Origin of the sequence: Arcanobacterium pinnipediorum (genome assembly GCF_023973165.1) — a bacterium.
Classification (GTDB): Bacteria; Actinomycetota; Actinomycetes; order Actinomycetales; family Actinomycetaceae; genus Arcanobacterium; species Arcanobacterium pinnipediorum.
In genome coordinates this window covers 1614802-1672472 of the sequence record NZ_CP099547.1, presented here as the reverse complement: position 1 = coordinate 1672472, position 57671 = coordinate 1614802, and the positions used below count along the sequence as shown (strand labels likewise).

The following is a 57671-nucleotide window of genomic DNA, read 5'->3' as shown; positions in this document are numbered from 1 at the left end:
CTTACCGATGTTAACGTTGGAAAACATGCTCATGTTCCACATGTTGTTGCCGATTCGGTTGCAATTGCAGATAATGAGCAGATTTCACCATTTACGGTGATGGGTATGAACAACTAACGGGCTGGAGTAATGGCCAGCCGGCCATTACATTTAATTGCTAGATAAAGAATGGTCGGGCATGACAGGCATCCATACAAGCGGTGAAAAGCACCTCGTTGTCGCCAGCGGGCGCGCACATCCAGAATTAGCACAAGAAGTAGCCAAAGAACTCGGTATCGAGCTTTCACCCACTACTTCCTATGAATTCGCAAACTCAGAAATCTACGTCCGATTTGACGAATCAGTTCGCGGTTCGGATGTGTTTATTATTCAGTCCATCGATGTCCCAGTTAACAAGTGGGTTATGGAAGCACTCATTATGGTCGATGCGGCCAAGCGTGCTTCTGCAAAGCGCATTTCTGTTGTTTTGCCGTCCTTCCCTTATGCACGTCAAGATAAAAAACATAAAGGACGCGAGCCAATCTCGGCGCGTTTGATGGCTGATCTGTTCAAGGCAGCTGGAGCGGAGCGGATTATGTCCGTTGATCTTCACGCTGCCCAAACCCAGGGTTTCTTCGACGGTCCAGTAGATCACCTATGGGCTATGCCGACGCTGGTAGATTATGTTCGCACTCGAGTAAATCCGTCAGAATCAGTGATTGTGTCACCTGATGCTGGGCGTATCAAAGTCGCTGAACAGTGGGGTAACCGGCTCGGTGGCGTGCCGTTGGCGTTCGTGCACAAGACTCGCGATATTTCCCGACCAAACCAGGCAACTGCTAACCGTGTTGTTGGTGATGTTGCCGGACGTACCGCAATTATTGTTGACGATCTTATTGACACTGCCGGAACTATCGCGGGCGCAGCTCGTGTTGTGTTGGAAGCTGGCGCAAAAGACGTTATCGTTGCCGCCACCCACGCTCCGATGTCTGGCCCGGCACGAGAACGCCTGATGGAATCGGGTGCGTGCGAAATCATCGTCACCGATACGTTGCCAATTTCTCCAGAGAAGCGTTTCGAGGGCTTAACTGTGTTGTCAATCGCTCCGGTTTTAGCTCGCGCCATCCGCGAAGTTTTCGACGACGGTTCAGTCACCTCAATGTTTGACGGCGCTTTTTAAGTTGCATAGTAGCCGGAGAAGACAACTAATGTGACGTTGACACATAAACTTTTCTTATGGGTTACGTCAATAGTAGACTGATGGGGTTGCCTCGGCGAGGGAACCCCATCAGTCATTCATGGCTTTTGGTGGAAGTTCCGTTATCGACGCGGTGTCTGCGCTCCTCATTGGGGAGGGTAGTCTTCCGATATCGAGGCTATCCGTAACACAACATGAGGAGTTATATTATGGCTGATCTATTAGCAGCTGAAATTCGTAAGGAATTCGGCAAGGGCGCATCGCGTCGCTTGCGTCGTGATGACAAGCTTCCAGGTGTCCTTTACGGACACGGTGAAGATCCACTACATCTTGAACTTGATTACCACGCAACCTATTTGGCAGTGCGTGGCAATGCTAACGCATTGCTTAGCATTGATGTTGCTGGTGAGAAGCATCTTGCTATCGTTAAAGACGTTCAGCGCAATCCGTTGTCTCGTTTGATCGAGCATGTTGATTTCTTGCGCGTGAGCAAGGGCGAGAAGGTTGATGTTGAAGTTCCAATCGTCTTGGAAGGCGAACCTGCAGGTGCTGCTATGGCAAACGCTGAGATTCTTCAGATTCTTGCTAAAGCTTCTGCTACCAACATTCCAGAGTCCATCGTTGTTAACGTTGAAGGCCTAGAAGAAGGTGCTCACGTCACGGTGGCTGATCTTAACATTCCTTCTGATGTTGAGATTGAACTCGACCCAGAGACCGTTGTTGTGGTTATTTCTGTCCCATCAGCTGAAGTCCCAGAAGACGCAGCTGTTGAAGAAGAAGCTCCAGCAGCTGAAGAAGACGGCGAGTGATTTAGCATTCTCGGGTGAGGCTCAGCCCTGCAAAGGGCTGGGCCTTTCCTCTTTGCCCACCATGTGATTGTTCTTGTGGCGATATCTCAGGTACATCAAAGTATGTGGGAGGGCAGATGTAAAACTGTAAGTAGCACACTGTGTTGTGCTACTAGCGCTAAGGAGTATTGACTGTGTACACCGTTGTTGGTTTAGGAAATCCTGGTCCAAAATATGCCAGAACTCGGCACAATATCGGGCAGATGGTTATCGATGTTTTGGCCCAACGGTTCAATACACGTTTGGCTCTTCATAAACACACTCAGACTCAATCAGGTACTGTGCGCCTTGGCGTAGGGCCAGGTCAGCCTGGAGAACAGGTGGTCCTTGGTATTTCTACCGGGTATATGAATACTTCAGGAGGTCCCGTAACCTCTCTGATGGCCTACTATAGTGGCACTGTAGAAAACCTCATTGTTATTCACGATGAGCTAGATTTACCTTTTGGGACGCTCAAACTTAAACGCGGTGGTGGCGAAGGCGGGCATAACGGCTTGAAGTCGATTTCGCAGTCGAGTGGATCGAAGAACTACATTCGCTTGCGCTGTGGTATTGGTCGTCCACCAGGCCGCCAAGATCCAGCAGATTTCGTGCTGTCCGAATTTTCAGCAGGTGAACGTAAAGAACTTGGTGTGATGCTGGAATTAGCGGCGGATGCAGTGATAGACGTTATCGAACTTGGCCTAGATCGTGCAACTATGCGGTTGCACACCGCATAGAGCGGCTTTCTTTATCTCCCAGCAGTTCAAGCAGAGTATAGTTCCCGAAGTTGAGTACAGTTCCCGAAGAAGAAGGCCGGTATGGATCTTTCAGTTTTACAGCATCTGATCTCATCAGCTGAGCAAAGCCAAGAACTCACTGGGCAATTCTGTGACATCACAATTCCGCGCGGTGGCTATGGCCCACTGCTATCGGCGCTCATCGATCGCGATGTACGCCAAACCCACGTGCTTATCACAGCAACTGGGCGCGAAGCTGATGAATTAGCTACTATCTTAGAGACTTTTCTGCCCCACGAATCGGTAGCAACTTTGCCTGCATGGGAAACTCTGCCTCACGAACGCCTTTCACCACGTTCAGATACAGTAGGACGGCGGTTGGCGACGTTCCGGCGCTTGGCACATCCAGAAGAGTTCGCGCCGCTGTTGGCAGTTATTGTGCCGGTACGTGCACTTGTCCAACCAGTAGCACACGGCTTAGGCGATCTGGAACCAGTGCGGATCGCATTGGGCGATACCATCGATATGATCCAACTCCAAGAACAGCTCGTCAATGCCGCCTATTCACGCGTCGATATGATTGAAAACCGCGGCGAATTCGCTATCCGCGGCGGTATCATCGATATTTTTCCGCCAACCGAACCCCATCCGCTACGTGTGGAACTCTTCGGTGATGAAGTAGATGACATTCGTTCCTTCGCAGTTGCCGATCAGCGTTCCTTAGCTAAACGCGCTCAGGTGTATGCACCGCCGTGCCGCGAACTGCTCTTAACTGAAGATGTGCGCTCCCGAGCCAGCGCAGCAATGACCGAGCTTCCTGGCGCACTGGACATGCTTGAAAAAATCGCCAACGGTATAGCGGTTGAAGGAATGGAATCGTTGCTGCCGATTTTGGTTCCAAGCATGACCCCAGTTAGTCAGCTCATGCCACAAAACTCACGATTTGTTGTTGTTGAACCAGAACGTGTAGTTGCGCGGGCGGATTCGTTAGTGGAAACTACTGAGGAATTCCTTGCAGCTGCCTGGGATGCGGCTACTGCTGGTGGGCAGATCCCAGTCAACGTCGATATGGCGTCATTTATCCCGTTGTCCACCGTGCGGGCTTCGGTTATCGAAGCCGGCCAAGCCTGGTGGACGATAGGTGGGTTGCCGCATCCAGAGGCAGTTGATTTTGGGTTGCGCGAACCACAGAGTTTTGGTGGAAACGTTGAGGCAACGATCGAACATGTCGGTGGGTTAGCTCGGCAAGGCTGGCAGATTGTGCTTGCTACCCAAGGCCCGGGCTTAGGGCGGAGATTGGCAGAACAACTCCAAGATGGTGATGTGCCTGCCTCCTACGTCGAGGATCTTCCCCAAGAGCTCTTGCCTGGCGTTGTCTATGTTGTCGCTGTACCTATGCTTTCAGGCTTTGTTGATCAGGAGCGCAAAATCGCGGTCTATGGATCAACAGATCTCCTCCACCGGAAAAAATCCGGGTTTGTTACCCAACAAACAATGCCGAAGCGGCGAAAGAATGCCGTCGATCCACTCCAGCTCAAGCCGGGCGATTATGTTGTCCATCAGCGCCACGGTGTTGCACAGTTCGTTAAGCTCGCTAAACGATCACTGGGCGGATCGTCGGGGAGCCAGCGCGAATATGTGGTCTTAGAATATGCCGCCTCCAAGCGTGGCGGGGTTCGCGATCAGCTTTGGGTTCCAACCGATCAGCTTGATTACGTGACAAAATATTCCGGTGGCGATTCGCCGTCGTTAAACAAGATGGGTGGAGCTGACTGGGATAAAACCAAAGCAAAAGCCCGGGCGGCGGTTAAAAACATCGCCAAAGAACTGGTGCGGCTCTACGCCAAACGTCGCGCAACCAAAGGCCATGCCTTTGGGCCAGATACTCCCTGGCAGCGTGAACTTGAAGATGCCTTCATGTACGTCGAAACCCCAGATCAGCTCACCACGATCGACGAAGTCAAGCATGACATGGAATCACCTGAGCCGATGGATCGCCTTATTTCCGGGGATGTAGGATATGGCAAGACCGAGATCGCGGTACGCGCGGCGTTTAAAGCCGTCCAAGATAATATGCAGGTGGCAATTCTCGTCCCCACAACTTTGCTTGTTGAACAACATGCTGAAACATTCACCGAACGCTATTCGGGTTTCCCGGTTACCGTGGCTAGCTTATCGCGCTTCCAATCAGCTAAAGAAGCAGAAGAAGTCCGCCGTGGCGTACGCGAAGGCAAAATCGACGTCGTTATCGGAACACACCGTTTAATCACTGGTGACGTACGATTTAAGAATCTGGGACTGGTTATTATCGACGAAGAACAACGCTTCGGCGTTGAACACAAAGAAATGCTCAAGCAGCTATATCCGGCAGTTGATGTGCTGTCGATGTCTGCAACCCCGATCCCACGAACGCTGGAGATGGCGGTTACCGGGATCCGGCAAATGTCTACGTTAGCAACCCCACCAGAGGAAAGACATCCGATTTTGACCTACGTGGGAGCGCACGAAAATCGCCAGATTACGGCAGCGATAAAACGTGAGTTGTTGCGTGATGGGCAAGTGTTCTACATCCATAACAGAACTCAGACAATTCACCGGGCAGCTGCAGAACTAGCTGAACTGGTGCCCCAGGCACGCGTGGGGGTGGCGCACGGGAAAATGAGTGAGACCCAGCTTGAAGATGTGATTCAAGCGTTTTGGGACAAAGAGATAGATGTGTTGGTGTGTACGACGATTGTAGAAACCGGGCTCGATATTTCCAATGCCAATACGTTAATCGTTGAAGATGCACATAAGCTTGGCCTGTCCCAGCTACATCAGCTACGAGGGCGAGTTGGGCGTGGTCGAGAACGAGCATACGCTTATTTCCTCTACCCGCGTGATACCTCAATGACTGAGACAGCCATTGAACGGTTACGAACCATTGCTGCTCATTCAGAACTGGGTGCGGGTATCCAGGTGGCGATGAAGGATCTCGAAATTCGCGGGGCTGGCAATATTTTGGGAGGCGAACAGTCTGGGCATATCGCCGGTGTAGGATTCGACTTATATCTCAGGATGGTTGCTGAGGCAGTTGGCCAGATAACCGGTCAAGACAAACGCACCGAGGCAGAGCAACAAGCTGAAATGCGAATCGAGTTACCCGTGGAAGCCTATGTTCCAGAACGCTGGGTTACCTCAGAACGGTTGCGGTTGGAAATCTATACTAAGATTGCTTCGTCGCTCAATGAGAAACAACGCGAGGATATCCGCCAGGAGCTGCATGATCGTTACGGTAAGATTCCGGTGGAAGTTGAGCGATTATTTGCTTTAGCTGCCCTGCGAGAACAAGCGCGCTCCTACGGTGTTGAAGAAATTACGGTGATGGGAAAGAACGTGCGGATTTCCCCAGTAATTCTCTCAGATTCTAAACATGCTCGGTTGCGCCGCCTCTATCCCAAAGCGGTGGCCAAAGCAGCGGTGCGTACACTTTTAATTCCGCTTTCTGACTTAGATAGATCCGGTAACGAACGCAGCGTATTGGCAAACCAGACCACCTTAGAAAACGATGAGATGATAGCGGCGGTACAAAAAATTATGAATCAGTTGCTAGCTTAGCGGTGAACAATGCTAAATCAGCCACCCGCGTAATTAGGTGGCGCCTAGGACTTTTAGCCGGGATTTAGCCAAAAAGAGGTGTCCGTTTCGGCGTTGTGGTGAGTTATTTCTATCAGTATGCTCAACGGGATACCCAAATGAGGCAAAACGTAGGACAATAGAAGAGTACGTGTTGGAAAACATTCCAGCATGAGACTGCAAGACCAAATAACAATTTAAAGGAGTCCTTGTGGCACTTATTGAGGCAATCGCTGCCCGTGAAATTCTTGATTCCCGTGGCAACCCAACTGTTGAGGTTGAAGTCCTTCTCGACAACGGTGTTTTCGCTCGCGCGGAAGTTCCCTCCGGAGCATCAACCGGCGCATTCGAAGCTGTAGAGCGCCGTGATGGTGACAAGTCCCGCTACGGCGGCAAGGGTGTTGCAGACGCTGTTGCGGCAGTATCTGAAGTTATCGAGCCAGAAATCGTGGGCCTGTCAGCTTCTGACCAGCGCTACCTCGATCAAGCCCTTATCGATCTTGATGGCACCCACAACAAGGGCAAGATCGGCGCAAACGCTATTCTTGGTGTTTCGCTAGCAGTTGCTAAGGCTGCTGCAGAGTCTGCCGGTTTGCCACTGTATGCATACCTCGGCGGTCCAAACGCACACGTTCTTCCAGTTCCTATGATGAACATTCTCAACGGTGGATCCCACGCAGATTCCAACGTTGATATCCAAGAATTCATGATCGCTCCAATCGGCGCATCTACCTTCAAAGAAGCTTTGCGTTGGGGTGCTGAGGTCTACCACGCACTCAAGTCCGTTCTCAAGGATCGCGGCTTGAACACCGGTCTTGGCGACGAAGGCGGCTTCGCACCAAACCTCGGTTCGAACGCTGAAGCTCTCGATCTCATCGTTGAAGCAATCAAGAAGGTCGGCTTGGAGCCAGGCAAGGATGTTGCACTCGCACTTGACGTAGCTTCTACCGAATTCTTCGAAGATGGCAAGTACAAGTTCGAAGGCGAAATGCGCGACACCGAGTACATGGTGAAGTACTACGATGAACTCGTTGCTAAGTACCCAATCGTTTCCATCGAAGATCCACTTTCTGAAGATGAGTGGGATGCATGGAAGTCCCTTACCGAGCACGTTGGCGATCGCGTCCAGCTCGTTGGCGACGATCTCTTCGTCACCAACCCAGAGCGCCTCGAAAAGGGCATCAAGCTTGGTGCTGCAAACGCACTCTTGGTTAAGGTCAACCAGATCGGTACCCTCACCGAAACCTTCGAAGCTGTTGAAGCAGCACACCGCGCAGGATACAAGTCAATGACTTCCCATCGTTCTGGTGAAACCGAAGATACAACCATTGCTGATCTCGCAGTTGCAACCAACTCTGGCCAGATCAAGACTGGTGCTCCAGCTCGTGGCGAGCGCGTCAACAAGTACAACCAGTTGCTACGCATCGAAGAAGAACTCGGCGATGCAGCAGTCTACGCTGGCGCTTCGGCATTCCCACGCTTCAAGGCATGAGAATCAACTAGCATAAGCTAGAAATTTCTCAGGGCGGCACTACGTATCGTGGTGCCGCCCTGAAATTTAACAGGGTGGGATATGGCTCACCGTCGCCATCTCCCGTTTTACCGCAGAGGGCTTTAAACTTATAGACATGGTTCGTCGTCCAAAGAAACGCTCAGCAGCTTCCCCGAAGTCGTCCGGGGTGCGTGGTTCGCGCAACCATCGAACAAAACCACTATCGACTCCGCCGCGTCCAGGACGAAAGACCAAATCGACGTCGAGCCCGCGCCGCACAGAAAAACAAACCTGGCGTTCGCGCTTTTCTCAAGAACACCATATCGTCTTTGAAGGGCGAAAAAAGACTCACCGTGTTTCGTTGCGCCTCGCTACAATTTTGATGTTTGTTCTTGTTGGAGTGTTGATTATTGCCAGTCCGTTAACTCAGTATCTGGCGCAGCAAGAAGAAATACGCCAGGCCAAGTCGGAACTAGCTGCAGTTAAAGAACGCGTCGAAACCCTCGAAGCAGAAAAGGCGTTGTGGAGTGATCCGATCTTCATCCAAGCCCAGGCCCGCGAACGCCTCGGGTTTGTGATGCCCGGGCAAACTCTTTATATCACGAAAGATCAACACCACGGCGATGCCACTGCTCGGTTGAATAAGCGAACCGACGAAGTCAATCGCCTGCGTCGTGAAAAAACACCATTCTTTGTTACCGGATGGGATTCGATAGTAGTTGCCGGGCAAGTCGCCGAGCGCGCGAACCCGCAAAACACTCCGGTCCTTAACGACGACGAAGCCCGGGAACCTACCTCGCAAGATTCGCAAACATCTGATCAAGTTACAACAAAGGACGAAACTAAATGACTCCGGTATCTGTCCCACTCGAAGTGCTCCAGCGCGTGGCTGTTAACGCCACCGAAATCCGCCCTGGAGATCGTGAGATCCTTACCGCGCAACTTGGCCGTGATCCACGTGGTCTTGTTGGTATCGGTGCACGATGTGTATGCGGTGCACCGGCGGTGACGATTACCTATCCGCGACTGCCAGATGGTTCTCCATTCCCTACTCTGTTCTACTTGTCATATCCGTGGTTGGTGCGCGAAATTTCGCGTATCGAAAGCGCAGGAGAGATGGCAACCTACAACAAACGGCTAGCCGAGGATCCGCAGTATGCTGCGGCGCATGCACAAGCCCATGAATCCTATGTTGCCCGGCGTGATCTATTGGATGAAGTCCCAGAGATTGCTGGAAAGTCTGCTGGCGGAATGCCTGATCGAGTCAAGTGTTTGCACGCATTGGCCGGCTATGCGCTTGCCGCAGGTCCAGGGGTGTGCCCAGCTGGAGACGACGCACTTGCGCAAGCCGGATGGGATTGGCAGGTATGCCACTGCGCCGCCACTGACGTTGAGGATCAAGAGTAGACGTGAAAGAGGTTAAGTATGCGGGTTGCAGGGATTGATTGCGGGACGAATTCGATTCGACTTTTGATTGCCGATATCGACGACGACGGCAAGCTAACCGATATTGAGCGTCGCCTTGAAATCGTGCGACTAGGCCAAGGCGTAGACCGCAATGGGCGGTTTGATACCGGCGCGCTGGAGCGCACTTTAGCAGTGGTAGACGACTATGGGCAGCAGATCCGCCATTATGACTGTGAGTCAGTTATTTTCGCGGCGACGTCGGCTACTCGTGATGCGTCCAATCGCGATATTTTCATCGACGGCGTCTACGAGCGTCTCGGGGTTGAGGTTAACGTGTTTAGCGGGGAAGAAGAAGCACGTACCTCATTCGCGGGCGCTATTTCGGCGCTCAGTGATCCGCATGAGCCGCTACTGGCTGTAGATCTAGGCGGTGGCTCCACCGAGCTAGTCCTAGGAAAGGCTGACGGGACGGTACTAAGTGCTTTTTCCATGGATATCGGATCGGTGCGGATGCGTGAACGGCGGTTGCTTTCCGATATTCCTACCCCGCAGGAGCTGAATGCGGCGCGCGCCGATATTCGCTTAGCTCTTGACCAAGCCGAGCAACATGTTGCGCTAGAACAGGCTCAGGCAGTAGTTGGCTTGGCTGGAACTATCACGTCTGTGGCTGCTCTTTCTCTGGGGTTAACTGCCTATGATTCGCAGCGTATCCACGGCCTCACAATGAGTATTCCTGAAATCGATCGTGCCACGCAATGGTTTATTGACGCTTCTGGGGAAGAACGGGCAGGGGTTGCGTTCTTACATCCGCAGCGTGCCGATGTTATCGGTGCGGGAGCGTTGGTGTGGCAAGAAGTGGTTCATCGCATCGTTGAACGCAGTGCGCACGCAGGCAATCCGATCTCCGAAGTAACTATTTCAGAGCACGACATCCTCGACGGTTTAGCGCTGCGCGCTGCGGGCTGCGTGAGTTAGTCTTCGCCCAGGGCACATCGCGCTGGCGGCGTGCCCTGGTGGTAAGGATTTACTTCTTGCGCTTTTGGGAACGGGTGCGTCGCTTCGTCTTATCGCGTCCGAAGGACTTAGATTGTAGCGATCCCTTCGAGGCGATACCGCGTTGGTGCTGGTTGGCGCGTAGGTGCAAGAAGAATGCACCGATGAGCAAGGCGAGTAGCGATCCGAGTAGAACAGCAACGCGGGCGTGTGGGCCGTGTGGATTTCCGTCGGTAAAACTCAAGGTAGCGATCAGGAGAGAGACGGTGAAACCAATACCTGCTACCCACGATATGGCAAAGATATCGGGGAGATCAACGCCGTGACTGAGTTTGAGGCGCAACACTTTAATCATGAAGAATACGCCACCAAAGATGCCGAGGAATTTCCCTAACGGCAACCCGAGATAGATGCCTATAGATACTGGGTCTACGAGCATGCTGGTAAAGCCACCAGAATCGACGACGTTCACGCCAGCTGCGAAGAACGCGAAAATCGGCAAAATGAATCCTGCAGAATAGAATTCGAGCTTTTCAGTTAGTGTATGGGTCAGTGATTGGCTTTCTCGGCGAGTTGTTAGAACTGGGATCGTCATTCCGAGCATGACGCCGGCAATTGTTGCGTGAACGCCAGAGACGTGCATGAAATACCACGCTAGGATTCCTAACGGCCACATCAGGTACCAGTGCACGATGCGGCGCTGCACTAAGAAGCCAAAAACTGCGATAACTACCAGGGCGATAAACAAATAAAGGAAGTTTAGGCCGTTGGAGAAGAAAATTGCGATGATGATAATTCCAAGCAGATCATCAACGACTGCGAGAGTCATAAGGAATGTGCGAACTGCTGGCGGGAAACCTCTGCCGAATACGCCTAATACTGCTAGAGCGAAGGCGATATCGGTTGCCACTGGAACTGCCCAACCGTCATAGACTGTTGATCCGGTTAATGCTTGTACGACGACGTAGACGACCACCGGTCCGACCATGCCAAAGACGGCGGCGAGTATCGGTACGAGAGCCTTTTTGACGTCGCGTAGGGATCCGGCAACGAATTCATGCTTGAGTTCCATTCCTACAATGAAGAAGAAGATGGCGAGAAGTCCATCGGCTGCCCATTCAGAGACTGTTAAATCAAGGTGGAGGGAGTGAGGGCCGATAACTGTTTCAGAAAGTTCCATATAGGAATCGCGTATCGGTGAGTTGGCCCAAATGAGTGCAAGGATCGCGCCAAGGATAAGAACTATTCCTGCGGTTGCTTCGTTGTGCATTGCACGCCGGTATCGGGCGATTGGGTTTTGGCGATGTGGCATCTGCCAGCTCCATTCTTCATCTTTGTATCTCTTCCTGCGATAAGTCTACGCTGTTTAGCGAATGGCTTTCCTTGCACTGTGTTGAGATTGGCAAAATTATGCTCGAATATCGTTTCGATTTTGCCTACGAGGTGTTGAGCTATTAGTATTAGCACGGTAGTTGTTTACTACCGTGCCTCCATAGCCCAATCGGCAGAGGCAGCAGACTTAAAATCTGTTCAGTGTGGGTTCGAGTCCCACTGGAGGCACTAAAAGTCCGCGATATCAAAGTGATACCGCGGACTTTTGTTATCTTATTGGATTCGTGTTGTTGGCTTATAGGCCAGAGCGTGTTGTTTGGCTGCGGGAAATTAAACGTCTGATTTCTCGTAGCGCAGATACCCCAGCGTAAGTGCGATGAGGCTGTAGCCAGCGTAGATGAAGAATGCGACAGCTGGTGAATAGTGTAGCGCATCTTCTATCGGTGGGAAATTAGCTCTTGTTTGGAGTGCGGTACTGATGAGCTCGGTTGGTAAATGAGCTGGCACATAGTAGCGGAAAGTATCGAACTTGACGAAGATGAGCGTAATGAGGGGGAGAAGGAAAATGAATGCGATCATTGAGCTGATGCCACCAGCTGTTGAACGCAAAATGTAACCTAAACCGGTAGCCATTATTGCTGTGAGTACGACGATGCCAACCAGCGTTAGCACAATAACAAGATCGTTTCCAGTAAGGTCCGATTCGCCACCTGCGATGGCTAGGATCAGGGCGAAGGTAACGGCGATGATAGCGATTGTGGCTAGTGCGGTGTAGAGTGCGACGGCGAGAACTTTTGCCCCAAGGCTCACTAACCGGCGCGGGGTGGCTAGAACGGTTGTGCGCATTGTGTTTGCCGCATACTCACTGGTCACAGCCAGGGTGCCGATCACTATTGCGAACAAAAGGTAGACTTGCATCCCGCCAATAGCGTCGTCAACTGTGAGCGCGAAACCTTGGCTGTCTGCTCGAGAAAATGATGCACTTGTTACGGGAGCGCCAATGAGCAGGACGGAAAAAATAATGAGGTTTAGTCTAAATGAGCGATGTTTCAGCTTTAGTAGCTCGCTAGTAAAGGTGCGCCCAAAGGTATTTTTGTTGGCACCGGAAGCATAAATCGATGTGTAGTGTGTAGCACTCACTGTGCACCTCCATTATCATTGCCCATACGGTAATCGACTGCTTCATCGGTTAATTCCATAAAGACATCTTCGAGTGATGAGTGAACTTCACAGAGCTCATGTAGTTCAATATTGTGTTGGTACAGCAAGTGACCGATCACTTCTGAGGTCGATCCAGCGATAGTGAAGCGTCCGTGTGGGCGTTCTTGTTCTGGCTGATCGAAAGTAAATTCGATTCCGTTCTCGCGCAATGCCTGAGTGATAGCTTCAGTTTCTGGACCAGCGACTTGTACGGTGGTACGAGCTGAGGAATGGGTAAATTTACCGATTGGGCCGGCATCGATCAACTGCCCGCGCCCGATAATAACGACGTCGTCCGCAGTCAGTGACATTTCGGACATAAGGTGTGAGGATACTAAAACGGTTCGTCCTTCTCCAGCAAGGTGACGCATAAGGTTACGCACCCACTTCACACCATCTGGATCTAAGCCGTTAACAGGTTCGTCAAAGATGAGATATTCGGGATCGCCGATCAGTGCCGTGGCGATACCTAGACGTTGGCTCATGCCCAAGGAGAAGCCACCAACTTTTTTCTTTGCAACAGAAGTAAGGCCAGTAGTTTGAAGAACGTGATCGATCTGTGTTGCCGGAATGGCGTGGGTGGCAGCAACAATTTCTAAATGACGCCGAGCAGTTACCTTAGGATTAAACGCTTTACCATCGAGCAATGCGCCGACCTTAGTAATTGGTGCAACACTTGAGGCATAAGATTTTCCGTCAATCGTAGCAACGCCAGAATTGGGATTATCCAAACCTAATAGGCAACGTAGTGTAGTGGACTTACCGGAGCCGTTTGGGCCTAGGAAACCAGTAACTGCTCCCTCGCGCACGGTAAATGACAGATCGCGAACTGCCTGGACCTTGCCATAGTTCTTTGACAATCGATCGACAGTAATCATTCCATCACATCCTTTCGTGGTTGATGATCATAGCTGAATTCTATCTGACGCTAGTGGTTTTGAGCGAAATTTTCCACAGGCCCAAGAACTTGCTATAGGTGTAACCCAGTACCCGATGTGGGTAATTCAGGCATTTGAGAAAAACTGGTGGCATGCGTTGAAAATTCGCATGGAATTATGTGAGTTTTCGCCTGCGAGAGAAATACGCTCAAGTCCAAAGTATGAGCTCAGGTATAGTGGGATAAGATGTTAGCGTGTAAGTGACACGTGATACTGAGTTTGGAGGTTCTTTTATGAGCAACCCAGTAATCTCTCGTAACCCGTACTTCACGGGTGAAACGCAGCGACCAAATCAATTCGGCCAGCAGCAAACGAATGTGCAGCCAGATATGCCTGCACAACCGAACTACTCTGCTTTCGATCCCCAGCCTGTAGAAGGGCGCATGACCTACACCGATGCCATGAACAAGGTAGCCTTGTTGCTTGGCGTCACTGTGGTTACCGGTATTGTGGCAGCTTTCGTTGTTCCAACCCCGTCCATGCCGGCAGTGGCGATGATCTCCTCATTCGCGGCCCTGGGGCTCGGATTCTTTGCTGCCTTCAAACCAATGGTTTCGCCAGGTTTAGCGATCGCATATGCAGCTATCGAAGGTGTTGCACTAGGAACTATTACTAGTGCATTCAATATGTATTACCCAGGCATCGCATTCCAAGCAATCTTGGCAACTATGGTTATTGTTGGCGTCACCTTGGGTTTGCATTACTCAGGTGCGGTTCGTACGACTAAGCGTGGACGTAAGATCGTCTACGTTGTTGCATTAGGATACTTGGTATTCTCACTAATCAACGTAGTTTTGACCTGGACTGGAATCTTGGGTGGTTTCGGTTTGCGCAACGGACCGTTTGGTCTGCTCATTGGTGCAGCTATGATTTTAGTTGCTGCCTACATGCTCATTGCTGATTTTGAACAGATCAATGAAGCAATCGCCCATCAGGCGCCAACACAATTCGCATGGACGGCTGCGCTGGCAATCGTGATGACGATTTTGTGGATCTACATTGAAGTCCTACGTTTGCTCGCTATTTTAGCTAACAACCGATAGTAGATAGCATGTAGCTAATACATAGCAGTTGCGGGCCGGTATCATATTGATACCGGCCCGCAACTCTTATTGTCTCTTGGATGGGTTTTATGTGTTTCGATCAGCAAACGAATTCAGTCAAGAATACCATCAGCCAAGCAAGACGATCAGCCAAGCAAGACGATCGGCACAAGGCAGCTCCAGCGAGGTTAGCTTAGCCGGGAGCCTAGCGGATCGAATGGGTAGAAAATGCAGTCTGGTTAACGCCCAGGATATCGACGACGAAGACTAAAACGTCATCACCTTTAATGCCTGCACGAGGGTTACCGGACGGGCCATAGCCTTTATCTGGTGGGACGATAATGAGGACTCGAGAGCCAATTTGCTTGCCAACAAGAGCCTGATCCCAGCCCTTGATAACCATGCCAACACCGATTGGGAATCGAGTCGGTTCGCCACGGAAGTAGGATGAATCGAATAGTTCGCCATCCCAAATCTGACCGTGGTAGTTTACCTCTACCTCATCGCCAGCATGGACAACTGCACCGTTACCTTCTTCAAGCATGACTACCTTGAGCCCTTTAGGTGCTTGAGAAGAAGGGTATGTAATTTCAGGGGTATCTCCGAATGCACCAGAGACAGAAGGAAGTTCAACTTCCATTGTTATACCTTTCGCTACCGTTGTAGCCAATATCAGCTACGTTCGACTGCAATTTTAGTCGAGATGAATAAAAGATTGTGGTTCGTTGCCTGCTGGCTTTTCGTCCGAAGCGTTAGCAAGTGGACCGCTGCCCGGCATTGGGCACGGCATACCAGTAGCTGCGTGGCACCGGTAACCGAACGGATTTTTGTCAAGATATTGCTGGTGTTCATCTTCTGCTAGATAGAACGGGCCAGCTTGTTGTGCCGGCAGAATCTCAGTGACAATCTCACCTTGACCGGCTTGGGAAAGTACCTGCGAATAAGCACTAACGGATTCGTCAACAAGTTCTTGTTGAGCTTGAGTGGTAACGAAAATCGCCGAACGATACTGCGTTCCGACGTCGTTACCTTGCCGGTTTAGTGAGGTCGGATCGTGCATTTCCCAAAAAGTTTTAATGATCTGCGGGATAGCCTCATCTGAAGCTACAACACGAACCGTCTCGGTATGACCAGTTAGTCCGCTACATACTTGCCGATACGTCGGGTTAGCGGTTTGGCCACCCATGAACCCCACGGCTGTACTCACAACCCCAGGTAGTTGCCACATGATTTCTTCTACACCCCAGTAGCAACCTCCGGCAAGGTAAATAACCTGCTGGCCTGGTTGTGGCTCAGCCATGAGGTCGCTACCCAGCACAGTATGTGGCTTAGGGTGGGGAAGAACTGGTGTGGGGTTATCTGGTAGTGGAGAACGAGAAAACATTAACTATCCTTGGAAAGGTTCGATGTTGAGGACTTTAACGGTGAAGTTCTTGCCATTTGGAGCAGTGTAGGAGGTTTCGGCGCCGATAGACTTACCCATAATTGACGATCCGAGCGGAGCGGTTTCTGGGTAGACGTCGATATCGACGAAGTCAGCAGCTTCACGTGAACCGAGCAAGAACTTCTTCTTGATGCCGTTGACTTCCGCGGTAATAACCAGACCTGGGGCAACTTTGGAAATCTCTTGCGGCGAATCACCAACTTCGGCATGTTCGAGGAGGTAGGTTAGCTCTTGGATACGGCCTTCCATTTTAGATTGCTCTTCCCGAGCAGCATGGTAGCCACCGTTTTCGCGCAAATCACCCTCGGAGCGGGCTTCTTCAATCTTGGTGGCAATCTCGGTACGTCCAGTAGTTTTTAGATGTTCGAGCTCGGCGTTGAGACGATCAAAAGTTTCTTGTGAGAGCCATGTTGTTTCGACCATGTGCTTTCTCCTTGTGTAGTGCTGGCAACGAATATTGCCACGAAGTGAATAAAAAAGGCATGTCCACAAGGAAGTGGACATGAACCTATATGTGCGAGAGCGTATCACTAAACCTCGCGCAGAACAATCGATATCACCGATATTCGCCTTTAGCGGAGCGTTGAGCGGAGCGTTAGCGGAATATTGCTAGCCAAATCGCCACGACATGACAGACGAAACCACCCAATGTGCCCAGATGGAAAAATTCATGGAAACCCCAAGAGTTCGGCCACGGATTGGGCCATCGAAAAGCGTAGCACAGGGCTCCTACGGTATAGGAGATACCGCCAGCAAGGACGAGCCATACGATGGCTGGACTACCGTAGACCCAGAAACTGGGAAGATACCAGATGGCAGCCCATCCTAGGGCCACGTAGAGCGGAACATTGATCCATCGCGGGGAATTGTGCCAGAAGATATGCATGAAGGAACCCGCAATCGCACCGCCCCAAACAATGAGCAAAAGGGTTAGTTGATCTGTGGCATCAAGTAGTAGCACCGATAGCGGAGTGTATGTGCCAGCGATCATGAGGAAAATATTGGCATGATCGATCCGGCGCAACGTGTTTTCTACCCGTGGACTCCACGTTCCGATATGGTAAAAACCCGAATTCGCAAACAGGAAGAACGACGTCGCTAAAAAGACTAAGGCCGCTATTTTTACGCCACCATTGGGAGCCCACAGCGTTAATAAAATACCGTTCGCCAGTGCTAATGGAGCGGTTACGGCATGGATCCAGCCACGCATGAAAGGTTTAGGCAGTTGGGCTATTTCATATTTTCGTAATTTCAGTCCCATAATGCTCCTGTCCACATACTTTCAGGGTATACCTTCATCTCACTGATTTATACCTGCTTGCACAATATCTGTCATGTTGATACCGATATCATGGCGCAAATGTCCCTTCGGGTAAGCAACGGGTAGGATAGGATCATCTTGGCATGAGATATGTATGTGAGAGTGAATCAAGTAGCTGGGCAGGCCTAGCAATAAGATCTAGTGAGTAAAGGCGGTGAGTTGATGATCGCAATGGATTTCCTGTATCGGATCTATGAACGTAGGCTTTCTCGTGAAATCAAAGGGATTGATGTTCCGCGCCATATCGGCATTATTCTCGATGGCAACCGCCGTTGGGCACGAGCGTTAGGCACTCCGGTAGCACATGGCCACCGCCGCGGTGCAGACCATATTTCGGAAGTGTTGGGTTGGGCAGAAGAAGCCGGTGTATCGATTGTGACACTGTGGATGCTCAGTACCGATAATTTGCAGCGCTCTCCTAAAGAGCTTGATGAGTTACTTAATATTATTGTGGGAGCAGTAGGCCAACTAGCTGTTAATTCCTCGTGGCAGATCCGAGTTTTAGGCGACCTCGATTTGTTGCCTAGTGAATCAGCCAATGCGCTACGAGCTGCTGCAGAGCACACCAAGAACCATAGCGGGATGATCGTTAATGTGGCAATTGGCTATGGTGGCCGGCAAGAAATCACGCAGGCCGTTCAAGATTATCTCCATGAACAGGCCGCCTCGGGTGCAACGTTGAGCGATGTTGCTAATTCAATTAGCGTCGATGCGATTACCGATCATATTTACACTAAGGGCCAACCAGATCCAGATTTGATTATCCGCACCTCTGGCGAACAGCGTATGAGTGGTTTCATGCTGTGGCAGACGGTTCACACCGAACTTTATTTTTGCGAAACCTATTGGCCGGATTTTCGCCGTATTGATTTCTTGCGTGCGTTACGTGACTACTCGTTGCGCGAGCGTCGCAAAGGAAAGTGACGACGCCGGTAAGCCCGGTTGGGCGGCGCAGGCCGGTGGTTACTACAAAAGATCGCTGGAATATAGATCCATCGACGATGATAGTTCTTCACGGGTAGGGCATTGAGCGCCCGGACGTGCCACTGTGATACCAGCTGCCGCAGCGGCGTAAGCGCCCAGTGAGGTAAGTCCTTGCCGGGAAATATCGCGTAAGGCTTCGCCGTCTTCGCCACCTAAAAAACTCATCCGAGATAGCCCGTCGATGAGTGCAGACATCAAAGAATCTCCCGCACCAACTGTATCGACTACCGGTATGTCTACTGCCGGAACATACACTTGTGTTGTGGCGGTAGCTAGAAGGAGTCCGTGTGCTCCCATTGTTATCACAACCAGTTGGGCGCCACGGTCTAGGAAATAGTTAGCGCTCGCGTGCGGATCGGTTGGCCCGCCCAAAGCTGCCATGTCGTCGATGGAAGCCTTAACGACGTCGATTGCCGGCATGAGTTCATCGATTTCGCGGCGTAGCTTTTCTGGAGGTCCCATTAAGCCTAGGCGTACGTTTGGGTCGTAGGAGATTGTTGAAAAGTCGCCAAAGTATGATAGCCAGGAGCGTAGCGTAGTTGCACCTGGTTCGAGATGGGCGCCAAGTGAACCGATATGGACTAGGCGTGGTTTGAGTGCGTGCTGTAATGTTGGCGGGGGCGGAAAATCTGAGCGTACATCAAAGGTGTAGCTGGCGTTACCGTGTGGATCGAGTTGGGCGTGTGCGGTTGAGGTTGGGTGATGATCGATCGATCCAGGGTATAGCCGCACTGCAGAATCGGTGAGAAAACGTATGATTGTTTCGCCGTCGTCGTCCTGGCCGATGCGGGTGATTAAGGTGACGTCACGTTCGAGACGTGCCAGCCCAACGGCAACATTCAGGGGCGCACCGCCTGGATGGATGGTGCGAAGTGTGCCGCGTTGGACTTCGTCGAGGAGGGATTCTCCGATCACTACAAAGGATGACATTTAGTTGTCACCTGGGTCAGTATCGAGCACTGCGCGTGTTTGTTCTTGGGCGTGGGCGAGGCGTTCGCGGGCGCCGGCGAGCCAGGATTCGCATCGTCGGGCGAGTGCTTCGCCTAGTTCCCACAGTTCGAGGGCTTCTTCGAGTGGGATATTGCCTTGTTCTAGTCTGGCGACGGTATCAACGAGCCGGGTGCGTGCTTCTTCGTAGCTGAGTGTGGCGACCTGGGCGTCGAGTTCTTGAGGGTCGCGAGGATTCATGAGGTTGTCCTTTCAGCTGACGTTACTGTGGTTGTGATTGTTCCGTCATGTAGTTGGGCGATGAGCGCTGTGCCAGGTTTTGCCATATTCACACCTGTGACGACGCCGGATTCGGTGCGTAAGACTGCATAGCCGCGTTGGAGCGTCGAAAGTGGGGAAAGGGCTCGCAGGTGGGCTAGTGCGGATTCTATGGCGGACGTGTGGTGGGTTAAGAGTCGGTCAAAATTGTTATCCAACCATTGGCGCAGTTGGTTAAGTTCTAGTTCTCGAGTTTGGAGAAGCGATTGGGGGTGGGCGAGAACTGGGCGGGAGCGTTGCGTGAGAATATCTGCCTGGGCACGCTCAAGCAGTGAGTTCATGGCGGTGCGACCGCGGGCGAGTGCTTGGTGGATCTTGGTGTATTCTTCGCTGACGTCTGGAACGATTGAGCGTGCTGCATCGGTTGGGGTTGAGGCGCGAAAATCTGCAACGAGATCGAGAAGTGGATTATCGGTTTCGTGCCCGATGGCTGAGACGACGGGGGTTGTAGTTTGGGCTACTGCCCGCACGAGCTGCTCGTCTGAAAACGGCAGGAGATCTTCAACCGATCCGCCCCCGCGGGCGATAACGATAACCTCAACTTCGGGCAGGGCATCGAGTTGGGCAAGTGCTGGAAGGATTTCTTGGACGGCAGTTGGGCCTTGGACAACAACTTCGCGTACTTCGAAGCGGGCACTGGCCCATCGCGTCCGGGCATTTACTTGGACGTCGTGGAGTGCTTTGGTGTTACGCCCGACGATCAGGCCAATGGTATGTGGCAAGAACGGCAGTGGTTTTTTGCGTGCTGGGCTGAAGAGCCCTTCGGTGGCGAGCTTGTTCTTTAACGCTTCGATGCGGGCCAGGATATCGCCTAGTCCCACTGTGCGAATTTCATCGACGTGTAAGGAGAGCGTGCCGTTCCCAGTCCAAAAGTCCGGTTTGGCCAACATGACGACGCGAGAACCGGAGTCGATTCCTTCGGGCAGGGCGTGAGTGAAGATTTTACAGGTGATTGCGGCTTTATCTTCGAGGTCTGCCACGGTGAAGAATTGGACTTTAGCACCAGGGCGGCGAGTGAGGGTAATGATTTCTCCTTCAACCCACAGCCGTGACATTTTCGACACATATTCAGCGATTTTCGCGTTAAGCAGACGTAATGGCCACGGGTGTTCGGGGGTTGTTTCCCGGGCCACCTGCGGCAGGCCAACCGGAATGGTAACCGTTGCGCTCATGGGCTTTAACGACCTATTCTCAATGAATGTCGGTACTTTCAGTGCCGAAGATAATTCTTTTCAATTTTAAGGTGCGTGCGCCGCTGAAATTTTGGGCGAAAGTCCCAGCGCGAAAATGGTCGAATGTGCACGAGGTAATAAGCAGGAGGGAGTTGGAGCTGTTAGTCTTGGGTTCGTGAGAATCGAAGAGAACCCTGTAAAAGCTGGGACGGTTTCGTTGGCGGGTGCTTCGGCGTTTCCGGCCGACATCGTTTCCGAGCCCAACGACGAAGGTAAACGCATTTTGATTGCTACCCCGCGCGGTTACTGTGCCGGGGTTGATCGCGCTGTCGATACGGTGGAAAAGGCGCTCGAGCTTTATGGCCCGCCGGTGTATGTGCGCAAGGAGATTGTGCACAACAAGTTCGTGGTGGAGACTTTGACGAAGCGTGGAGCGATTTTTGTTCACGATACTGACGACGTCCCCGAAGGTGCCCGTGTTGTTTTTTCTGCGCACGGAGTTTCGCCGGCAGTTCACGAGGCAGCTCATCGCCGGATGCTTCAAACCATTGACGCAACCTGCCCGCTGGTGACGAAGGTCCACAAGCAGGCGGTGCGCTTCGCTGATCAGGACTACGATATTTTGCTGATCGGTCACAGCGGCCATGAGGAAGTTGAAGGCACCCAAGGCGAGGCTCCCGATCATATCCAAGTTGTTAACGGTCCAGAAGATGTTGCCCACGTTCAGGTGCGTGACCCTGATCGGGTGGTGTGGATTTCGCAGACGACGTTGTCGGTTGACGAAACGATGAAGACGGTTGAGTTGTTGCGCCAGCGCTTCCCGAATCTGATGAATCCGCCCAGTGACGATATTTGCTATGCGACGCAAAACCGCCAGGGTTCGGTGAAGAAGATGGCTCCCGAATGTGATGTTGTGATCGTGGTTGGTTCGGCTAATTCTTCGAACTCGGTCCGCTTGGTTGAGGTTGCTTTGGAAGGCGGTGCCCGCGCATCTTACCGAGTTGACAAGGCCGAAGAGCTAGAGCGTGACTGGCTCGAGGGGGCCGCAACGATTGGCGTGACCTCAGGGGCATCGGTGCCAGAGATCCTGGTGCGCGATGTTGTTGATCAGCTCAAAGAGTGGGGTTTTACCTCAGTGGAGCCGGTATTCACTGTTCAAGAAGATGTGCATTTTTCGTTGCCGAAGAATCTGCGCGGTGAGTTGAAAGCTACCGGGGTGGATGTAGATCGCCCACACAAGGCTCGTGAAAAGACCGCTTCGCGCAGGTCTACCGCACGCAGCACCGGACGCCTAGCCCGGGACGAAGAAGCCACTGAATCCTAAGCTGGCACAGAAAATGCACCGCAACCGAAGCTAAAGTGCTCCCTGTGTGCATGACCTTCTGTGTTCACGACCCCCTATGTTCACGGCCAGGGTGTTCATTGCTCCCTATGCTTCGCTGTGTTCTCGTGACTCTAGCAATTCCGGGGCAGTGAGCGCGCGCGTGCTGGCATGCTCGGGATCTACTACCGATGAACCCGTTTCCAGATCGCTGATCTTATCGTTGAGAGCATCGAACTTGCGATAGGTTACCAGCACTCGCGATTCTAATGACGACATTGCGCTGTTATAGGACTTGACTGCATTGGTTAGATTAACGCCGAGCTTAGATAGGTGTTTGACAAAGACCGAGAGCCGGTCAACGAGTTCGTTGCCTGCCGCAACGATTTCTCGGGCTTGCTCCGAAGCTTGTGCCGAACGCCAAATAGCAGCCACCGAACGTAGCAATGCTAACAGTGAAGCCGGGGAGGCGAGAATGATTCCCTCACTCAACGCATCTTCAAGGAGCTGCGGATCAGATTCTAGGGCTTGGGCAAGTAAGCCTTCGGAGGGTAAAAACATGATTGTTAGCTGTGGCGATTGCGGAAAATCAGCTGGGTAGTTGCGCTTCTTTAAGGCGTTGATGTGTTGGCGCACAGCTTTGGCGTGATCGTGGAGTAACGATTGGCGTTCACTGGCTCGCTCAGCATCGTTGGCAGAAATCTCAAAGGCAGCAATATAGGAACTCATCGGAACTTTGGCATCGATTGCTAGGTGAGCGCCGTTAGGAAGATGAACCGTAACATCTGGCCGGCCCCGGCCCTGGGAGCTTTCGGAGAACTGTGATGTGGAAAGCTGTTCATCGAAATCGACTCGATGAAGCATTCCAGCTACTTCGATAATGCGGCGCAGCTGGACTTCACCCCAGGTGCCGCGCGCTGAAGAATTGCGCAGCATGGCGTCTAAGGATTCTGTAGTGCGCGATAGTTGGGCAGAAATTTTGGCATCGTGTTGTAGCTGAGTGGTGATCGCCGAAAAATGATGGACAGTTTTTGATTCCAAAGCTCGGACATAGGAATCAACTGCAGAGAGCTGTTGGGCAATGGGAGCTAGCGCTTGCGCCGTTTCACCTTGAGAGGTGATGCGACTATGCAGATGTTGATTTTCGAGTTGGAGTGATTCGAGTTGGCCCTGTAAAAACAGTGATTGATCGCGGAACTCGCGCACTTGACTGTGCAACCTATCTTCTTGGCTAGCAGTGCTTCGCCGCCCGATTATCCAACCTAGGGTAGCGCTACAGGCGGCGGTGAGGACAAGGACGATGATAAAAATACTGAGTGGAAGTGTCATAGCTTTAGTGTAAAACGAGCCTCCCACATACTTTGCGTGACGAGTAACGTGACCGCTCACCGTCGTCGTTAAATCAAAGCAATCCCACACTCATCTAACGTGACGTAAACACTACGGTGAACTAAACTAGACCACGTGGCTTTAACTATTGGAATTGCAGGACTGCCCAACGTCGGCAAGTCAACATTGTTCAACGCACTTACCCGTGCAAACGTGCTGGCAGCGAACTACCCGTTCGCCACCATCGAACCAAACGTGGGGATCGTGCCCCTACCTGATCCGCGGCTGAACAGGCTCGCGGAAATTTTCGGGTCGCAAAAGATCCTGCCAGCAACGGTGTCTTTCGTTGATATTGCAGGAATTGTGCGCGGTGCCTCCGAAGGCGAAGGCTTGGGCAACCAGTTCTTAGCTAATATTCGCGAAGCCGACGCAATCTGCCAAGTCACCCGTGCGTTCGCAGATCCAGACGTCACTCACGTCGATGGTCGCGTCGATCCGGCCTCCGATATTGACACCATCACCACCGAGCTCGTGCTGGCTGATATCCAGACCCTGGAAAAGCAACTACCCCGATTGCAGAAGGAACTGACCAATCGCAAGGTTGCTAAGGAAGTGGTTGAGACTGCCCAAGCAGCCCTGAAGATTCTCGAAGAAGGAAAAACGCTTTACGCCGCCGGTGGCGATCTTGACCCAGAGATCCTCAAAACTTTCCATTTGATGACCAACAAGCCATTCATCTACGTCTTTAATACTGACGACGAAGGCTTGGCAGATACCGATATGCAAGCCAAGCTGCGCGAGTTGGTTGCGCCCGCCGAAGCTATCTTCCTCGATGCCAAGTTCGAAGCCGAACTCATTGAGCTCGACGAAGAAGAAGCCCGCGAAATGCTCGAATCCACCGGCCAAGATGAAGCCGGTTTGGACAAGCTGGCGCGTGTTGGCTTTGATACCCTCGGTCTGCAAACCTATTTAACTGCCGGACCTAAAGAAGCACGCGCATGGACGATCCACAAGGGTTGGACTGCTCCGCAAGCAGCCGGCGTGATCCACACCGATTTCGAGCGTGGATTTATCAAGGCGCAAGTGATTTCTTTCGATGACCTCGTTGAGTTCGGCTCGGTGACCGAAGCGAAAGCACATGGCAAGGTTCGTATGGAAGGCAAAGAATATGTGATGAACGACGGTGACGTCGTGGAGTTCATGTTCAACGTGTGAGTGCTGATTTTATTATTTGCTGCGGGAGCCAATGGCTCCCGCAGTTTTTTGTTGAGCGGGGTGGGGTGCTAGGTGGAAGCTGGATTGCCCGGGCAGTGGCGGCTCCCCGGCTCTGGGGAGTACCAGCCGGCGAGTCATGCCGGAAGGCTATTCCCCGTTTCAGTGCACACTCGATCCAGGGGCAGGAGCCTAGTTATCTCATTTGTAGCGCGTTTTGGCGAAATCTTGCACATACCCGGGTGAGATGTACAATTAGTTGTACAAGGAGAGTTCTTATGAAAACTATGTCATATTCTGAATCGCGTGCACATTATGCAGATGTTCTGAAATCGGTTGTTGAAGATCGTGAAGAGGTCATCATTACCCGCAAAGGTCACGATTCTGCAGTGATTGTTTCGCTCGATGACTATAATTCGCTGCGAGAAACCGCGTATTTGATGCGGTCACCGCGCAATGCGCGCAGGCTATTTGATGCTGTCGAGCGATTAGAAGCGGGAGAAGGTACAACTCAGCCACTCCTTGAAGCGGAGTGAATCGCGTGAAATATGTCTGGGATGAGAACGCCTGGCAAGACTACCTATGGTGGCAAGCTCACGACCGGAAGATGCTGAAGCGAATCAATCTCTTGCTTAAAGATATTTCGCGCAACGGAAACGAAGGTATCGGGAAGCCGGAACCATTGAAATATGAGCTTGCCGGATATTGGTCGCGCAGGATCTCTGATGAACATCGCCTCGTTTTTAAGTACACCGAGACGGCAGTATATATAGCTGCTTGCCGATACCATTATTAGGAGAAAGTTATGGTGTTTCCGACGCATCACGGCCGACACTGCCTTGCGGCTAGGCCGGTATTTCGGGATGGAACCGCATTTTTAGATCAATCTTCAAACCTGTTACGATCTAGAAGTTGATGGTGAATAAAATTGAGGCTGTGCGTGAGAATATCGAACCACTTCAGTTGGTAGCTAGTTAGAAAGGTATCGGCATGCGATTGTTGCCGCTCACGTTGCGCCCGCTCACTGCCGACGACGAAGCCCAGGCTCTGCTCGCCGACGAAGAGTTCGCAGGAACCGGATTCGATTTCTTGATGCGAGGCGAGGATGAGAGCTGGAGGCAATATCTATCTCGTCTCGATAATGAGTCCAAGGGTGTCAATCTTGCTCCCGGGCGCGTACCAGCTACGTTTCTTGGCGCTTTCGTTGCTCAGGAGCTGGTGGGGCGGGTGAGTATTCGACATTCGTTGAACGAGTTTCTGTTTAACGATGGTGGGCATATTGGCTATGCGGTACGCCCACGTTTTCGCCGGCGCGGATACGCAGCCGACATTCTTCGCCAGGCACTTCATTATGCGTATACTTTAGAGATTGAGCGTATTCTTTTAACCTGCGATGAAACGAATCTCGGTTCGCGTAAAGTTATCGAAAGCTGTGGTGGCGTGTATGAAAATACGCTGGTCAGCGGTAGCCGACACACGCGCAGGTATTGTATTTGACCGCCGTCGCAACAACACTGACCATCGAGAGTTGTGAGCGTGTTGCCAAGATCTACAGTAAAAGAGGATAGAGCGTTGGAGATTGACTCGATAGTTTTTTCTGACTCAGATAGGTTCACTCGTGACGAGGTTCGTGCCTTATATGAATCTGTTGGTTGGACATCCTATACTCGTCACCTTGACGTGCTAATGCGTGGTTTGGAGCATTCAACGCGGGTGGTTACGGCTCGCAAGGATGGTGAGCTCATCGGTTTGTGTCGAGTCATTTCGGATTGTGCCACGATAGCTTATATCCAAGATCTCCTTGTTTCCCCGAAGTTCCAACAGATGGGTGTTGGACGGCGATTGCTCTCGTATGCGTTGGCTCCATACGCGAGTGTGCGGCAAAAGGTGTTGCTTACAGACGACGAAGAGCGCCAACGAGCCTTCTATGAAGACTGTGGGTTCACCGAGATTCGAGACTATTTAGGTGCGCAGTTGCGAGCGTTTGTGCAGTTTAACGACGACGTCGAGGGCTGAGATTTTCCGCAGTGCTAAAAGTAGACTCCCTATGGTTTTCGAAACACTACTTCCGAAAACTATAGGGAGTCTATGAGTGCTATGACCTAAATGAGGTCAGAGTCGTCGAAGTCTTTTGGACCAGGTTGTGTCGGTGTTGCAGCAGGTCCGGTAGGTGTTTGTGGTTGTGTCGGTGTTGCAGCAGGTCCGGTAGGTGTTTGTGGTTGCGGTTGTGCAACTGTCGCAGCTGCTGCCGCTGCCTGGCGCTTTTCGCGGTTGGCAGCTAGTTTTGCCTTGAGCTGCTTGCGGAACACGAATGCCAAGATCAGACCAATGAGCATCAGCACACCAAGCGCGATGGCGATATATAGACCTATCTGGGAATGTTGCACAGCTCCGGCAGTAAAATTAATGTCTTCCGCAAACGTATCAAGGAGTGCTTGTCCGCCATTAATCCTCCAATCCGAGGTGCCCGGTGCGCGATCATTTACAAATGTGTCCCCACCAGGCAAGGTGATTATTGCGGAGACCTTCGATGCTTGCACTCCGAGGAAATCTTTTGGTGACATCTGGATTGCAACAAAGTAGTCTGCGTCTTTGCCTGGCTCGGTGGTGGTGGCGTAAGCCGTGCCATTCAAGAACTTCAGCACGTCAGAGTTATCTATAGTGATTCCGGAGAGCTCGATTGTGTAGTGGCGCATATCTCCTTTATCGGTCACTGACAACGTACCAAGCTCTTTAGGGGGAGTGAGTTTATCGGTGATGAGACGATCAAATGGTTTGGCCTGCTCGGCAGGGATATTTAAGCTGATCGTCAGATCTGAAGAGTGATCATCTGTGACTTCCATCGCAACGTCGAACGCATCAATGGTGATTGGTCGAGATACGGTCATGGAAATATCAGGAAGCGGTGCGTTATCTCCGACGGATACGGGAAATCCGTCTGCGCCAACCGGGCTGAGAGATATGTAGGCGAATCGAGTATCGGCAATCTTGGAGGTGTCGATACTTCCGGTGTAATTAGTAGTTATTTCAAGTGAATAGGGTGTGGAGGTATCGAGCTCGGAGTCAAACTTCGTATTGTTGGTGAGGAAGACTTTATCGAAGTGCTTGGCTAGTTCGGCGCTGTCTTTCGAAGAAAATTTGATTGTTCGTTCGTAGAGTGAACTATAGCTGTCGGCTTTGTCGATCTCGACGTCGTCGATATCGATAGACGATAGATATGCGTCTTCCTGTTCAATAACGGGGCCTGCTGGTTTTTCGTCGCGAACGAGGTAGACGATAGTTTCGAATGAACCGTCGGCGAGTTCATCGATATTGATGAACACACTGGCAAAGCGGTTGTCGGCGCTGTCTTTAACGTCAAGGTAACCTGATTCGACGTCGTAGGTTTTCCCCTTCGCAGTAATCTTCCCTGGTTCACTGGTGGCGAAGACGCTGGACTTATTTTCTTGGCTAATAACGCCGTCGGTGACGAGTGATTGTGGTATCCACTCGATCAGGTCGGTGGAACTGAAGTTTTCATAGTAGCTAAAGCCGTTGGCAAGTGGCGAATCCGAGTTGACAATGGAAATATGTGGTTTGAGTTCCACACCGGAGTATTCCAAGAGGTTCGCCACTTTCTCGCGGTAGTCATTGAAACTTGAAAAACTCAAGGTTAGGTTTGCTGTTGCTTGAGCGTCGCTAACCGTCAAACCTGAGTAGGTAAGTTCTGGCGGTAGGTGCTTCTTGATGGAGGTATCGATGGCGTCGAATCCGCCGTTGATGCGGCTTTCCTTGTCTGGATCTCGCTCCATGGTCAACGTGATCGTGCGGGTACCCGAACCGTCGTCAGCGATATCGACCGCAGTGGTCACTTTTGCACCGCACGCCGAAAGAATAAGGACGACGGCGAGTAAGAAAGCTGCTTTAGCTTTATGTGTCAGTGATTGAGGCATGGTGTTCCTAGTAGTGTCGTTGATCGCAGAGCAAGTTTTTCGAATGCTCTATGCAGAGTATCGGTGTGCAAATCTTGCCGCGACGGATGTGAATACAGTCAAATTTTACCGCGATGATGGGGTGATATTGCCCAAATGTGCAACGTGTAATGTGCCGAACATCTCCTCTAAAACATCCTTGATGTGACGTGGAGCATACGGTGTGGTAAAGTTGGTTTATCGGCGCGCGTCGATGATTATGTCAATGCTCGATAACAAAGGGGTTTCACAGCATGAAGAAAACATTTTCTACCATTTTGGCGCTAGGTATGGCTGTATCAATGCTTAGTGCATGCAGTGGCGGCGACGATGCTGCCACACCAGAATCAGGATCATTTGAAGGACGCGGCCCAATCACCTACGTCCAAGGAAAAGACAACTCTGGAAAGCTCGTCAATATTATCGACCAGTGGAATAAAGCCCATCCAGATGAAGAAGTTAGCTTAGTTGAGCTTTCCACTGAAGCAGACCAGCAGCGTCAGTCCATGATCCAAAACGCACAAACCAAATCAGATGCCTACTGTGTTCTATCCGTCGATAACGTATGGGTATCAGAATTTGCGGCAAATCGCTGGATCGATGAGCTTCCAGCTGATCAATTCCCCAAGTCAGAAATTATGGAACCGGTGTGGAAAACAGGAGAATATCGCGGCAAACTTTATGCGATGCCACACGCATCTGACGGTGGCTTCCTCTATTACCGTAAAGATCTCCTCGAACAAGCCGGCATCACCGAAGCTCCAAAGACGTGGGACGATATGGAAAAGCAATGTGAAGCAGTTCGCCAACTCCCCGGACACGAAAACATCGGTTGCTATGGCGGTCAGTTCGCTAAATATGAAGGTCTAACAGTCAACATTGATGAAGCTATCCATTCAGCGGGCGGAGAAATTGTTGACGCCGAAGGTAAAGTCGTCGTCGATTCCCAACAAGCTCGAGACGGTCTGCAAAAAGTGATCGATGGCTTTAAGTCTAACTTCATCCCACAAGAAGCATTGACCTACAAAGAAGAAGAAGGACGAGCCGCATTTGAAGGTGACCGTCTAGTCTTTTACCGCAATTGGCCATACCAATACTCCTTGACGCAAAAGACGATGGACGGCAAGTTCGGCATTGCCCCAATGCCAGGGTTTGAAGCTGGAAAAGTTGGTGCTTCCTCCCTCGGCGGCCACAACGCAGCTATTTCCACCTACTGCAAGAACAAGGCAACCGCACTCGACTTCGTTAAGTTCTATACCTCAAAGGAAATCTCGAACTACCAGCTTGAGGAAATGTCACTAGCTCCAACCTACACAGCTCTTTATGATGATCCGAGCAATATTGAAGCCTACCCCTACCTGCCAGTGCTCAAAGCTTCGATTGAAGCAGCCGCACCACGCCCACAGGTTGCCAACTACGGTGACGTTACCGCAGCAATCCAAGATGCAATCTTCCCGGCGCTCAAGGGCGAAACTTCAGCTGATGAAGCCATCACTCAGCTGTCGAAGAAGCTCAATGAACTTGTGAAGTAACGTGAAGATGGTGGGGTAGCACAAATACTGCCCCACCACTTTCTTCCTGCTTGTGAAGTATTCTTCCCTGAACTAGAGGACAACCATGAGAATGTCACGCACTACTCATACTCGACTAGATTCCATCGTTGCGCGGCCACAACGGCGTGACGCGGCTCGGCGCCAAAGCCGCCTAGCGTGGCTTTTAGTAGCACCCACAATTCTCATCATTACTATCGTCGTCATCTTCCCAACTTTGACCGCCGTCTACCAATCGCTCTTTGGTGTTAAAGGTATCGATCCGGAAACTGGCTTTGTTAATGAAACCGCGCCATTCGTGGGCTTACAAAACTATGCCAATATGTTCATCGGTGAATCTGGGCAGCGGTTTTGGAATGCGGCATCAAATACGACGATCTTTGCGCTATTAACGGTCAGCCTAGAGACGATTTTAGGCATCACGATGGCGCTCATTATGCATCGGGCTATGCGCGGGCGCGGGCTGGTGCGTGCTGCGATTCTCGTTCCGTGGGCGATTCCAACAGCGGTATCGGCTATTTTGTGGAAGTGGATTTTTGATGCCCACGGTGCAGCCAATGCGCTTTTGGGTACTCAGATCTTGTGGGCAACTTCTGACATTCCGGCAAAGATGGCCATTATTGTTGCCGATACGTGGAAAACAGCGCCGTTTATCGGCTTGTTGACGCTTGCCGGTTTGCAAGTTATCCCGGACGAAGTCTATGAAGCGGCAAAGATCGATGGTGCCAATGCGTGGCAGCGCTTACGCCGGATCACCCTCCCGCTAGTCAAACCTGCACTCGTTGTTGCCGTGCTCTTCCGGTTACTTGATGCGTTGCGGATGTTCGACCTACCCTATATTTTGATCGGTGCGCGCAAAGGATCTGTGGAAACACTGTCTATGCTGGTTCAAGATGAAGCCTCGAATTTGCGGTATGGTTCAGCTGCCGCCTATGCCTTGATGCTGTTCGCATACGTTTTCCTTATCGCGTTTGCTTTTATTAAAGTTGCCGGCGCAGAAGTGATCGGAGCAGAGGAAAAATCCAAGATTCCGTTACGTAAGTTGTTTGCGAATTCGCGGTTGGCGCGCAAACGTAGTCGAAATACTCAGGAGGCAGTAGCATGAAAGTGAAGAAGTTACGCCAAGGGTTGTCCAACACCTCCTCTGTCTTGGGGATTATCGGCATCGTTGTGTTCTGTTTAGCACCGTTTTATTGGATGTTCATCTCCTCGATTCGTCCAGCGACGAAAATCTTTGAAACCTCGCTGTGGCCTAGTGAGATCAGTTTTGAAAACTACGGAGCGGTTTTCGATCCTTCTCGCGGTTTTGGTAGAGCCCTAGTGAACTCAGTGATTGTTGCCGGGACGACGACGGTGTTAGCCCTTGTCGTTGCCACGTTTACTGCTTATGCTTTGGCTCGACTGCAGTTCCGCGGGAAAACTTTCATTTTGACGGTGATCGTTGCGACGTCGATGTTCCCGATTGTGGCGATCATCGTTCCGCTGTTGCAGCTGTTTACCGATATTGGCTGGATCAATACCTACCAGGCGATGATTTTGCCCTCGCTGTCTTTCGCATTGCCGTTAGCAGTATGGAACCTACATAGCTTTTTCCGGCAGATGCCGGTTGAACTTGAGCAGGCGGCGTTGATTGACGGGTGCACTCCGGGCCAAGCGTTCCGCAAGATCATTATGCCCTTGGCGGCACCTGGTGTTTTTACGACGGCGATCATTGTTTTTATCACGGCGTGGAATGAGTTTATGATTGCGGTAACGATGATTAACGATCAGGCCATGCAAACCGCGCCGGTAGCGATCTCGAAGTTCGGTGGCGTTTCACAGTTTGAAACTCCTTACGGTTCACAGATGGCGGCGGGAATTGTGGTGACGATTCCGCTCGTTATTCTGGTTCTGATTTTCCAGCGACGCATTGTTGCTGGTCTTGCCGCTGGTGGTGTGAAATAACGTATTACTGCCTAACTTAACGCCGCGCTAACTTAACGCCGCGGTGGAGATGGGAGGCGGTAGATCGCCAGCAAGGGATTTTGGACGCCGCACTGGCAGGGAGACTAATATGCAGAAAAACGAAAGGAAGAATATGGTTGTGCGCTCTGACGCTGATCAGTGGTGGCGAAACGCGGTCATCTATCAGGTCTATCCGCGAAGCTTTAACGATACGAATGGTGATGGTTTAGGAGATATTGCGGGGATCATCGAAAAACTTGATTACTTGAGTGCCTTGGGCGTTGATGCGATCTGGATTTCGCCGTTCTATCCATCTCCGCAAGCTGATGCTGGATACGACGTCGCTGATTATTTCGATATTAACCCCGAGTATGGTTCCTTAGATGAGGTCCAAGAACTTATTTCGCGGGCGCATGCAGTAGGAATAAAGGTGATTATCGACGTCGTTCCTAACCATTCTTCTGATCAACACCGTTGGTTCCAAGAGGCGTTGCGTGCCGGGCATGATTCGCCCGAGCGTGCCCGTTATATTTTCCGTTATTCGCAAGGCCAGCCGCCGAACAATTGGGGGTCGATGTTTGGTGGGCCAGCGTGGTCTCCGGTTGAGCCGTTAACCGGGCGTGAAGAAGATCGTCACTGGTGGTATTTGCATTTATTTGCTCCCCAGCAGCCTGATTTCGATTGGAATAATGACGATGTACACCAGCTTTTTATCGATTATCTGCGGTTCTGGTGTGATCTGGGAGTTGATGGATTCCGGGTTGATGTAGCGCATGGCTTGGTGAAACAAGATGGCCTGCCAGACGATTTGCGTGGAACAGATCGTTGGGCTGATGACAACCGTGATCCAGATGCGCTTGATTCAGGTCCAATGTTCGATCAAGACGGTGTACATGAGATCTATCGGCAATGGCGTAACGTGCTCAATGAATATGGGCGTGATCGAATGCTCGTTGCAGAAGCGTGGGTTGATCCACCCTCGCGTGGTGCGTTATATGTGCGTGAAGAGGAAATGAGCCAAGCGTTTAATTTTGATTATCTCAAGTGCGGTTGGCGTCCGAAGCGGTTGCGGATGATTATTGACCAAACCCTGAGCGAAATGAGCAAAGTGGGCGCTCCAGTTACCTGGGTTTTGTCCAATCACGACGTCGTTCGCCACCCCTCACGCTTTGGCTTTGAGCCGGGCTATGACACTGAAGGTGGTATTGGTCTTGGAGATCGCCAGCCTGATCGCGAGCTGGGGTTGCAGCGAGGTTTAGCAATGACCTTGTTTACTTTTGGTTTGCCAGGCTCAGTGTACCTTTATCAAGGTGAAGAACTTGGGTTGCCAGAAGTAACCGATATGCCTGATGAGGCGCGTCAGGATCCTACGTGGGAGCGTACCGGCTATAAGGTGCGCGGGCGAGATGGTTGCCGGGTGCCGCTGCCATGGAAAGCAGACCCTGAAGATACCGGTTTCGGAGCCGATCCGTGGCTACCGCAGCCACAGTATTGGCATGAATATGCAGCCCAACGTCAACAAGACGATCCAGATTCGGTCTTGAATTTTTATCGAACGATAATTGATCGGCGTCGGCACTACGATATAGGTCACGGTGATATTACCTGGATCGATCATGAAAATGACGAAGTCTTGGTGGTACGCAATGGCAAGCTGACGCTGGTACTTAACATGGCTAGCGAACCGGTGGTTATTCCGGGAGAATATACCATTGACTTATCTTCGGGAAGCTGCCGGGTAGTTCCAGGTGGTATTGATATTGCTGCCAATACCGCAGCCTGGCTATCGTAGAGATTATTCCTCCCACACTGACTGAGAATTGATGAAAGAGTAGGTTGATGGCGACTCGTGCAGATGTGGCGAAACGCGCTGGCGTATCGCCATCAACCGTCTCTTATGTGCTTAACGGGCAACGTCCCACCTCCGCGCAAACTCAAGCCCGTGTTCGAAAGGCGATTGACGAGTTAGGATATGTGCCGCATCGATGGGCCGGGAATTTAGCGGCTCGTTCGCTGCGTACAATCGGGTTGCATTTCGGGGTTGGCGAGCATGGAATCGATCAGATTGCTGGCGAATATATTGCTGGAATGCGTGATCGTGCGGCAGAACATGGCATTATGCTCACTATTCCAGTTGTTGCACACGATGATCCGGAGACGTTTCGAGCCTATTTGCGATCGAAAATGGTTGACGCGCTGATCATGATGGAAGTTGCTGATAACGATTGGCGCGAAGGCGTGGTGGAAGAAGAGCAGATCCCGAGCGTATTTCTAGGTTCACCTGGTACAGATCGGGTTCCGTTTGTGGAATCAGATTTTATGGATATTGGACGGCGTGGGGTCGAATATGCGCACCAACGTGGGCATCAACGCTGTATCGTCGTGGTTCGCTGCGAGCATCGCTCAGATTTTGCGCGCATCACTGATGTCATTATTCGTGGAATCGGTGAAGCTCAAGTGCGCACGGGAGTAGATGTTTCACTATTGCGTTTGCCGTCATCTCCAGTGAGCGCTTTCCCAATTCTCGACCAGTTGTCGCATTACGATCGCCATACTGTGGTGATGGGCGATAACGCAGAGGCTTTAACGACGTTGGTATCCATTTCGCCGCGATCTGGATTGCATGTGGGGCGAGACTATTCGCTGATAACGTTCGGTGCGCGATATCCTATTGATTCTGCAGACTTTTCCTTCACGACCGAGTGTGGTACGGATCGCTATCAGATGGGCCGAACCTGCGTGGATAAGGTTCTTGCGCTGTTTAATGGCGAAGGCGATATTTCTTCAGTGTATTTTCCAGCCCAGATTATCGACGGCGGAACCGTGATTTAAGTTAAAGTGGAGCATGACTAAACGACTATCGGTACGCAAACTCCCCAAACACATCCTAGCAGTGTTTCTGCTATCGACCTTGACCTATTCGATCGCGCTCGCTGGCCTGCAACTTCTACTCTCAGTAGATCTCAACTACATCGCCTTCCCGCAGCTCGGTCCAGCTCTAGGCTTGGCAACCGCTTGGTATTTTTATCGCGAGTCCCTCACGAACTATCTTCTGCTTGCTCCAGCCTCAAAAGGATTTTTTCGACGCCGGTTTTTACTAGTAGCCGCCCTATGTCTCGCATACTTAGGCTTTGCCTGCATACTGGCAGTACGCCACGAAGTTGTTAATTTCGCTGCCGTTTTTACTGACTGGGCATTGGTCGGTTTCCTCACCGTCCAATTTCTTGGTGCGTTCTTAGAAGAGATCGGCTGGCGCGGATTTCTCCAACCACTCTTCGTCCAGCGTTTCGGCACGATCGCAGGGGCCGTGTATGTTGGTATTATTTGGGCATCATGGCATGGTCACATGCTCCTAAATCCGCTGGTCTTTGTGTTATTCGCTGCCACATGTATTGCGATCTCGCTGGGCTTAGAAATGGTGACTGGTGGATCGTGGTGGCAACGGGCGATTCTAGCGGCAATGATCCACTGGATTGTAAACGTCACCCCGCTACTCGTGATCGATATCGGCGATCGAGTCCTGGCAGACATGGGTGTTGCCATCGCTGTGCTATTGCCACAATTCACGCTGGCGGTGATCGCAATCGTCGTGCTCTTAGTTAAACGCTCACCCAAACATCTCGATAAACTAGCGCTAAGGTAACGCCAGGAAAGCTCGGAGACATATTTGCGCTAGTAATGTGCCCTTGGTTACATGCCGGCCTTATTAATTTGACGTTATAAAAATAGTAATGATAACGTCAATGACGTGTTAGGTACCGGTTTAGAGATTATTAGCGGGTGTGCAGGCTAGAGTAGCCGCCATCCGCAGTACTGCACACCCACCCCGAGACACAAACCACGTCCGGGGTTTTTTCATATCGACATCCGATAAAACCCATCAATACTGAAGGTGTACCCTTATGTCTAGTACAACAAAGACGAGAGAAGTCTGGTCGTCTCGCACAGTATTTCTTGCTGCTGCAATTGGCTCTGCCATCGGCCTGGGAAACATTTGGCGTTTTCCGTATATCGCATACGAAAACGGAGGGGGAGCATTCCTCATTCCATACGTCATCGCATTGGTCACCGGTGGTATTTCGATGCTCTTCTTCGACTACGCAATCGGTCACCGGTTCCGTGGCGCTCCACCCTTAGCTTTTCGTCGCATCTCCAAACACACCGAAGTCCTAGGTTGGGTCCAAACACTCGTGACCTTCTTCATCTCGGTGTACTACATGGCTATTTTGGCTTGGGCTGGTTACTACACCTACTATTCGATCACCTTAGCGTGGGGCGATGATCCCGAGGCTTTCTTCCTCAACGAATTCCTCCAACTCGACGGCTCCTCAGTTTTTACTGGCGGCTATCTTCCGGGTTTAACGCTGGTTTTGGGAGGTATTTGGCTGGTTTTGTTGTTCGTGATGTCAAAAGGCGTCGAGCATGGGGTTGGCAAGGTTTCTAAAATAGCTGTTCCGCTACTGATTGTTTTATTCTTAGCAATTACAGTGCGCGCGGTATTCTTACCGGGAGCAGCTCAAGGTCTTAATACATTCTTTGCCCCAGATTGGTCTGCGTTGTTAAAGCCATCGGTATGGATGGCAGGATATGGTCAGATTTTCTATTCGCTAGCAGTCGGTTTTGGCATTATGCTCACTCAGGCATCGTATTTGAAGCGCCGTACTGACGTGACGACAACCGCTTGGACTGTTGGTTTCGCAAATTCTTCGTTCGAAGTGTTGGCCGGCATCGGTGTTTTTTCAGTATTGGGATACATGGCGATGAGCTCTGGTCAAGAAGTTGGTGAAGTGGTATCTTCGGGTATCGGTTTGGCTTTCATTGCCTTCCCGAAGATCATCTCCTTGATGCCAGGTGGAGCACTGTTTGGTGTGTTGTTCTTTGGTTCGCTTTTCTTAGCGGGCTTTACCTCAATGTTTTCTGTGATTGAAGTTCCGATTTCGGCTGCGATGGATAAGTTCGGCTGGGCTCGTCGCAAGGCAGTAATTCTGGTTGGTGGTTTTGCAGCGCTTGTATCAGTAGCTTTATTCCCAACGACGACGGGTCTGGGCACCCTCGACATCATGGATAAGTTCATCAACGTTTTCGGCATTGTGGCAATCGCTCTAGTTACGCTCGTCATTGTTGGTTGGGGGCTGCGGATGTTCCCAGTTCTCTCGCGTCATCTCGATGCTATCTCCACGATTCGCACTCGCGGTTGGTGGGTTGGCGCTGTTGGCGTAGTAACTCCAATTGTGTTGGCCGTGACGTTGGTGGGTGATACTCGCGAATTGCTAATTAACCCTTACGGAGGCTATACCGCCACGCAGCTACTAGTTTATGGCTGGGGTCTAGCTGTAGTGATCTGGGTGGGCTCATTTATTTTGAGTCGGTTGCCTTGGGCGCAAGGTACTCAGTTTGAAGCACCTGCTGAGTTTGCCTTCGATCTAAAGAAAACTGCACAGATGGATGCAGGCAGAACACATGATTTTGACGCTGAGGTAGCTCAGCATGGTAAGGAAGGGGAATGATCATGACGACATCGGCAGTTATTATGATGGTGGTCTATTTGGCTATCGTTGGGGGAGGCTTGGCCGTGGGAATTAGGCTTATGTCTACTCACGATGATGAAACTTCAGGAGATCTTGGCACATCTTCGCAGTAATCTCGCAGCGAGGTTAATGTTTTATTGCTTCTTGTTGGCGCGTCACCTTCTTGTTGGTGGCGCGCCAACGTGGTTTGGTAATGGAAGTATGTGAGGAGTGGGGATGCTAGCTAGGTTCATTGATGTAGACATGGCGTGGCACTCGTCTCGATGAGCGTATTTTCGCAAAGTTCGGCTTTTCAAAATACGCAATTTCTAATACTGTACATATGTAGAACTTAGGTGAGCCTTACCTAATAAGTTTTAGGTAGTGACTCTGTTTTCACTGACGCGGATGAAGCTGTGGGAGCCTAGCTTGCACCTAGACTCCCACGGTGACCAGCGACGGTGAGGCAGAACTGCATCTAACGTTCTTAGCTGAAGAAAAGAACAGACCGCGTGGTCTTTTATTAGTGTACAGGGAGAAAAATGAGTAATCATCTACGACGACGTCGTATGGTTAGTTTCGTATCTGCATTGAGCGTGATATCTCTGGGGATTGGTGCTCCGCCAGCATTTGCGAATGAAAACCCGCAAGCAACATTGGCTGGATGTATTGCCGATCAAGCGCGCGAGGATGGAGTTGCCGAGCAGGATATCACCCAGCTACAGTGCCGTTTTGACGGCGGAAAATTTGATGATCTGACATTTTTAGGTAACTATCCGAAGCTAGCGTCTGTTGATTTGCAGAAAGTGGAGATCAAATCTCTTGCAGGTTTGGAAGCGCTACCGCAATTAGCTTCGCTGAGTCTGTTCCAGGCGCAGCTGAGCGATGTTTCGGACTTAGGTAAACTAACGAAGCTCACCACGCTTTCGCTTAATGATAACAAGATCGAAGACGTCAGCGCGCTTGCGGCGTTGACGAATCTGAAGAAACTGGACCTGCGGAAGAACTACGTGTATGACCTTTCTGCGCTGAAAGATCTAACTGCAAAGATTGACGCGAAACTGCAAAAACCTGACCTCATTCGTTACGTTGGAGACCCAGTCCCAGTAATTAAGGCTCAAGATGGCAGTGTAGTTACCCCGAGCAAACAATCCCATCCTTATGAACCAGGAGCAACTTTCGAAACCGAAGGCACGTACACGGCGTCGTTTAGGGCCACGTTGCTCTTTAATGGAAACCTAAACGTTACGGTCAAGCCCAAGGCAGAAAAACCACAGGATGTGACACCTGACGAGCCGGAAAATGAACAACCGGATCAGCCTTCACCGCTACCTTTCCCGCCAGCACAGCCCGATGGAGACCATAGCGCATCGCCAGTTAAGGATCGCATACTGCGCTCATGTATTCGACTGGTGCCAGAGCATCGGATCGGGGAAAACGGCGTCGTGACCGCTGAACATGTCGCACAGCTAACTGAGCTACACTGTGTTGGACGTGATATCGATAGCCTAGAAGGCTTGGAATTGGCACAGAATCTGAAAGTTCTCGATTTGAGCCAAACACACGTATCTGATTTGAGTCCATTGAACAATCTTCCCAAGTTGGAAGTATTGCGAGTGGATAAAACCCAGGTTCGAGATTTATCTAAACTCACCGCGCTACCAGCCCTTAAAGAACTCTATCTGGCTAACAATGAGATCACCTCTGTTGAGGGCATGGGGCAATTCCCGAACTTAACGCATCTGTCACTGCTGAAGAATAACCTCACCGATATCTCTGCACTCGCGGGCTATTCGTCATTGACTTTTCTTAACGTGGCACAAAACGAGATCACGTCGCTAACGCCGCTTGAACAATTAGTGAAGTTGGGTGATTTGCGTGCTCACCACAACAAAATTACGTCTCTAGCAGGCATCGAAAACCTCACCGCGTTAGATAATCTCGAGCTCGGCACCAACGAAATCTCGTCAATTGCTGAGCTGACAGCGCTCAGCCAACTTCGCACTGTATCGGTACGCGAAAACCAGATCACTGATGTTTCACCACTGAAGAATCTCACGAAGCCGTATCGGGTAGATATTTCCCAAAACCCGATCACTAACGCACACGAACTCGAATCGCTGCAATTCCAGCCACCAGCACCCGGAGCTGACCCGAATGAGCCACATGGACTGATTAACGTCCAGGAAAACGTGGCGCCTGCGAAGCCAGAACAACCCGAAGCGCCAGCAGATATTCCGGCTCCGGCAATTCCGCAGGGAGGTCTTGCACAGTGGTATGGTGCACCGGGCGCTGCAACCGGTTCGGCCATTGCTCAGCATTCTTGTGATGTTACCGGAGATGGCAAAGAAGATATTATTGTGGGAGCGTGGGCGCATGAAGAAAAAGCAACCGGTATGGTTGGCGTAGCCTACGTTCTTCCCAATGGTTCACCGGCAGGCGATCTTGACGATCCAGCAACTGGGGCGTTGAAAATCTATGGCCCAACTCCAGGTTCTTTAACCGGATTCAATGTAGCGTGTGTGGGCGATGTTAATGGTGACGGAAAGGCAGATATCGGTATTTCTAGCCATAAAGCTGACCGCGGCTACGTCGTCTTTGGAACTGAGTCAACCGAACCGATCCATCTCGATCAGTTGGCCGATAAGGGATTTGAAATCTCCTCATCGGTAGCGAAAATCGGTGCCGGATGGATCGTAACTGCCGCAGGTGACGTCAATGGTGATAGTCTTGGCGACCTCGCCGTCGTCTCCCAAGCAGGTGGAAAAGACAAGCGCGGCGAAGTAACAATCATTGCCGGATCGACGTCGAACGCGCCGGTGACCTTACAAGACTCGGATCGGGTGCTCACCCGAATCGTGGGGAATACGGATATGCCGGTGTTCAACGTGACCCAAGCAGGCGATGTTGACGGCGATGGCGTCGATGATTTCCTTGTAGGTGGCTATTATGCCACTGCTACGAATGCCCAGGCGCCAAAGACGGGTATGGCGTGGGTTGTTTCCGGAAAAGCGCGCGGTACAGTCAACGTCTTTGACGATTTTGACGGTTTTGCTATCCAAGGCCCACTTCGCGGCGGAGACCGCTTGGGTATTGCAGTTGCACCACTTGGCGACATTAACGACGACGGTTTTGCCGATGTCATGATTGCTGCCAATCCAACGCATGGAAACGGTGCAGTAGCTGTTGTGTTGGGAGCTAAGGAGCATAATACGGTCACGATTGATCCGGCAGCTCGCCTCCCGATCACAGATAGCAATGGTAGCCGTGGCTGGTGGATCACCGATTCACGACCATCTGGTTATTTGGGTTACGGCATGTCTGGCGTGCCAGCGCGAGAGGGGAAGAGCGGAACAATTATTTTGGGTTCTTCTGAAGCTGCGCGCGTGGTTGCTTTTGACACCTCAGTATTGACAGGTAGCGTTGATAACCCGTTAATCCAGCCGGCTACTGAAACAGGCAATGCGCTGGGAGGTAGCGTCGATCTAGCACAGATTGACCCTGCGTACAAGGTAGAAATCAACGGCAATGCAGACCGCTTGGGGCGTGCAGTCGGTGTGGTCAATGGGTTTAATGACTATGCTGGAATGCTCATGATTGCGGGTGCAGATCGAGCCGGAAATCCAACTGGCCGCGGTTCTATCGTCTTAGCTGCGCTACCGGCACTACACGTGTTGGGGAAGAAGGTTCCGGGCGAACCGCAGACTCCAGGGGATTCGGATACCGAAACGCCCGGTGATACTCAGCAGCCCGGTGGTACTGAGCAGCCTGGCAATACGAGTGGCGCTAAGCAGTCCGGTGGTGCTAAGCAACCTGGCGGTATGGAACAGCCAAGTCACAAACAACCTGCCGGGACACACCAGCAGGTAACTGAATCGACGTCGAACCTCGCTCGTACTGGAGTGGGTGTTGGTGCACTAGGCTGGGTAGCACTCGCGTTACTACTTGCGGGCGGAGGAGTTATTGGCTATCGCGCATACCGGCGCACGAACTAACCTCAAGACCTAACGAATCCGAAGCCTCAATGCGAAAATATGATGAGGGGCTGGTTGTTGAACGCACTATTGTTCAACAACCAGCCCCTACTCATTGCCATTGGCGGGTTAGCGTCGATAAAACCGCACTACTTGGTTGCGAAACCATCAATGTACTGGGTTTGCCACGTCGCCAATAAATCCTTCGGGAGCAACTCAGAATGGTCTGTCAATGGAGCAACCGGGATTAGCAGGTTATCGGAATGAAGGCGCTTCGTACGTTCAATAACCGAAACTTTCAATGCGCTGTAGTAGGCAATAATAGCGAACAATCCACGCCGAGAACGACGACGGAATGACGCTAAGTCTTGGGTGTTAATAAACAAATAGTTGTCTTTACCGGCAACGCAAAGACTCATCGCTAGCGCACTACCTTCTGGGGCGTATAAACCAGCCCATGCATCGGCGCTGAACTCACAATGTTTGCGGAAGAAAGTGTTGAGAATTGGAGTAGCAATAACCGCCGAACAGCCCATGATCCACGCTGGAGAATTATGTTTATAAACAAAATGTGCAACCTGGTGCGCGATCATAAACCGCAACGCATGCGGGGTGTTATTCTCTCGGCAACCGGATAGGAAATCCATGCCAATAAGAATAATCGGGCGTGTTCCGGGACTTTGAATACATGGATCAATTGCAGGATCGGTGGTGACGAAAATAGGCGGAATCTTCGCTAAACCTGCGTCAGCGCAGACTTGTTTCGTAATTTCGTAGACTTCCGGAAATTGTGTTGGTGAAACCGGTGCTATGCCGATGCGTTGGACGGCGAGCTTATAGCGTTGGAAGATGAGTGAAACGATTGGCAAGAATAACAGACCAAGAGCACTGGTAAGAATAGTTTCATCAGTCTTAGCCAGCACTAATACTAAGATGGCCATTGCAGTGAAAAAGAGTGTCAATAGCAAAGATAGCGCAAGGAAATATCGCCCGGTACGGCGATATCGGGCAATTAGCGGGTTGGCAAAACTAGGGAAAGAACTACTCATTCTTTCATACTGTCATGGATTGCCGGGTAACGATAGGCAAATAGGCAGATTGGGTGGTTGTGAATGAAAAAAGGCATGGGAAGAACGGCATGCGAAGAACGGCTAATGCGGGCTGGAAAATAAGACGTGCACCGGAAAATAAGACGCGCACCGGAAAATAAGACGCGCACCGGAAAACAATATGTAAAAGGTTTTTACATATCCGAAGAACGTGTAAAAAATCGGGCGGAATTTTTACACATGGGTTTGTGTAGGTTAATCTGAAAGTAGGAGTGTTGATCCGATGAAGTCCTTTCAAAACCTGCCACCGCTACCGCCTGAAGGTATCGAAACTGCAGAAGTTGCTCGCGCCTTGGTTAAGGCTGCTCGGTATTTAGCGAGAGCCGATGCGGCAGCAGAACTGATACCTAATCCAGATATTCTCATTCATTCTATTCCGCTGCTAGAAGCGCGCGCATCGAATGAAATTGAAAATATCGTGACGACGAATGAAGAACTATTTCGCGCAGCCCATCGCATCGAGACTCCTTCAGGGGCAACGCGCGAGGCGCTTCGTTATTCCCACGCTCTCTATCGCGGATTCGATGTGATTCGCGAGCGCCCGTTAGCAGTCAATACGGCTAAATTAGTGTGTTCAACAGTTATTGGGTTTGAGATGGATATTCGGTCGAACGCCGGTACATATATTGGTAATCCGACTACGAAAGAACGTATCTATACGCCGCCTGAAGGGAAAGATGTGATTCTTGATCATCTTTCGAAGTGGGAATCGTTTCTTCATGATGATACGTCGTTGGATCCGCTAGTTAAGCTGGCTCTCTTGCATTATCAGTTTGAAGCGATTCACCCATTTTCGGATGGTAATGGGCGAACTGGCAGAATTCTTAACGTGCTTTATTTGGTTCATGAGGGTTTGCTTCGTCAGCCGATTACCTATCTTTCCGGATATATTGTTCAGCATAAGGATGAGTACTATCGTTTGTTGAACAACGTGACGCAGAAAAATGAATGGATTCCGTGGGTGCTGTTTATGCTTGATGCTGTTGCGGTGACCTCACAGTGGACAAGCAATATTATTTATTCTATTCGGAACCAGATTGAAGATACTATTCGCGTGCTACATGACGGAGGTATGCCGGCTCGCGATTTTGCTCATGTGTTGTTTTTAAAGCCGTATTTGCGGTTCTCAGATTTGACGCAGGAGCTGAATATCAGTCGTCCTACCGCGGGCAAGCATGCTGAAAAACTTGTCGAGCTTGGTGTATTAGAGCGGCATAAGGTGGGCCGGAATGTGTTGTTCATCAATAGGCAATACTTGGATCTACTATTTGAGGCGAAACTTCCTGAGTAACGCATACGGTATAGCGAATGTCTCGCGGATATGTAAAACATTTTTACATATCCGCAGAACGTGTAAAAAATCGGGCGGATTTTTTACAAATGGGTTGCAGTGATGTTAGTTGGCCATGCTGCTGGTGGTTAATAGAGGAGTTAGTGCAGATCCACTAACTCCATATGGGAAAATGCTGTTCTCAGTTGCGCCAACTAGTACGCCAATGGCGAGTGGGATTTGTTTACCTAAAACGAGTATCCCTTGTATAGTTCCATATTTAGTGATGAAGCGAGGGCCGGTTCTGAACTCTCCATATCTACGCACTGGAACCGTTAATATTGTCCGTCAGCACGACCGAAGGAATCCAGATGCGCAAACACTAAGCAAGCATGTTCTGAGCAGTTCAACGGTAGAACAAGGTATCGATGTAACTTTTGTGATATAAAACCAGACGCAAACGAGTCTTAGTGGTGGTAAAAAAGCAGGCAATCTTCGAAAATGAAATATAGGAAAGGTGCTTGGAAAGGTAATCTAGAAGACTTCATTACGGGTCTAATCTTTGATTCTTGCTCCATTGCAACAGCTTTTGATGGGTAGAAGAATGAGACCACGAACATACATACAATCTGTTCCGTTCACAGATGAAGCTATTGAGAATATTCATGCACAAATCGATAGTAGTGATTTGAAGGAAAGTCTCGAAAAATATTTATTCGATTATCCTGCAGTTTACGTCATCGAGCATGAAAAGGCAGGAAAATTTAGTGTGTATATCGGGGAGACGAACGATATACAAAGCCGAACAAAACAGCATTTAGATCCTAACCAATATGCATTGGATAACTGGCATTCAGAAGTTAAAAAAGCAGATGCGACATTGCATGTAATTGGAAATACGCTATTCAATAAATCGTTGACACTAGATGTCGAAAATAGATTAATGTCATGGCTTCTTGGCGCTCCGCAGATTCAGCGACTTTACAACGGTCGATCGAATCCACAACGCCAGTACTATACGCAGGAGCAATTTGACGAAATTTTCCATCAGATTTGGAGAGAATTACGTAAACAAAACAGTGCTCTTTTCCCAATTGAGAGAGTAATTAGAGATTCGGCTATGTTCAAGGCTTCGCCGTTTCATAAACTGACAGATGAACAGGTTGATGCTAAACGTAAAATATATGATTCGGCGATCCAAGCTCTCCATAATGATAAGACGGGGCAGTTGATACTTGTTTCTGGAGAAGCTGGTTCGGGTAAAACTGTTTTACTTAGTAACTTATTCTACGAGTTGTCGCAGTTCCGGACAGATAGCCAAGAAACTGTTCTCGGCTCGATCGTAAATCCTTCCGATGCTGAAGTTATTATGCTTGTCAACCATGATGAACAATTGCTGGTATATCAGCAAATCGCTGAAAAACTGGGTTTGAACTCGGGGAGTAATATTACAGTAACCAAACCCACGATCTTTATTAACAAGCGTAGTGTTAGCGACAAAGCAGATGTGATATTGGTTGATGAAGCTCATCTATTGTTGACCCAAGGTAAAATGAGCTATCAAGGTAAAAATCAGCTTGCTGACTTGCTGGAACGTGCACGTGTTGTCATTGCAGTATATGATGAAAAACAGATTTTGGCTTTTAACCAATATGCAGATTCAGTGTACGGAGAATGGCTTAAACGTAATACTTCCACGGTTATTCATTTAAAAAATCAAATGCGCATGGATGCGCCGGTGCAAGTTATTAAGTGGGTCCGATCAATTATCGATAAGGGCATTGTTGAACCATGCCCAGATGATACTGGAGAATATGAGATCAGAATTTTTGATGATCCAAGAGAGCTCCATAGTGCGATCTCGATGAAAGCAAGTAGTGTTGAACATGGTTTATCTAGATTATTGGCCACATATGACTGGGCGTATAGCGCAAGTAGATCTCCAGAAAATGGTAAGACATGGGATGTTACAATCGGCGATTGGTCGCTGCCATGGAATCGTGAAATTAAGCGGACTAGTAAATCTGCAGAGAGTAGGGAACTCCGGAAGCGTAATAAAGGTTTATCTTGGGCAGAACAAGAGCAAACCATTAACGAAGTTGGTTCGATTTTCACCATTCAGGGTTTTGATTTGAATTATGCAGGAGTGATCATTGGGGAATCAGTAAAGTATCGTGATGGGCATATTATTTTTGATGAGACATCAAGTTGCAATACAAATGCTAAGAAGCGCAGGACAATGAGTGATAATTCCAAACGCTCAGTCGCCGAAGAACTTTTAAGAAATGAGCTGAATGTTCTTTTAACCCGAGGAGTGAATGGGCTCTACATTTATGCAGTAGATAAAGAGTTGCGTAGGGCATTACAAAACGCTACATCATCGTCAAACAAGGAATGATTATGGAAGATAAGAACACGTTGGAGACAATTATTTCAGCATTAAATGTTTTCCGTGATGAAAGAAATTGGCGTGAGTTTCATTCTGAGAAGAATTTAGCAGTTTCTATTTCGATAGAATCTGCTGAATTATTGGAGTGTTTTCAATGGTTGCCCTCAGATGTAGCAGCAATTGAGAAGCGGGAAGAGATAGCTGATGAGCTTGCGGATGTTTTAATTTACGCTTTTATGCTTGCTGATGATATGCAGTTCGATATTCCGAGTATTATCCGATCAAAGATGTTGAAGAACTCTGTAAAATATCCTGTCCATAAGGCGCGAGGGACTTCGAAGAAATATGATGAGCTGTAATCTGACTCTGTAACGTTGGAAACTGCAACGACTTTTTCGTATATATTGGCATCGGCGCAGTTGTTGCAGAATTTGCAACAACTGCGTGTTTGAGGGAAACTTTGAACACGCTAAACCTGCTCCTGGACTGGCCTAATTCCTAGCCCAGTCCCACGTGGGCGAATTATAAAGATTTCAGGGAACACTAAGAAACGCAAGCACACATGTTTCAGGAATTAATCGAAGCGTAGCTAAAATTTCTCGGCGAGAGCAAAATACTGTCTTACTTTTTTAATAAAATCTGGTGCATTCGCTGAGTAGTTAGGGTATGCCAGTCGCAATTCCTGCATGCCTTTTGCGTGAACGAGAACAACGTTAGTAGGTGAGTGCCCATTTGATTCGATGTCTTGTTCTAGCTGGGCGTAAGTTTCCAAAGCTTTATCCAATTGCTCGGATGTGTAGGGCTGTACTGAAAGAAATTGATCGTCCTTTGAAAAAGATAAAATGAAGATCGAAGAATCCACTTTATTCTCGTCTGCACTTTCAAGAACGTCACTACACGCATCTTCCATATCGTCAATGGCAGATCGGAATTTAGCCATTGTGGCGAGCTCTTGTAAAAGTTCTTCCTTTGACTTAGGGACTTTGTCACCGGCCGAAAGGTCTTCTTCCAAGGTGAACAACTGCGAAACGATAGCAAGAGATTCCGGAAGGTCTTTAGGAGCTTCTTCGTGACCTGCTTCAGTATTATTTGGACTCTTGATTGACGTTCCATACAGTTCATCAAAAACTTCGATAGCAGTGGCCCAGTAGTGTTGAAGTTTGGTTCTTATCTGGATTTCCACACGATATTTCGTACCGTTGCTTTCACGGCGTGTTAGCAGATGGCAGGAACGGTAGCCGTCTGGTTTAGGCTTTTCAATATAATCTTTAGTCTGCCTTGGATCTGTAATATTAAGCTGTTTTACTAAGAATTTCTTCGCCTTTTCAGCGTCTTCGAGAGAATTAACAATTAAACGGCAGCCGCCCACGTCGTCTAATGTGCTTAATTCAAAATTGCCGTGTGGACGCTGAATCTTATGAACTATAGATTTTACGCGTTTCATCCGAAAAGTTGCGACAGCTCCCTGAAGTTCCTGCGCGCATTCCATGACGATACGAAAGCACTCTTGCGTTACAGGTACACATTGGTTGCGCCAACGTTACACGACTGATATCGCTTCAAAAGCAGGATCACCGGGGGGATACTCTTATCTTTCAGAACTTTGTTCTTCTTCTTAGCGGTAGAACGAGAAACTGAAGTATTGAACATAACATTATCAACTGGGTACATTTGTACTTATAGTAGATGAATACTAATACTGGTTTAAGGAGGCGAATATGGTAAGTATTAACAATGTTGCACGGCACATTCTTTCCAAGAAGAGGTCTCTTTCTACCATGAAGTTGCAAAAGCTTGTATTTTACTCGCAGGCTCATGCGTTATCGACAACAGGTCTCCCGCTTTTTGATTCTGATTTTCAAGCCTGGCGTGCAGGTCCGGTAGCTGTAGATTTATATCGATTGCATCGCGGAAATTTTTTCGTCTCTCAAGAAGATATTCCACCTTGCGGTGATGAACTTAGTGATGAGCAAATTGCGATCATTGACTATGTGTATGCAACCCTAGGGGATCTCTCTGGAAGGGATCTGAGTTACCGCACTCATGAAGAGCAACCGTGGAAGGATGCACGTGGCGAATTAGGTCCGGCTGAATCATGTAACGTGCTTATCACCAAGGAAAATATCGCTAACTATTACCGGCAACATCCAATCACTACATAGGGAAATTCTTACCCTAGTCAAACGCTCCTGTGAATCAATATTCCAGGAGCGTTGTGGCGTCGTGGCGCGGCGAAAACTGATAAACCCACCGCACAATTGGCTCACCGGTGGCGGGATGGACGCTAGAATCAGATTCCGCCGTCGCCTGTTTTATGAATCCAAGTTTGTGATGTAGCCGCACTGCAGCCAAGCGAGAGCTTTCGAATTCATTGACCGCAACACGAGCCGATGTTGCAACCTGTATGTGGTCCAGCAATAGCCGCAACCCCAAAGAAGCAAGACCTTGGTTGCGCATAACTGGAATAACATTGATCCCGATGTGGGCTTCGTCGTCGACAATACGGTAATGCGCGTGTCCAATAAATTGATGTGTTGGCGTATGCGCCAAGTAAAAATAGCCAGCGCGCGTAGCATCTGAGCAGTACACATCGAGAAATTGTTGCCATTCGCTTTGGGGCCAGTCGATGCACCCGGTCGAATTATCGTATCCTGGATGCGATATGTGCCACCCGGCATTGTAGGACATCATCTCAGGATCGCCCATCCACTGCTGGCGGTAGCTTAGCTCAGCATAGCTGGGAATATGTAATTGTAGTTGCTGAGGATTATTGCACATGTACACAGAATATAGATGTGTATTTAGTGTGAATCAAATTCTTCTCCATTGACCAGACCACGAATGAATACCTCAAATTTATCGGCCAATGATGTAATGAGATAATCCGATTCTTGATCGATGTGGACTACTTTTGTTTCCCCATGCGCTCCACACTCGCGGTAATCCAAAAGATCACGTCATGTCTAACGCCTAGATAATCACAAATGACTAGTTCATGTTTTAGAAACCCGTTGAGAAAATCGGCATGTATAGAATAACATTACTGAGGTTAGGCTAACCTAACCGCAGTTACATTGTTGGAAATTATTATTGATTGGAACATGATGAAGTTCAACAAACATGTGCTTGTTGCTTTCGCTACGGCATCTCTTGTGGTTATCCCGGGGATAGCGCCAGCCAGCGCTGTGACATCGCCGGAAGCCGGATTCTCTATCACGTTAGAAGAAGTGCGTGACGGGAATGGCCGACACCTTGAATGGAGTTACGACCAGTGCGTGCCCGTCGCAGGAGAAACCGCGAAAGTTACGTTTTCCTTAGATAAAGCAGGAACTGAAATTCCTATTGAGGGTAGCACTCAGCTAGAGCTCAGTGCACAAGACGCCGGTACTTACACGCTGAATGCGAGCTGTCAATATTCCGCGTGGTTGGCCCCTGAAAAGCGCCGCGTCACCCTCGAAATTGATGCCCTGGCTGACCAACCAGGCACAGGCACCGATCAGCCAAACAACACTGGCGATGACGACGATGGTCCCTTCACTCTCTACTTTGATCAGGTTGGCCTGAGTGACGAGGCGAAACTTACCTGGCGAACAACCGGATGCCGTGCACCTCAAGAACCCGAGATTACCCTAAAACGCGACGGGCAGATCATTGATATTGATGGGCTCGAAGAATTCTCACTCAAGGATCAACCGGCCGGAACCTATACGCTAACTGCCAAATGTTCCCCGGAATGGCTAGCTCCCACCGTTCTCACTAAGTCCGTCACAGTTGCACAAACTCCAGACGAAACCCCTGAAGGGCCAGTAAACCCTGAAGGGCCAGTAAACCCTGAAGGGCCAACTCCTCCCGCCACCAATTCTGACTTGGTAATACAATCCGCAGATTTCCAAGAATCTCCTACGGGTAGAACCCTGTCTTGGAAGGCGACTGGCTGCTCAGTTCAAAACGAACGCTCAGTAAAAGTTGGCGTGCTGTTTAACGGTCATGAAATCTCGTTGCCTAAATCATCACGGACTGAAGCAGTAAACGCCTCGCAATGGCCAGCGGGAAATTACACTGTAGTTGCAACATGCGTGAGCCTCAAAGACGGCTCAGGTTTGCAAACACAGAGCAAAGAGATCACTTTAGGTCGTTCGAACCTGCCCACAACGTTTGCTGGTAGAGCGCTAAACTATCTCATCCCTCGCCCAGGAGATCGAGTTCATATTTCCTCATATCCTTCTCACAATGCACTCATCTTGAAAGATGGCACCAAAGCTGAACCGTTCAAACCGGGTGAAGAAGTCAAAATCTCCTTTGCGTTCAACGATGGGGAACCTTTGATCGAAGGGCCAACTCTGATTGCAGACCAGGCCGGTCACGTCGAAACCGATGTGTGGATTCCGCTTAACACTAGCGCCCAAAGCTTTACAATTTTCGCGGTTGGTCAGCAAAGTCAGTTACAGCTTGACTACCGTTCAGTGATTGCGCCACACTCCGGACACGGAATTTCAGTTGCTGAGGTTGCCGGTAAATCGCGTTCCTTAAAGATCGCCTCCTATCAGCCAGAGGATTTTGGTGCTGATACTACCTTTAGTAAAAACGCAATAATTAGCCTCGAAGTAGTCGATTCCCAAGGTAATACTGTTGCCGCCATTCCGGCGACGACGACGGCCGAAGGGACGCTCGAACTTGAGATCGAATTACCGCAATCGCTAGCAGAAGGACGTTACACGATTTTTGCCCCCACCGTTTTGCAGGCTCGAGGCAGTTATGCCGCCTACTTCTACTTTAAAGACGGTAAGGCATGGGCGCAGTGGGAAGAACCAGCCAATCAGCCAACACCCGAAGTAATCCCGGCATTGGAGTTGGTGCCGGCGAAGAAGGTTATTCCGGCTCTCAAACTCACCCCGGCCAAGACAATCGATTCTGCCGCGGGGCGCGTTGTGGAGCGAAATGAAACAGTAACAGAAAACCTGCCGGCTGTTGTGGAGAATGTGGGTGCTCCAGGTGCTTCGGGCACTGCTGTTTCTTCGAGCGCTTCAACAAATGTGGACGTGCAGGCTGCTTCTGGCGCTGCGGTGGCTTCATCCCAGCTAGCGAAGACTGGGTTGAATCTTCCTTGGGCGTTAGCATTGCTGGTGCTATTGGTAGGTGCGGGTTCAGCATTGACTAAGTTCCGCAGAGCTTAATGTTTGAGCGCTGAGAATGCATAGATTTTAGCGAAGTTGTGGGAGCGGTTGTGTCGCTCCCACAACTTTTATGCAAACTCTTAGTTCTCCAGCGTGTAATAAGTTCATTCGAAAGCGGTGGGTCTTTGAGGTTTGTTCACCAAGGTTATGCCCTTGACGCTCGCACACTAAAGTCACGCCCTGTCTTGCTTTTTGCGATAATTTTGTTGAATAAGACGATGCCAAGCAGGAGGCGAATTTAATGAAATCCCAACGAGATGGGCAAGCTCTAGAGAGATATATGAAAAAATCAGAGCCGCTACTGCTGGTGGCTGCGGTGCTGTTTTGTGTGGTGTATGCGTGGCCGATTATTGATCTTGAGTTGCGTCCTGGGTTACGTGATCTCTGTTTTACTACACAGTGGGTGATTTGGGGTATCTTCTTAGTTGACTATCTGCTACGCCTCTACCTCGCACCAAAGCGCCTAGCCTTCGTCAAAGCAAATCTGTTTGACCTAGCGATTATTTTGTTGCCAATGTTCCGCCCGTTGCGGCTACTGAGAGTGTTGGTGCTAATGAGCTATCTTGGCAAAGAAGCAGAATCAAATTTTCAGGGTCAAGTTGCTTGGTATGCGGCCAGTTCTGCCTTTATGGTCGTGTTCATCGGTGCGCTTGCTGAGCTCAGCGTGGAACAAGAGGTGCCCGGTGCTGTCATTGTGGATTTTCCGACGGCGTTGTGGTGGGCGATTACGACGGTGACCACCGTCGGCTACGGTGATACCTATCCAGTTAGTTTAGCGGGCCGGATTGTTGCCGTTATGTTGATGCTCTACGGGATTGGGTTGCTGGGTGCGGTTACCGGTATGTTGGCTTCATGGCTGGTGGAAAAAGTCGATGCTGCTGACGCGTTGCGTGATTCGTTGCGCGATGAGGAGATCGCCGCAGACTCACGGCAATCTATCGCGCAGTTAGAGGCTGAGATCACGGCGCTTCGCAGCGATATTGCAAAATTAGTTGCCCATTCCGCACAGTACGCGGGCACAAATGGCGATCCGAGTGCTGTTCATGAGGCTAGCTCTAGGCAAGACTCCACCACGAATTAGCCTAGCGGCTTACATAGCAACTCCTCGCAAAACCGTGCATCCACATAATTTTGTGATCGCACGGATTCCCGGCAACAACGAAAACTGACCAATTCGGGTCTTTGGGCCGGGTTAGTTCGCCTCCACACTTACTATAATTTTTGTGCTCGAATGAAAAGTGAGAAATTATCAGTGAGGAGACTTCAGTGCAATACGTTTTGCTCACCCTTATTGGGATTGCAAACCTTATTTTTATTGTGGCTTTCGCAAAAGATCTCTACCGCAAGCGCGCAACCTTCTTGAAGGAACCGGGCAACCCGGTCGCGCAAAGCGTCAGCTCCACGATCATCTACTTTTTCTCAACCTTCGGAATCTCTGATTTCGCAATTTCAACTGTTCTCTACCGCAAAATGAACTGGGTCAGCGACCGCCGACTTCCCGGCACCCTCAATACTCAGTGTGTGATCCCAGTTGCCGTGATGGCATTCGCCTATATTTCCTCAGTCGACGTCGGAATGCGAACCCTTTTCACCCTAGTCATCGCCCAAGCAATCGGAGCCTATATCGGCCCACGCTACGTCGTGAAACTGCCAGTGAACGCAATTCGACTTTTCATCGCCAGCGGCCTGATGGTTGCCTCAGCCGTCATCACTGCAACCCAACTAGATTGGATCCCATCCAACGGCACTGCCACCGAACTCTCGCTACCTAAGCTATTCATTGCAACGATCCTCATGTTCGTCTACGGAGCGCTCAATAACGTCGGAATCGGCTCCTATGCACTAACTATGGTCACTATTTTTGCCCTCGGCATGAATCCAGTTGCCGCGTTCCCCATCATGATGGGCGCGTGCGCCGTATCGGTGCCGATCGGCTCCACCGAGTTCATTCGCCTCGATTCCTACTCTGCGAAACTGACGTTTATTTCAGCAATCTTCGGCGTGGTGGGAGTGCTGTGTGCAGTATTCCTCGTCACCTCGTTGCCGTTGTATTGGATCAAGTGGATCGTTGTGGCAGTGCTGGTCTACTCCGCTATCACGATGTTCATGGCATATCGGGAAAACCGTGCGTCTGAAGATCGTAGCGCCACCTCTGCTCAGGCCGAATCAACAACCAGTGACGTAAAGGAGTCAGTCCTACGATGATTATCCTCTCTGCAGCACAGATCGAAAAAACACTCACTATGGAAGCTGCGGTTGCGGCGTGTAAGGATGCTCTCGGGTTCCATGCCCATGGCGAAGCAACCGTACCGTTGCGCACGAACCTGGCAGTTGATGCCTATCAAGGTCAGGCATTGTTTATGCCAGCGTCTGTACCTGCGGCTGAGAGTTTAGGTATCAAGATCGTCTCGGTCTACCCGAATAACGTGAATCAAGGCCTTCCGGCGGTGCCTGCCCAGGTGATTATGATGGATCCTCGAACTGGCATGGTCAGTGCGATTTTAGAAGGAACCTCCCTGACTCGGATTCGCACCGGCGCGGTGCAAGGAGCCGCCACTGACGTACTGGCTCGACCAGACGCAAAAGTAGGTGCACTCATTGGAACCGGTGGGCAGGCATCTGGCCAGCTTGAAGCAATGCTGACAGTTCGCGACCTTGAACTAGTTAAAGTCATGGACGTCGACTTTACCCGCGCCCAAGCATTTGCGACGGCGCAATCACAGCGGTTGAGCCATTTTGGGACGCGAATCCAGGCGGTAGAAACTTCTGCCGAAGCAGTCAACGACGCAGACATCGTTACCGCTGTGACTATTTCAAAGACCGCAGTTTTCGATGCGGAACTGATTAAGCCCGGCGCCCACATCAATGGCATGGGATCATATACCCCAGACATGGCCGAGATTCCGGAAGCCTTGGTTCGTTCGGCCAGTCTGGTAGCCATCGATACCGCCGATGCGTTAGCGGAATCCGGTGACTTGATCAACCCTATTAACGCCGGCCATTTCAGCGCGGCAGATTGTGTGCCATTGGGAGAGATTATCAATGGTGATCGACCAGGGCGCCAAAGTGCGCAAGATATTACGTTCTTTGAGTGCGTTGGTTCGGCTGTGCTCGACGTCGTATGCGGCCAGCGAGTCTTAGAGCAAGCTGCAGCACAAGGCATAGGGCAAACTATCGAGATCTAACGCTCCATCACTGGTGTGCAATGCCGGGGCACTATAGTGCCCCGGCAAATACGTAGCCTTGCTTGGGTATGTGCCTTGAAGGTTCGGTTCGTAAAAAAGACCGAACACCGCAAAATTCGAACGCTTTCTAGTTAGCTATAGTTTTCTCGCAAATAGCTACGCAAATACGGCAATGCAAACCTGACCCTGCCTCGTCGCGTGGGTTCAATCATTTCTGCGTCAATCAAGCGCCTGCGATAGTTGTTTGCATACTGAGCGGAAATCCCCATCCGAGTAGCGATCTGGGATATTGCGCTATCGTCGTCGTCGATCGCCATGGAGCGCAAGAATTCGCGATCTCGTTCCGATAAATCAGCTAGAGCCGGCTCGTGGACCAACTGACCGAGCTTGGCTACTGCCCGTGAAATACCAGCCGCGACACTGTCTGCGGTAATGAACTCACCCTCGCGAGCAGCAAATGAGTACTGGCCGACCAACTGTATCGTGAACGGATAGCCGTCGCAGGCCCGCGCTGCCTCTTCCAATGCGTCCTTCTCCCAGCGCAACCCAAGATTCTGGACCGGAACCGACAGCCCCTGGCGCACAAAATCGATTCCCACACGTCCCAACGTAACCCGATTTGCTCGCCGCAAAAACGTGATCGGATTGCGTCCGGCGTCGTTACCCAATAACGGCTTGACCGAGCCGGGAATCCCTGCCATAAACAAAGCAATATTCCGAGATTCACGAATCAAGTGCTGTACCGTAGTGGCCAACTCAATGATCTCATCGCGCTGAAGATGATGCAGTTCGTCAAGAGTGATAAACAGCCCCGTCGATTGCCCGAGTTTTTCGTCAGCTTCATCGATCAGATCCAGCACCCGCGTCAGTATTTGACGTAACGACGGCGAAGTCGCGGCCGGTTCCACACTCTTCCAGTCGAGACTGCCGACTCCAGAAAGCGATACGCCGGTCAGTTTCCGTTGCGACTGTGGTGAAAGTTCAGCGATTTTGGCCTGTGCGCTACTGATCAGGCGCTGTACAAAGCCCTTCGTTGCAGTTTCGGAAAAGTAGGTCCAGCCATGTTGTAGTGCTAGATCTTCGATGGCGTTGAGCACCGCGGTTTTGCCGATGCCGCGCGGACCAGTAATAACTGTGACTCGTTCATGTGTTCCAGCTCCGTTATCTAGAGCGAATTCGACGTCATTAAGGATTTCCTCGCGGCCCACCAGCAGTGGTGGCGTCATGCCCATAGTCGGTTTAAACGGATTTTTGATCATAGAGCCAGTATAGTTGTTTGAAGTTATTTATTTTGTTTAATGTTATGTAAAGCTGTTTATTCGAAGTCACTCCCCGAACTTACTCGGTCACTCCCCGAACTTACTCGCTGGTTTTACCAGCCGTAAGGCGTGATAAGTCATCATCAAACCACACAACAATCACTCAGTAATACACTTTCAGTTATATCGAAGCAGATTGCGATATGATGACCCTATGAAAACTTTACGAATTGCGCTCGCAACTTTTGCCTGCGTCGGCTTAGTTGCCTGTTCTCCAGAAACATCTGCCCAAGTCTCGGCGGAATCAACGAGTTCAATTAAAGAAAGCACGTCCACAACTGAAAGTGAATCGGCGATGATTATCGATGTACGCACCCCAGAAGAATTTGCGAGCGGTCACCTGCAAGGTGCAGTCAATTTTGACGTTAACGACGAAGAATTCAAAAACCAGGTTAAAGATCTGGATAAAAACGCATCCTATATTCTCTACTGCCGTTCCGGTAACCGTGCTCACGGTGCGCAAGAATACATGGAGAGCATCGGTTTTACTGACGTGAAGAATCTAGGATCGGTGCAAGAAGCCTCCGAGGCGCTCGGGATCGACGTCGTCGTCGAGAAATAAATGCCTATGCCGGCCGTGCGAAATACGCGACAACTTGGCGAGCTAACCGCCACTCGGCACACCGTTAGCGCGATTATGGCAAACAGCAAAGCGGGCCGGACCAGTCAAGGTCCGACCCGCTTTCGTAACTTTGGTGTTTTACGCCTCGGCTACTGAAGTTTTAAGCCTTGTCTACCGACGAACCGATGAACCAAGCTTGCTGCTCTAGCTGACGAATGTAGTCAAGCAAAATATCGCCCGAGGCTGGATCTTCAGCGTCGATCTTCTCGTGAACTTGGCGCATGGTGCCAACGGTTGCGTTGAGTGCAGCAACTGCCGCCTCGACTGCTTCGGCAGTAGAAACAATGGTTTCCTTCACTGCAGGCAAGCTGTTGAGTTCGCCAACGCTTTGTGGGCGACCATCAGGAATCAGGCCAACTGCGCGCATGCGCTCGGCAACATCGTCAGATGCGGTACGGGCGATTGCTACGACCTCATCTAGGTACAGATGTAGGCCACGGAAACCAACACCGACTACGTTCCAATGTAGCTGCTTGGCAACTAAGGATAGTGCGGTGACGTCAGTTAAAACTTTTTGTAGGCTTTCAGATAGAACTGAGGAGCCAGTGAAACTTGTTGTCATCTTCATTACCTCTCTCTATAGAAATTATCTTTACAACTTTTATTATTCAGGTTTATAGCGCCAGATTCTTGTTACTTCGCTTGTGGTGGAAATGCGTCCACGAACTTTGCAACTACGCTACGTAAGAATTTGGCGGTATCTTCGTTCAGCTCGCCGTCGGCATAGAGGGTGTGAACGAAACTCAAATAAACTTCGGGTTGCCCGATGACCTGAGCGTCTAAGAATGCGAGCACATTGCGCAAGTCGCGGCTGGCTCCAAATCCGCCAAACGCCCCTGGGGTAGCACTAGCCACTAGCGTTGGT

General features: G+C 50.3%; 53 protein-coding genes and 1 tRNA gene (2 of these 54 only partly in view). 36 read left to right on the top strand and 18 right to left on the bottom strand.

All coding sequences use genetic code 11. The features are described 5' to 3' along the window. The 9 genes from NG665_RS07475 to NG665_RS07435 all read left to right on the top strand — a co-directional run. On the top strand, positions 1-117 hold the end of the coding sequence (locus NG665_RS07475; RefSeq protein WP_252673084.1) for an NTP transferase domain-containing protein. It extends 951 nt beyond the left edge of the window; the window shows 117 of its 1068 coding nt (coding positions 952-1068); the start codon falls outside the window, past its left edge; the stop codon is at positions 115-117. Positions 118-178: 61 nt separating this feature from the next. Continuing rightward, positions 179-1159 carry a ribose-phosphate diphosphokinase gene (locus tag NG665_RS07470; RefSeq protein ID WP_252673083.1) on the top strand — a complete coding sequence of 327 codons (981 nt, stop codon included), beginning with the start codon at positions 179-181 and terminating at the stop codon, positions 1157-1159. Between the two features lie 227 nt (positions 1160-1386). After that, a complete protein-coding gene (locus tag NG665_RS07465; RefSeq protein WP_252673082.1) occupies positions 1387-1986 on the top strand; it encodes a 50S ribosomal protein L25/general stress protein Ctc in 600 nt (199 codons plus the stop codon). 173 nt (positions 1987-2159) lie between these two features. Beyond that, on the top strand, positions 2160-2744 hold the full coding sequence (gene pth, locus NG665_RS07460) for an aminoacyl-tRNA hydrolase (protein WP_252673081.1): 585 nt from the start codon (positions 2160-2162) through the stop codon (positions 2742-2744). Positions 2745-2825: 81 nt separating this feature from the next. Next, positions 2826-6341, top strand: a complete 3516-nt coding sequence (gene mfd / locus NG665_RS07455) for a transcription-repair coupling factor (protein WP_252673080.1) — start codon at positions 2826-2828, stop codon at positions 6339-6341. 229 nt (positions 6342-6570) lie between these two features. Then, positions 6571-7851, top strand: coding sequence for a phosphopyruvate hydratase (eno, locus tag NG665_RS07450; RefSeq protein WP_252673079.1), 1281 nt, complete (start codon positions 6571-6573; stop codon positions 7849-7851). Between the two features lie 136 nt (positions 7852-7987). After that, positions 7988-8701, top strand: a complete 714-nt coding sequence (locus tag NG665_RS07445) for an FtsB family cell division protein (protein ID WP_252673078.1) — start codon at positions 7988-7990, stop codon at positions 8699-8701. Further along, positions 8698-9258, top strand: coding sequence for a DUF501 domain-containing protein (locus NG665_RS07440; protein WP_252673077.1), 561 nt, complete (start codon positions 8698-8700; stop codon positions 9256-9258). The genes NG665_RS07445 and NG665_RS07440 overlap by 4 nt, the downstream gene beginning before the upstream one ends. A gap of 18 nt (positions 9259-9276) precedes the next feature. Then, positions 9277-10233, top strand: coding sequence for a Ppx/GppA phosphatase family protein (locus NG665_RS07435; protein ID WP_252673076.1), 957 nt, complete (start codon positions 9277-9279; stop codon positions 10231-10233). A gap of 49 nt (positions 10234-10282) precedes the next feature. Here NG665_RS07435 and nhaA read toward each other — a convergent pair whose 3' ends face one another. Further along, complete coding sequence (nhaA, locus tag NG665_RS07430; RefSeq protein WP_252673075.1) at positions 10283-11563, bottom strand: Na+/H+ antiporter NhaA; 1281 nt, start codon at positions 11561-11563, stop codon at positions 10283-10285. Positions 11564-11737: 174 nt separating this feature from the next. On the opposite strand from nhaA, the gene NG665_RS07425 reads away from it, so the two are divergent. Further along, positions 11738-11811, top strand: a tRNA-Leu gene (locus tag NG665_RS07425). A 102-nt stretch (positions 11812-11913) separates the two neighbouring features. Here the strand turns inward: NG665_RS07425 and NG665_RS07420 are convergent. Together NG665_RS07420 and NG665_RS07415 are read right to left on the bottom strand one after the other, a co-directional pair. Then, positions 11914-12723 (bottom strand): ABC transporter permease subunit, encoded by an 810-nt coding sequence (locus NG665_RS07420; protein WP_252673074.1) that lies wholly within the window; start codon positions 12721-12723, stop codon positions 11914-11916. Next, positions 12720-13661 carry an ATP-binding cassette domain-containing protein gene (locus tag NG665_RS07415; RefSeq protein WP_252673073.1) on the bottom strand — a complete coding sequence of 314 codons (942 nt, stop codon included), beginning with the start codon at positions 13659-13661 and terminating at the stop codon, positions 12720-12722. The genes NG665_RS07420 and NG665_RS07415 overlap by 4 nt, the downstream gene beginning before the upstream one ends. Positions 13662-13954: 293 nt before the next feature. On the opposite strand from NG665_RS07415, the gene NG665_RS07410 reads away from it, so the two are divergent. Then, positions 13955-14764: a Bax inhibitor-1/YccA family protein gene (locus NG665_RS07410; protein ID WP_252673072.1), complete on the top strand. Its 810-nt coding sequence runs from the start codon at positions 13955-13957 to the stop codon at positions 14762-14764. 205 nt (positions 14765-14969) lie between these two features. On the opposite strand, the gene NG665_RS07405 is transcribed toward NG665_RS07410, so the two are convergent. From NG665_RS07405 to trhA, 4 genes are all read right to left on the bottom strand, one after another. Continuing rightward, a complete protein-coding gene (locus NG665_RS07405) occupies positions 14970-15404 on the bottom strand; it encodes an FKBP-type peptidyl-prolyl cis-trans isomerase (protein WP_252673071.1) in 435 nt (144 codons plus the stop codon). 54 nt (positions 15405-15458) lie between these two features. Beyond that, the gene (gene msrA / locus NG665_RS07400) at positions 15459-16148 is read right to left on the bottom strand and encodes a peptide-methionine (S)-S-oxide reductase MsrA (RefSeq protein WP_252673070.1); all 690 of its coding nucleotides are present in this window, start codon (positions 16146-16148) and stop codon (positions 15459-15461) included. Positions 16149-16151: 3 nt separating this feature from the next. Then, complete coding sequence (greA, locus tag NG665_RS07395) at positions 16152-16631, bottom strand: transcription elongation factor GreA (protein ID WP_252673069.1); 480 nt, start codon at positions 16629-16631, stop codon at positions 16152-16154. Between the two features lie 172 nt (positions 16632-16803). After that, positions 16804-17469 (bottom strand): PAQR family membrane homeostasis protein TrhA, encoded by a 666-nt coding sequence (gene trhA, locus NG665_RS07390; RefSeq protein ID WP_252673068.1) that lies wholly within the window; start codon positions 17467-17469, stop codon positions 16804-16806. A 222-nt stretch (positions 17470-17691) separates the two neighbouring features. Between trhA and NG665_RS07385 the strand changes: the two genes are divergently transcribed. Continuing rightward, positions 17692-18453: an isoprenyl transferase gene (locus NG665_RS07385; protein WP_252674107.1), complete on the top strand. Its 762-nt coding sequence runs from the start codon at positions 17692-17694 to the stop codon at positions 18451-18453. A 42-nt stretch (positions 18454-18495) separates the two neighbouring features. Here NG665_RS07385 and NG665_RS07380 read toward each other — a convergent pair whose 3' ends face one another. Genes NG665_RS07380 through xseA form a run of 3 tightly spaced genes read right to left on the bottom strand, consistent with a single transcriptional unit; the run spans position 18496 to position 20951 of the window. Then, positions 18496-19443: a carbohydrate kinase family protein gene (locus NG665_RS07380; RefSeq protein ID WP_252673067.1), complete on the bottom strand. Its 948-nt coding sequence runs from the start codon at positions 19441-19443 to the stop codon at positions 18496-18498. After that, positions 19444-19701 carry an exodeoxyribonuclease VII small subunit gene (locus tag NG665_RS07375; protein WP_252673066.1) on the bottom strand — a complete coding sequence of 86 codons (258 nt, stop codon included), beginning with the start codon at positions 19699-19701 and terminating at the stop codon, positions 19444-19446. Further along, complete coding sequence (gene xseA, locus NG665_RS07370; RefSeq protein WP_252673065.1) at positions 19698-20951, bottom strand: exodeoxyribonuclease VII large subunit; 1254 nt, start codon at positions 20949-20951, stop codon at positions 19698-19700. Before xseA ends, NG665_RS07375 begins: the two co-directional genes overlap by 4 nt. Before the next feature lie 175 nt (positions 20952-21126). Here xseA and NG665_RS07365 point away from each other — a divergent pair, with 175 nt between their 5' ends. Next, complete coding sequence (locus tag NG665_RS07365; protein WP_435366674.1) at positions 21127-22275, top strand: 4-hydroxy-3-methylbut-2-enyl diphosphate reductase; 1149 nt, start codon at positions 21127-21129, stop codon at positions 22273-22275. Positions 22276-22380: 105 nt separating this feature from the next. On the opposite strand, the gene NG665_RS07360 is transcribed toward NG665_RS07365, so the two are convergent. Further along, positions 22381-23601, bottom strand: coding sequence for a DNA recombination protein RmuC (locus NG665_RS07360; RefSeq protein ID WP_252673064.1), 1221 nt, complete (start codon positions 23599-23601; stop codon positions 22381-22383). A 135-nt stretch (positions 23602-23736) separates the two neighbouring features. On the opposite strand from NG665_RS07360, the gene ychF reads away from it, so the two are divergent. The 5 genes from ychF (at position 23737) to NG665_RS07335 (ending at position 26829) form a co-directional block, all read left to right on the top strand. After that, complete coding sequence (gene ychF, locus NG665_RS07355; protein WP_252673063.1) at positions 23737-24816, top strand: redox-regulated ATPase YchF; 1080 nt, start codon at positions 23737-23739, stop codon at positions 24814-24816. A gap of 275 nt (positions 24817-25091) precedes the next feature. Continuing rightward, positions 25092-25349, top strand: coding sequence for a type II toxin-antitoxin system Phd/YefM family antitoxin (locus NG665_RS07350; protein WP_252673062.1), 258 nt, complete (start codon positions 25092-25094; stop codon positions 25347-25349). A gap of 5 nt (positions 25350-25354) precedes the next feature. After that, positions 25355-25609 (top strand): Txe/YoeB family addiction module toxin, encoded by a 255-nt coding sequence (locus tag NG665_RS07345; RefSeq protein ID WP_252673061.1) that lies wholly within the window; start codon positions 25355-25357, stop codon positions 25607-25609. Positions 25610-25803: 194 nt separating this feature from the next. After that, positions 25804-26310, top strand: a complete 507-nt coding sequence (locus NG665_RS07340) for a GNAT family N-acetyltransferase (RefSeq protein ID WP_252673060.1) — start codon at positions 25804-25806, stop codon at positions 26308-26310. A gap of 75 nt (positions 26311-26385) precedes the next feature. Beyond that, positions 26386-26829 (top strand): GNAT family N-acetyltransferase, encoded by a 444-nt coding sequence (locus NG665_RS07335; RefSeq protein ID WP_252673059.1) that lies wholly within the window; start codon positions 26386-26388, stop codon positions 26827-26829. 86 nt (positions 26830-26915) lie between these two features. Here NG665_RS07335 and NG665_RS07330 read toward each other — a convergent pair whose 3' ends face one another. After that, positions 26916-28745, bottom strand: a complete 1830-nt coding sequence (locus NG665_RS07330; protein WP_252673058.1) for a hypothetical protein — start codon at positions 28743-28745, stop codon at positions 26916-26918. A 272-nt stretch (positions 28746-29017) separates the two neighbouring features. On the opposite strand from NG665_RS07330, the gene NG665_RS07325 reads away from it, so the two are divergent. The 9 genes from NG665_RS07325 (at position 29018) to NG665_RS07285 (ending at position 41759) form a co-directional block, all read left to right on the top strand. Continuing rightward, a complete protein-coding gene (locus tag NG665_RS07325; RefSeq protein ID WP_252673057.1) occupies positions 29018-30295 on the top strand; it encodes an ABC transporter substrate-binding protein in 1278 nt (425 codons plus the stop codon). A gap of 91 nt (positions 30296-30386) precedes the next feature. After that, positions 30387-31418, top strand: coding sequence for a carbohydrate ABC transporter permease (locus tag NG665_RS07320; protein ID WP_252674105.1), 1032 nt, complete (start codon positions 30387-30389; stop codon positions 31416-31418). Further along, entirely contained in the window at positions 31415-32257 is an 843-nt protein-coding gene (locus NG665_RS07315; protein ID WP_252673056.1) for a carbohydrate ABC transporter permease, read from the top strand. The genes NG665_RS07320 and NG665_RS07315 overlap by 4 nt, the downstream gene beginning before the upstream one ends. Positions 32258-32366: 109 nt before the next feature. Further along, complete coding sequence (locus NG665_RS07310) at positions 32367-34049, top strand: glycoside hydrolase family 13 protein (RefSeq protein WP_252673055.1); 1683 nt, start codon at positions 32367-32369, stop codon at positions 34047-34049. 47 nt (positions 34050-34096) lie between these two features. After that, positions 34097-35089 carry a LacI family DNA-binding transcriptional regulator gene (locus NG665_RS07305; RefSeq protein WP_252673054.1) on the top strand — a complete coding sequence of 331 codons (993 nt, stop codon included), beginning with the start codon at positions 34097-34099 and terminating at the stop codon, positions 35087-35089. 13 nt (positions 35090-35102) lie between these two features. Further along, the gene (locus tag NG665_RS07300) at positions 35103-35900 is read left to right on the top strand and encodes a CPBP family intramembrane glutamic endopeptidase (RefSeq protein ID WP_252673053.1); all 798 of its coding nucleotides are present in this window, start codon (positions 35103-35105) and stop codon (positions 35898-35900) included. 259 nt (positions 35901-36159) lie between these two features. Next, positions 36160-37764: a sodium-dependent transporter gene (locus tag NG665_RS07295; protein ID WP_252673052.1), complete on the top strand. Its 1605-nt coding sequence runs from the start codon at positions 36160-36162 to the stop codon at positions 37762-37764. Continuing rightward, a complete protein-coding gene (locus NG665_RS07290) occupies positions 37761-37898 on the top strand; it encodes a methionine/alanine import family NSS transporter small subunit (RefSeq protein WP_252673051.1) in 138 nt (45 codons plus the stop codon). Before NG665_RS07295 ends, NG665_RS07290 begins: the two co-directional genes overlap by 4 nt. 408 nt (positions 37899-38306) lie before the next feature. Continuing rightward, positions 38307-41759: a leucine-rich repeat domain-containing protein gene (locus NG665_RS07285; protein ID WP_252673050.1), complete on the top strand. Its 3453-nt coding sequence runs from the start codon at positions 38307-38309 to the stop codon at positions 41757-41759. Between the two features lie 128 nt (positions 41760-41887). On the opposite strand, the gene NG665_RS07280 is transcribed toward NG665_RS07285, so the two are convergent. Then, a complete protein-coding gene (locus NG665_RS07280) occupies positions 41888-42787 on the bottom strand; it encodes a M48 family metalloprotease (protein WP_252673049.1) in 900 nt (299 codons plus the stop codon). A gap of 283 nt (positions 42788-43070) precedes the next feature. Here NG665_RS07280 and NG665_RS07275 point away from each other — a divergent pair, with 283 nt between their 5' ends. The 3 genes from NG665_RS07275 to NG665_RS07265 all read left to right on the top strand — a co-directional run bounded on the left by NG665_RS07275 (position 43071) and on the right by NG665_RS07265 (position 46865). Then, complete coding sequence (locus NG665_RS07275) at positions 43071-44138, top strand: Fic family protein (protein WP_252673048.1); 1068 nt, start codon at positions 43071-43073, stop codon at positions 44136-44138. Between the two features lie 541 nt (positions 44139-44679). Then, positions 44680-46515, top strand: a complete 1836-nt coding sequence (locus tag NG665_RS07270; protein ID WP_252673047.1) for a DUF2075 domain-containing protein — start codon at positions 44680-44682, stop codon at positions 46513-46515. Positions 46516-46517: 2 nt separating this feature from the next. Continuing rightward, positions 46518-46865 (top strand): nucleotide pyrophosphohydrolase, encoded by a 348-nt coding sequence (locus NG665_RS07265; protein ID WP_252673046.1) that lies wholly within the window; start codon positions 46518-46520, stop codon positions 46863-46865. Between the two features lie 230 nt (positions 46866-47095). On the opposite strand, the gene NG665_RS07260 is transcribed toward NG665_RS07265, so the two are convergent. Beyond that, entirely contained in the window at positions 47096-47950 is an 855-nt protein-coding gene (locus NG665_RS07260) for a RelA/SpoT domain-containing protein (protein WP_252673045.1), read from the bottom strand. Positions 47951-48224: 274 nt separating this feature from the next. On the opposite strand from NG665_RS07260, the gene NG665_RS07255 reads away from it, so the two are divergent. Then, positions 48225-48668: a Panacea domain-containing protein gene (locus NG665_RS07255; RefSeq protein ID WP_252673044.1), complete on the top strand. Its 444-nt coding sequence runs from the start codon at positions 48225-48227 to the stop codon at positions 48666-48668. A 34-nt stretch (positions 48669-48702) separates the two neighbouring features. On the opposite strand, the gene NG665_RS07250 is transcribed toward NG665_RS07255, so the two are convergent. Further along, the gene (locus NG665_RS07250) at positions 48703-49284 is read right to left on the bottom strand and encodes a GNAT family N-acetyltransferase (protein ID WP_252673043.1); all 582 of its coding nucleotides are present in this window, start codon (positions 49282-49284) and stop codon (positions 48703-48705) included. Between the two features lie 323 nt (positions 49285-49607). Between NG665_RS07250 and NG665_RS07245 the strand changes: the two genes are divergently transcribed. The 4 genes from NG665_RS07245 to NG665_RS07230 all read left to right on the top strand — a co-directional run bounded on the left by NG665_RS07245 (position 49608) and on the right by NG665_RS07230 (position 54865). Beyond that, positions 49608-51680 (top strand): hypothetical protein, encoded by a 2073-nt coding sequence (locus NG665_RS07245; RefSeq protein ID WP_252673042.1) that lies wholly within the window; start codon positions 49608-49610, stop codon positions 51678-51680. 280 nt (positions 51681-51960) lie between these two features. Further along, on the top strand, positions 51961-52761 hold the full coding sequence (locus tag NG665_RS07240; RefSeq protein WP_252673041.1) for a potassium channel family protein: 801 nt from the start codon (positions 51961-51963) through the stop codon (positions 52759-52761). 185 nt (positions 52762-52946) lie between these two features. Next, entirely contained in the window at positions 52947-53885 is a 939-nt protein-coding gene (locus NG665_RS07235; RefSeq protein ID WP_252673040.1) for a sulfite exporter TauE/SafE family protein, read from the top strand. Beyond that, the gene (locus NG665_RS07230) at positions 53882-54865 is read left to right on the top strand and encodes a hypothetical protein (protein ID WP_252673039.1); all 984 of its coding nucleotides are present in this window, start codon (positions 53882-53884) and stop codon (positions 54863-54865) included. Before NG665_RS07235 ends, NG665_RS07230 begins: the two co-directional genes overlap by 4 nt. A 131-nt stretch (positions 54866-54996) precedes the next feature. On the opposite strand, the gene NG665_RS07225 is transcribed toward NG665_RS07230, so the two are convergent. Then, positions 54997-56124: a DUF8462 domain-containing protein gene (locus tag NG665_RS07225; RefSeq protein WP_252673038.1), complete on the bottom strand. Its 1128-nt coding sequence runs from the start codon at positions 56122-56124 to the stop codon at positions 54997-54999. Positions 56125-56338: 214 nt separating this feature from the next. On the opposite strand from NG665_RS07225, the gene NG665_RS07220 reads away from it, so the two are divergent. After that, positions 56339-56746 (top strand): rhodanese-like domain-containing protein, encoded by a 408-nt coding sequence (locus NG665_RS07220; protein WP_252673037.1) that lies wholly within the window; start codon positions 56339-56341, stop codon positions 56744-56746. A 160-nt stretch (positions 56747-56906) separates the two neighbouring features. On the opposite strand, the gene NG665_RS07215 is transcribed toward NG665_RS07220, so the two are convergent. Together NG665_RS07215 and NG665_RS07210 are read right to left on the bottom strand one after the other, a co-directional pair. Beyond that, on the bottom strand, positions 56907-57368 hold the full coding sequence (locus NG665_RS07215) for a Dps family protein (RefSeq protein ID WP_252674104.1): 462 nt from the start codon (positions 57366-57368) through the stop codon (positions 56907-56909). A gap of 71 nt (positions 57369-57439) precedes the next feature. Continuing rightward, positions 57440-57671 carry the end of an NAD(P)H-dependent oxidoreductase gene (locus NG665_RS07210; RefSeq protein WP_252673036.1) on the bottom strand. It continues 317 nt past the right edge of the window, so only the last 232 of its 549 coding nucleotides appear in the window; the start codon falls outside the window, past its right edge; it ends in the stop codon at positions 57440-57442.

What these genes read in the sequence shown, in the direction of transcription:
- NG665_RS07260 (WP_252673045.1), bottom strand. Translation starts at nt 47,950, where the DNA reads ATGAAACGCGTAAAATCTATAGTTCATAAGATTCAGCGTCCACACGGC.
- NG665_RS07445 (WP_252673078.1), top strand. Translation starts at nt 7,988, where the DNA reads ATGGTTCGTCGTCCAAAGAAACGCTCAGCAGCTTCCCCGAAGTCGTCC.
- NG665_RS07255 (WP_252673044.1), top strand. Translation starts at nt 48,225, where the DNA reads ATGGTAAGTATTAACAATGTTGCACGGCACATTCTTTCCAAGAAGAGG.
- NG665_RS07225 (WP_252673038.1), bottom strand. Translation starts at nt 56,124, where the DNA reads ATGATCAAAAATCCGTTTAAACCGACTATGGGCATGACGCCACCACTG.
- mfd (WP_252673080.1), top strand. Translation starts at nt 2,826, where the DNA reads ATGGATCTTTCAGTTTTACAGCATCTGATCTCATCAGCTGAGCAAAGC.
- NG665_RS07285 (WP_252673050.1), top strand. Translation starts at nt 38,307, where the DNA reads ATGAGTAATCATCTACGACGACGTCGTATGGTTAGTTTCGTATCTGCA.
- NG665_RS07325 (WP_252673057.1), top strand. Translation starts at nt 29,018, where the DNA reads ATGAAGAAAACATTTTCTACCATTTTGGCGCTAGGTATGGCTGTATCA.
- NG665_RS07405 (WP_252673071.1), bottom strand. Translation starts at nt 15,404, where the DNA reads ATGGAAGTTGAACTTCCTTCTGTCTCTGGTGCATTCGGAGATACCCCT.
- NG665_RS07215 (WP_252674104.1), bottom strand. Translation starts at nt 57,368, where the DNA reads ATGACAACAAGTTTCACTGGCTCCTCAGTTCTATCTGAAAGCCTACAA.
- NG665_RS07245 (WP_252673042.1), top strand. Translation starts at nt 49,608, where the DNA reads ATGATGAAGTTCAACAAACATGTGCTTGTTGCTTTCGCTACGGCATCT.
- NG665_RS07250 (WP_252673043.1), bottom strand. Translation starts at nt 49,284, where the DNA reads ATGTGCAATAATCCTCAGCAACTACAATTACATATTCCCAGCTATGCT.
- NG665_RS07385 (WP_252674107.1), top strand. Translation starts at nt 17,692, where the DNA reads ATGATCGCAATGGATTTCCTGTATCGGATCTATGAACGTAGGCTTTCT.
- NG665_RS07440 (WP_252673077.1), top strand. Translation starts at nt 8,698, where the DNA reads ATGACTCCGGTATCTGTCCCACTCGAAGTGCTCCAGCGCGTGGCTGTT.
- NG665_RS07230 (WP_252673039.1), top strand. Translation starts at nt 53,882, where the DNA reads ATGATTATCCTCTCTGCAGCACAGATCGAAAAAACACTCACTATGGAA.
- NG665_RS07280 (WP_252673049.1), bottom strand. Translation starts at nt 42,787, where the DNA reads ATGAGTAGTTCTTTCCCTAGTTTTGCCAACCCGCTAATTGCCCGATAT.
- NG665_RS07315 (WP_252673056.1), top strand. Translation starts at nt 31,415, where the DNA reads ATGAAAGTGAAGAAGTTACGCCAAGGGTTGTCCAACACCTCCTCTGTC.
- xseA (WP_252673065.1), bottom strand. Translation starts at nt 20,951, where the DNA reads ATGAGCGCAACGGTTACCATTCCGGTTGGCCTGCCGCAGGTGGCCCGG.
- NG665_RS07310 (WP_252673055.1), top strand. Translation starts at nt 32,367, where the DNA reads ATGCAGAAAAACGAAAGGAAGAATATGGTTGTGCGCTCTGACGCTGAT.
- NG665_RS07465 (WP_252673082.1), top strand. Translation starts at nt 1,387, where the DNA reads ATGGCTGATCTATTAGCAGCTGAAATTCGTAAGGAATTCGGCAAGGGC.
- NG665_RS07240 (WP_252673041.1), top strand. Translation starts at nt 51,961, where the DNA reads ATGAAAAAATCAGAGCCGCTACTGCTGGTGGCTGCGGTGCTGTTTTGT.
- NG665_RS07470 (WP_252673083.1), top strand. Translation starts at nt 179, where the DNA reads ATGACAGGCATCCATACAAGCGGTGAAAAGCACCTCGTTGTCGCCAGC.
- msrA (WP_252673070.1), bottom strand. Translation starts at nt 16,148, where the DNA reads ATGTTTTCTCGTTCTCCACTACCAGATAACCCCACACCAGTTCTTCCC.
- NG665_RS07295 (WP_252673052.1), top strand. Translation starts at nt 36,160, where the DNA reads ATGTCTAGTACAACAAAGACGAGAGAAGTCTGGTCGTCTCGCACAGTA.
- NG665_RS07360 (WP_252673064.1), bottom strand. Translation starts at nt 23,601, where the DNA reads ATGACACTTCCACTCAGTATTTTTATCATCGTCCTTGTCCTCACCGCC.
- NG665_RS07375 (WP_252673066.1), bottom strand. Translation starts at nt 19,701, where the DNA reads ATGAATCCTCGCGACCCTCAAGAACTCGACGCCCAGGTCGCCACACTC.
- NG665_RS07300 (WP_252673053.1), top strand. Translation starts at nt 35,103, where the DNA reads ATGACTAAACGACTATCGGTACGCAAACTCCCCAAACACATCCTAGCA.
- NG665_RS07320 (WP_252674105.1), top strand. Translation starts at nt 30,387, where the DNA reads ATGTCACGCACTACTCATACTCGACTAGATTCCATCGTTGCGCGGCCA.
- NG665_RS07415 (WP_252673073.1), bottom strand. Translation starts at nt 13,661, where the DNA reads ATGATTACTGTCGATCGATTGTCAAAGAACTATGGCAAGGTCCAGGCA.
- trhA (WP_252673068.1), bottom strand. Translation starts at nt 17,469, where the DNA reads ATGGGACTGAAATTACGAAAATATGAAATAGCCCAACTGCCTAAACCT.
- NG665_RS07265 (WP_252673046.1), top strand. Translation starts at nt 46,518, where the DNA reads ATGGAAGATAAGAACACGTTGGAGACAATTATTTCAGCATTAAATGTT.
- NG665_RS07340 (WP_252673060.1), top strand. Translation starts at nt 25,804, where the DNA reads ATGCGATTGTTGCCGCTCACGTTGCGCCCGCTCACTGCCGACGACGAA.
- NG665_RS07330 (WP_252673058.1), bottom strand. Translation starts at nt 28,745, where the DNA reads ATGCCTCAATCACTGACACATAAAGCTAAAGCAGCTTTCTTACTCGCC.
- NG665_RS07435 (WP_252673076.1), top strand. Translation starts at nt 9,277, where the DNA reads ATGCGGGTTGCAGGGATTGATTGCGGGACGAATTCGATTCGACTTTTG.
- NG665_RS07290 (WP_252673051.1), top strand. Translation starts at nt 37,761, where the DNA reads ATGATCATGACGACATCGGCAGTTATTATGATGGTGGTCTATTTGGCT.
- nhaA (WP_252673075.1), bottom strand. Translation starts at nt 11,563, where the DNA reads ATGCCACATCGCCAAAACCCAATCGCCCGATACCGGCGTGCAATGCAC.
- NG665_RS07305 (WP_252673054.1), top strand. Translation starts at nt 34,097, where the DNA reads ATGGCGACTCGTGCAGATGTGGCGAAACGCGCTGGCGTATCGCCATCA.
- NG665_RS07410 (WP_252673072.1), top strand. Translation starts at nt 13,955, where the DNA reads ATGAGCAACCCAGTAATCTCTCGTAACCCGTACTTCACGGGTGAAACG.
- greA (WP_252673069.1), bottom strand. Translation starts at nt 16,631, where the DNA reads ATGGTCGAAACAACATGGCTCTCACAAGAAACTTTTGATCGTCTCAAC.
- NG665_RS07350 (WP_252673062.1), top strand. Translation starts at nt 25,092, where the DNA reads ATGAAAACTATGTCATATTCTGAATCGCGTGCACATTATGCAGATGTT.
- NG665_RS07275 (WP_252673048.1), top strand. Translation starts at nt 43,071, where the DNA reads ATGAAGTCCTTTCAAAACCTGCCACCGCTACCGCCTGAAGGTATCGAA.
- NG665_RS07380 (WP_252673067.1), bottom strand. Translation starts at nt 19,443, where the DNA reads ATGTCATCCTTTGTAGTGATCGGAGAATCCCTCCTCGACGAAGTCCAA.
- NG665_RS07220 (WP_252673037.1), top strand. Translation starts at nt 56,339, where the DNA reads ATGAAAACTTTACGAATTGCGCTCGCAACTTTTGCCTGCGTCGGCTTA.